The organism is Methylobacterium sp. 22177 (assembly GCF_052045615.1).
Taxonomy (GTDB): Bacteria; Pseudomonadota; Alphaproteobacteria; order Rhizobiales; family Beijerinckiaceae; genus Methylobacterium; species Methylobacterium radiotolerans.
Map to the genome: position 1 here is coordinate 56177 of NZ_JBQEPK010000016.1, position 57671 is coordinate 113847.

Annotated in this window: 42 protein-coding genes (1 of these 42 cut by a window edge); 13 read left to right on the forward strand and 29 right to left on the reverse strand. The window is 71.1% G+C overall.

The features are described 5' to 3' along the window. On the forward strand, positions 1–939 hold the 3' portion of the coding sequence (locus ACTJK8_RS16155; protein WP_012321671.1) for an NAD(P)/FAD-dependent oxidoreductase. Its footprint begins 450 nt before the window's first position; the window shows 939 of its 1389 coding nt (coding positions 451–1389); its start codon lies off the left edge, out of view; it ends in the stop codon at positions 937–939. A 77-nt stretch (positions 940–1016) separates the two neighbouring features. On the opposite strand, the gene ACTJK8_RS16160 is transcribed toward ACTJK8_RS16155, so the two are convergent. The 8 genes from ACTJK8_RS16160 to ACTJK8_RS16195 form a co-directional block, all read right to left on the reverse strand. Further along, positions 1017–2039: an ABC transporter ATP-binding protein gene (locus ACTJK8_RS16160; protein WP_116656420.1), complete on the reverse strand. Its 1023-nt coding sequence runs from the start codon at positions 2037–2039 to the stop codon at positions 1017–1019. Continuing rightward, positions 2036–3031 (reverse strand): ABC transporter ATP-binding protein, encoded by a 996-nt coding sequence (locus ACTJK8_RS16165; RefSeq protein ID WP_440762213.1) that lies wholly within the window; start codon positions 3029–3031, stop codon positions 2036–2038. Before ACTJK8_RS16165 ends, ACTJK8_RS16160 begins: the two co-directional genes overlap by 4 nt. Before the next feature lie 3 nt (positions 3032–3034). Next, on the reverse strand, positions 3035–3958 hold the full coding sequence (locus tag ACTJK8_RS16170; protein WP_440762214.1) for an ABC transporter permease: 924 nt from the start codon (positions 3956–3958) through the stop codon (positions 3035–3037). Beyond that, a complete protein-coding gene (locus ACTJK8_RS16175) occupies positions 3955–4938 on the reverse strand; it encodes an ABC transporter permease (protein ID WP_053620599.1) in 984 nt (327 codons plus the stop codon). Before ACTJK8_RS16175 ends, ACTJK8_RS16170 begins: the two co-directional genes overlap by 4 nt. Then, positions 4935–6554 (reverse strand): ABC transporter substrate-binding protein, encoded by a 1620-nt coding sequence (locus ACTJK8_RS16180; protein WP_440762215.1) that lies wholly within the window; start codon positions 6552–6554, stop codon positions 4935–4937. The genes ACTJK8_RS16175 and ACTJK8_RS16180 overlap by 4 nt, the downstream gene beginning before the upstream one ends. Next, positions 6545–7537 (reverse strand): CobW family GTP-binding protein, encoded by a 993-nt coding sequence (locus ACTJK8_RS16185; protein WP_053620601.1) that lies wholly within the window; start codon positions 7535–7537, stop codon positions 6545–6547. Before ACTJK8_RS16185 ends, ACTJK8_RS16180 begins: the two co-directional genes overlap by 10 nt. Next, a complete protein-coding gene (locus tag ACTJK8_RS16190) occupies positions 7534–9171 on the reverse strand; it encodes an amidohydrolase (RefSeq protein ID WP_440762216.1) in 1638 nt (545 codons plus the stop codon). The genes ACTJK8_RS16185 and ACTJK8_RS16190 overlap by 4 nt, the downstream gene beginning before the upstream one ends. A 317-nt stretch (positions 9172–9488) precedes the next feature. Then, a complete protein-coding gene (locus ACTJK8_RS16195; protein ID WP_012321679.1) occupies positions 9489–10349 on the reverse strand; it encodes a LysR family transcriptional regulator in 861 nt (286 codons plus the stop codon). A 174-nt stretch (positions 10350–10523) separates the two neighbouring features. Here ACTJK8_RS16195 and ACTJK8_RS16200 point away from each other — a divergent pair, with 174 nt between their 5' ends. The 4 genes from ACTJK8_RS16200 (at position 10524) to ACTJK8_RS16215 (ending at position 14352) form a co-directional block, all read left to right on the forward strand. Then, positions 10524–11408: an NAD(P)-dependent oxidoreductase gene (locus tag ACTJK8_RS16200; protein WP_076727862.1), complete on the forward strand. Its 885-nt coding sequence runs from the start codon at positions 10524–10526 to the stop codon at positions 11406–11408. Between the two features lie 50 nt (positions 11409–11458). Beyond that, complete coding sequence (locus tag ACTJK8_RS16205) at positions 11459–12307, forward strand: alpha/beta fold hydrolase (RefSeq protein WP_012321681.1); 849 nt, start codon at positions 11459–11461, stop codon at positions 12305–12307. A gap of 67 nt (positions 12308–12374) precedes the next feature. Then, on the forward strand, positions 12375–12905 hold the full coding sequence (locus ACTJK8_RS16210) for a VOC family protein (RefSeq protein ID WP_012321682.1): 531 nt from the start codon (positions 12375–12377) through the stop codon (positions 12903–12905). A 763-nt stretch (positions 12906–13668) separates the two neighbouring features. Next, positions 13669–14352, forward strand: coding sequence for a L,D-transpeptidase (locus ACTJK8_RS16215; RefSeq protein ID WP_408902624.1), 684 nt, complete (start codon positions 13669–13671; stop codon positions 14350–14352). 326 nt (positions 14353–14678) lie between these two features. Here the strand turns inward: ACTJK8_RS16215 and ACTJK8_RS16220 are convergent, their stop codons facing one another. Then, complete coding sequence (locus ACTJK8_RS16220; protein WP_440762217.1) at positions 14679–16577, reverse strand: S9 family peptidase; 1899 nt, start codon at positions 16575–16577, stop codon at positions 14679–14681. Between the two features lie 555 nt (positions 16578–17132). Between ACTJK8_RS16220 and ACTJK8_RS16225 the strand changes: the two genes are divergently transcribed. Then, positions 17133–17537, forward strand: a complete 405-nt coding sequence (locus ACTJK8_RS16225; protein WP_440762218.1) for a hypothetical protein — start codon at positions 17133–17135, stop codon at positions 17535–17537. A gap of 412 nt (positions 17538–17949) precedes the next feature. On the opposite strand, the gene ACTJK8_RS16230 is transcribed toward ACTJK8_RS16225, so the two are convergent. Beyond that, entirely contained in the window at positions 17950–18750 is an 801-nt protein-coding gene (locus ACTJK8_RS16230; protein ID WP_053620604.1) for a pentapeptide repeat-containing protein, read from the reverse strand. Between the two features lie 187 nt (positions 18751–18937). Here ACTJK8_RS16230 and ACTJK8_RS16235 point away from each other — a divergent pair, with 187 nt between their 5' ends. Further along, positions 18938–19612 carry a Crp/Fnr family transcriptional regulator gene (locus ACTJK8_RS16235; RefSeq protein WP_024828587.1) on the forward strand — a complete coding sequence of 225 codons (675 nt, stop codon included), beginning with the start codon at positions 18938–18940 and terminating at the stop codon, positions 19610–19612. A gap of 188 nt (positions 19613–19800) precedes the next feature. Here ACTJK8_RS16235 and ACTJK8_RS16240 read toward each other — a convergent pair whose 3' ends face one another. Beyond that, on the reverse strand, positions 19801–20907 hold the full coding sequence (locus tag ACTJK8_RS16240) for a ring-opening amidohydrolase (RefSeq protein ID WP_012321688.1): 1107 nt from the start codon (positions 20905–20907) through the stop codon (positions 19801–19803). A 387-nt stretch (positions 20908–21294) separates the two neighbouring features. Between ACTJK8_RS16240 and ACTJK8_RS16245 the strand changes: the two genes are divergently transcribed. The 4 genes from ACTJK8_RS16245 to ACTJK8_RS16260 all read left to right on the forward strand — a co-directional run bounded on the left by ACTJK8_RS16245 (position 21295) and on the right by ACTJK8_RS16260 (position 25891). Beyond that, positions 21295–21852 (forward strand): GbsR/MarR family transcriptional regulator, encoded by a 558-nt coding sequence (locus tag ACTJK8_RS16245; RefSeq protein WP_012321689.1) that lies wholly within the window; start codon positions 21295–21297, stop codon positions 21850–21852. A gap of 55 nt (positions 21853–21907) precedes the next feature. Next, positions 21908–22627: a DUF4166 domain-containing protein gene (locus tag ACTJK8_RS16250; RefSeq protein ID WP_440762219.1), complete on the forward strand. Its 720-nt coding sequence runs from the start codon at positions 21908–21910 to the stop codon at positions 22625–22627. Next, positions 22624–24285 carry a DUF4166 domain-containing protein gene (locus tag ACTJK8_RS16255; protein ID WP_440762220.1) on the forward strand — a complete coding sequence of 554 codons (1662 nt, stop codon included), beginning with the start codon at positions 22624–22626 and terminating at the stop codon, positions 24283–24285. Before ACTJK8_RS16250 ends, ACTJK8_RS16255 begins: the two co-directional genes overlap by 4 nt. Positions 24286–24679: 394 nt before the next feature. Beyond that, positions 24680–25891, forward strand: coding sequence for an acyl-CoA dehydrogenase family protein (locus ACTJK8_RS16260; protein WP_012321692.1), 1212 nt, complete (start codon positions 24680–24682; stop codon positions 25889–25891). Positions 25892–26424: 533 nt separating this feature from the next. Here ACTJK8_RS16260 and ACTJK8_RS16265 read toward each other — a convergent pair. Next, the gene (locus ACTJK8_RS16265; RefSeq protein ID WP_440762221.1) at positions 26425–26892 is read right to left on the reverse strand and encodes a hypothetical protein; all 468 of its coding nucleotides are present in this window, start codon (positions 26890–26892) and stop codon (positions 26425–26427) included. Between the two features lie 955 nt (positions 26893–27847). Between ACTJK8_RS16265 and ACTJK8_RS16270 the strand changes: the two genes are divergently transcribed. After that, the gene (locus tag ACTJK8_RS16270; RefSeq protein ID WP_440762222.1) at positions 27848–30205 is read left to right on the forward strand and encodes a bifunctional diguanylate cyclase/phosphodiesterase; all 2358 of its coding nucleotides are present in this window, start codon (positions 27848–27850) and stop codon (positions 30203–30205) included. 272 nt (positions 30206–30477) lie between these two features. Here the strand turns inward: ACTJK8_RS16270 and ACTJK8_RS16275 are convergent, their stop codons facing one another. From ACTJK8_RS16275 to ACTJK8_RS16300, 6 genes are all read right to left on the reverse strand, one after another. Next, positions 30478–30909, reverse strand: a complete 432-nt coding sequence (locus ACTJK8_RS16275; protein WP_012321696.1) for a DUF6894 family protein — start codon at positions 30907–30909, stop codon at positions 30478–30480. A 4-nt stretch (positions 30910–30913) separates the two neighbouring features. After that, positions 30914–31645, reverse strand: a complete 732-nt coding sequence (locus ACTJK8_RS16280; RefSeq protein WP_287079868.1) for a Crp/Fnr family transcriptional regulator — start codon at positions 31643–31645, stop codon at positions 30914–30916. 535 nt (positions 31646–32180) lie between these two features. Further along, a complete protein-coding gene (locus tag ACTJK8_RS16285; RefSeq protein ID WP_440762223.1) occupies positions 32181–33104 on the reverse strand; it encodes a hypothetical protein in 924 nt (307 codons plus the stop codon). A gap of 204 nt (positions 33105–33308) precedes the next feature. Next, positions 33309–36497, reverse strand: coding sequence for an efflux RND transporter permease subunit (locus tag ACTJK8_RS16290; protein WP_012321699.1), 3189 nt, complete (start codon positions 36495–36497; stop codon positions 33309–33311). A 148-nt stretch (positions 36498–36645) separates the two neighbouring features. After that, complete coding sequence (locus ACTJK8_RS16295) at positions 36646–37824, reverse strand: efflux RND transporter periplasmic adaptor subunit (RefSeq protein WP_012321700.1); 1179 nt, start codon at positions 37822–37824, stop codon at positions 36646–36648. Positions 37825–37882: 58 nt separating this feature from the next. Beyond that, entirely contained in the window at positions 37883–38200 is a 318-nt protein-coding gene (locus ACTJK8_RS16300) for a hypothetical protein (protein ID WP_234740987.1), read from the reverse strand. A 716-nt stretch (positions 38201–38916) separates the two neighbouring features. On the opposite strand from ACTJK8_RS16300, the gene ACTJK8_RS16305 reads away from it, so the two are divergent. Continuing rightward, entirely contained in the window at positions 38917–40014 is a 1098-nt protein-coding gene (locus ACTJK8_RS16305) for a DUF4272 domain-containing protein (protein ID WP_440762224.1), read from the forward strand. 12 nt (positions 40015–40026) lie between these two features. Here the strand turns inward: ACTJK8_RS16305 and ACTJK8_RS16310 are convergent, their stop codons facing one another. The 11 genes from ACTJK8_RS16310 to ACTJK8_RS16360 all read right to left on the reverse strand — a co-directional run bounded on the left by ACTJK8_RS16310 (position 40027) and on the right by ACTJK8_RS16360 (position 57541). Beyond that, positions 40027–41415, reverse strand: coding sequence for an FAD-binding oxidoreductase (locus tag ACTJK8_RS16310; RefSeq protein WP_440762225.1), 1389 nt, complete (start codon positions 41413–41415; stop codon positions 40027–40029). Positions 41416–41502: 87 nt separating this feature from the next. Then, positions 41503–41985 carry a nucleoside deaminase gene (locus tag ACTJK8_RS16315; RefSeq protein WP_012321704.1) on the reverse strand — a complete coding sequence of 161 codons (483 nt, stop codon included), beginning with the start codon at positions 41983–41985 and terminating at the stop codon, positions 41503–41505. A gap of 733 nt (positions 41986–42718) precedes the next feature. Beyond that, a complete protein-coding gene (locus tag ACTJK8_RS16320; RefSeq protein ID WP_440762226.1) occupies positions 42719–44095 on the reverse strand; it encodes a response regulator in 1377 nt (458 codons plus the stop codon). A gap of 7 nt (positions 44096–44102) precedes the next feature. Continuing rightward, positions 44103–45083 (reverse strand): cellulose biosynthesis protein BcsN, encoded by a 981-nt coding sequence (gene bcsN / locus ACTJK8_RS16325; RefSeq protein WP_440762227.1) that lies wholly within the window; start codon positions 45081–45083, stop codon positions 44103–44105. Further along, positions 45080–46948, reverse strand: coding sequence for a hypothetical protein (locus tag ACTJK8_RS16330; RefSeq protein WP_053620615.1), 1869 nt, complete (start codon positions 46946–46948; stop codon positions 45080–45082). Before ACTJK8_RS16330 ends, bcsN begins: the two co-directional genes overlap by 4 nt. Then, positions 46933–48036, reverse strand: coding sequence for a glycosyl hydrolase family 8 (locus tag ACTJK8_RS16335; protein ID WP_440762228.1), 1104 nt, complete (start codon positions 48034–48036; stop codon positions 46933–46935). Before ACTJK8_RS16335 ends, ACTJK8_RS16330 begins: the two co-directional genes overlap by 16 nt. Beyond that, the gene (locus tag ACTJK8_RS16340; RefSeq protein WP_024828574.1) at positions 48033–50333 is read right to left on the reverse strand and encodes a cellulose biosynthesis cyclic di-GMP-binding regulatory protein BcsB; all 2301 of its coding nucleotides are present in this window, start codon (positions 50331–50333) and stop codon (positions 48033–48035) included. Before ACTJK8_RS16340 ends, ACTJK8_RS16335 begins: the two co-directional genes overlap by 4 nt. A 7-nt stretch (positions 50334–50340) precedes the next feature. Further along, entirely contained in the window at positions 50341–53151 is a 2811-nt protein-coding gene (bcsA, locus tag ACTJK8_RS16345) for a UDP-forming cellulose synthase catalytic subunit (protein WP_440762229.1), read from the reverse strand. Then, positions 53151–53894, reverse strand: coding sequence for a cellulose biosynthesis protein BcsS (bcsS, locus tag ACTJK8_RS16350; protein WP_012321711.1), 744 nt, complete (start codon positions 53892–53894; stop codon positions 53151–53153). Before bcsS ends, bcsA begins: the two co-directional genes overlap by 1 nt. Positions 53895–54125: 231 nt before the next feature. Further along, positions 54126–54797, reverse strand: a complete 672-nt coding sequence (locus ACTJK8_RS16355) for a LuxR C-terminal-related transcriptional regulator (RefSeq protein ID WP_043074799.1) — start codon at positions 54795–54797, stop codon at positions 54126–54128. After that, complete coding sequence (locus tag ACTJK8_RS16360) at positions 54797–57541, reverse strand: ATP-binding protein (RefSeq protein ID WP_029361168.1); 2745 nt, start codon at positions 57539–57541, stop codon at positions 54797–54799. The genes ACTJK8_RS16355 and ACTJK8_RS16360 overlap by 1 nt, the downstream gene beginning before the upstream one ends. Positions 57542–57671 lie beyond the last annotated feature (130 nt).

Sequence of the window (57671 nt, forward strand, 5' to 3'; positions counted from 1 at the left end):
CCCCAGCCCGGCGGCCACATCTACGTCGCCCATCGGCCCCGCACCTTCGCCAAGCTCTCGGCCGAGTCCGAGGTGGCCAACACGGTCTTCGGCTACCGCACCCGGATGCTCGGCGCGGACGAGCTGCGCCGCGACTGGATGGACGAGGCCGGGGCGGTCGGCGCGCTCCACGAGCCGCTGGGGATCGGCATCCATCCGGCCAAGTTCGCCTTCGGTTACCTCCGGGCCGCGCGGGCGGCCGGGGCCAAGGTCCATCCGGCCAGTCCGGTGCTCGGGATCGACCGCGACGGCGGCGGTTTCCGGGTGCGGACGCCTCACGGGACCGTGCGGGCCCGCGCGGTGGCGATCGCCACCGGCGGCTATACCAGCCAGGGGCTGCACCCGCGCCTGCGCAGCCGGATCATGCCGATCCTGTCGAATTCCCTGGTCACGCGGCCCCTGACCGCCGACGAGATCGCGGCGACGCTGCGCACCACCACCTTCGTCACCGACACGCGCACCCTGCGGTTCTACTATCGCCGGCTCCCCGACGGCCGGGTGCAGATCGGCAGCCGCAGCGCGATCACGGGGGCGGACGCGACCCATCCGCGCCATCTGCGCCTGCTGGTCGATGGCCTGCACCAGAAGTTCCCGGCCCTCGCGGGGATCGAGATCGACTATTCGTGGTGGGGCTGGGTCGATGTCAGCCACGACATGATGCCCCGCATCGTCCAGCCCGAACCGGGCGAGCCCCTGTTCTACGCCCTGGGCTACGGCGGCAACGGCGTCTCGTTCTCGGCCCAGGCCGGCCGCCGGCTCGCCGGGCTGGTGGCCGGGCGCAGGCCCGCGGGCCTGCCGATCTTCGAGGGCGCGCTGCCGGGCCACCCGTTCGCCCCGTTCCGGCGGATCGGGCAGCGGATGCTGTATCGCTGGTACCACCACCGCGACGAGGCGGCCTGAGCCGGCTACAGAACGGATTGAACGGGCCGCCCCGCGCATTCGGGGCGGCCTTTCTCGCACGGGGGAACCCGGCGGGATCAGGCTGCCTGGGCCCGGTCGAAGTCCGGCGCCTCGATCTCGCCGACCCGGTGACAGGCGACGTAGTGGCCCGGGCCGGTCGCCAGCAGGGCGGGATCCTCGGCGCGGCAGCGCTCGACCGCGAACGGGCAGCGCGCAGCGAACCGGCAGCCGGCGGGCGGATCGATCGGGCTCGGCGGCTCGCCGCGCACGAGGTAGCGCGCCTTCAGGGCATCCCGCGCCGGACCGGCCGGTACCGCCGCCGAGATCAGCGACCAGCTGTAGGGATGGCGCGGGGCGGAGAAGAACGTCCGGGTCGGCGCCTGCTCGACGATGCGGCCGAGATACATCACCGCGACCTCGTCGCAGAGATGCTGCACGACGCCGAGGTCGTGCGAGATGAAGATGTAGGCGAGGCCGCGCTCCGCCTGGAGCTTGGCCAGGAGGTTGAGGATCTGCGCCTGGATCGCGACGTCGAGGGCCGACACCGCCTCGTCGCAGACGATGATGTCGGGCTCGGTCGCCAGCGCCCGGGCGATGCACAGGCGCTGGCGCTGCCCGCCCGAGAACTGGTGCGGGAACAGGCTCCGGGCCTCGGCCGGCAGGCCCACCGCGGCGAACAGCGCGTCGAGCCGCGCCGCCGCCTGCCTGCGCGACAGGCCCACCAGCAGCCGCAGCGGCTCGGCCACGAGGTCGCCGGCGCAGCGGCGGGGATCGAGCGACGCGAACGGGTCCTGGAAGACCATCTGGATGTGGCGCCGTGCCTGCCGGAGCCGGGCGCCCCGGAGGCCGATTATGTCCTCGCCGCGCAGGACCACCTGACCCGCGGCCGCCGGGACGAGGCGCATGATCCCCTGCGCCGTGGTGGACTTGCCCGAGCCGGATTCGCCGACGATGCCGAAGCTCGCGCCCCGGCGCACGACGAAGCTCACGCCGTCGACGGCGTGGACCCGCCCTCCGCCCGGGACCGGGAAATGGACCTTCAGGTCGTTGACCTGCAGGAGGTCGGCCCCGATCGGGGCCGATGCGGCGTCCGTCGTCATGCGGCGCGGTCCTCCGGGTGCCAGCAGGCCACCGCCCGGGCCGGGCCGGCCTCGGCCAGGGGCGGCTGGGGATTGTCCAGGCAGGTGGCGTCGGCCCGGCCGCACCGGTCCGCGAAGGCGCAGATCGCCGGCCGCCGGCCCAGCGGCGGGACGAGACCCGGGATCTCCCGCAGCATCCCCGCACCCGCATCGGCCGCCGCGCCGAGGCGCAGGTGCGGCGTGCAGCCCATCAGCCCCCGCGTGTAGGGATGCTGCGGCGCGCGCATGACCGACCGGGTGTCGCCCTGCTCGATGCAGCGCCCGGCGTAGAGCACCGCCACGGTGTCGGCGATGTCGGCCACCGCCCCGAGGTCGTGGGTGATCAGCACGATGGCGGTGCCCATCTCGTCCTGCAGGGCCTTCAGCAGGTCGAAGACCTGCGCCTGGACGGTGACGTCGAGGGCCGTGGTCGGCTCGTCGGCGATCAGGAGCTTGGGCCGGCAGGCCAGTGCCATGGCGATCATCACCCGCTGGCGCATGCCGCCGGAGAGTTCGTGCGGGTAGGCGTGCAGGCGCCGCTCGGCCGCCGGGATCTGCACGGCCCTGAGCATCGCCAGCGCCCGCTCCAGGGCGGCGCGGTGCCCGAGCCGCTGGTGCAGCCGCAGCGCCTCGGCGATCTGGTCGCCGACCGTGTAGACCGGGTTCAGGGCCGTCATCGGCTCCTGGAAGATCATCGACAGGGCGCTGCCGCGCAGGGCCCGCAGCCGGGCCGGCTTGGCGGCCGCGATGTCCTCCCCGGCGAGCCGGATGCGGCCGCCGGCGCGGGCGAAGCCCTCCGGCAGCAGGCCCATGATCGCCAGCGCCGTCATGCTCTTGCCGCAGCCGGATTCGCCGACCAGCGCGACGGTGCGGCCGGCCTCGACGGAGAAGCTGAGCCGCTCCAGGACCGGCACGCGGCCGCCCGGCCGCGTCAGGGTCACGGTCAGGTCCTCGACGGCGAGTACGGGGGCCATCGCTCAGCTCCGCTTGCGCAGGCGCGGATTGACCGCGTCGTTGACCGCGTCGCCCACGAGGCTGACGCCGAGGACCGCGAGGAAGATCGCCGCGCCGGGCAGCAGCACGGTCCACCACGCCTCCAGGGCGTAGGCGCGGTTCTGCCCGATCATCAGCCCCCAGCTCATCACGTTGGGGTCGCCCAGGCCGAGGAAACTCAAGGCCCCCTCGAACAGCACGGCGGTGCCGATCGCCAGCGTCGCGGAGACCACGATCGGCGGCGCGGCGTTCGGCAGGATCACCCGTCCGATCAGGTAGAGCGGTCCGGCACCGGCCGCCCGGGCTGCCTTGACGAAGTCGAGGCCGCGCAGGCGCAGGAACTCGGCCCGGGTCAACCGGGCGGTCGGCGGCCACGACACGATGCCGATCGCGATCGTGGTGATGGCGATCTTCTGGCCGAACAGGGTGACCAGAACCATCGCGAACAGCAGGGTCGGCAGCACCTGGAAGAACTCGGTGACCTTCATCAGCGCCGCGTCGACCCGGCCGCCGAAGAAGCCCGCGAGCGCCCCGAAGGTCACGCCGATCACCACGGTGATGAGCGCCGCCGAGAACCCGACCAGCAGGGTCGCGCGGCCGCCCTGGAGCAGGGCCGCCAGGATATCCTGACCCAGGTAATCGGTGCCCAGCACCGGGTCGCCGCCGGGTGGCTGGAACGGGGCGCCGACGATCTCGAACGGGTCGACCCTGTAGAGGTGCGGGCCCGCCAGCGCGGCGAACAGCAGGCCGATCAGGATGGCCAGGCCCAGGAGCCCGCTCGGGTTGCGCAGGAACAGGCGCAAGGCGGCGAGGCCGGGATCCGCCGCCGGGCGCGGCATCGGTGGCGCGGTCTCGGATCGCACCGGCTGGGGCCGCACCGCCGGTTCGGCCGCGGCGAGGGCGCTCATGCCGGCCTCCCGGCGCGGATCCGCGGGTCGATCAGGCGGTAGAGGAGGTCGGTGACGAGGTTCGCGGCGATGACCAGCAGCGCCGAGCAGAACAGGATGCCGAGCAGCGTCGGGTAGTCGCGCCGCAGGATCGAGTCGAAAGTCAGCCGGCCGAGACCCGGCCACGCGAACACGGTCTCGACCAGGATCGCCCCCGCGAAGAGCTGCCCGAACTGGAGCCCGACCATGGTGACGAGGGGGATCAGCGCGTTGCGCAGCGCGTGCTTGCCGATCACGGTCCGCTCCGGCAGGCCCTTGGCCCGGGCGGTGCGGACGTAGTCGGCGTTGAGCGCGTCGATCATGCTGGCGCGCATCAGGCGGCTGTACTGCGCGACGTAGACGATGCCGAGGGTCAGCGCCGGCAGGACCAGGTGGCGGGCGACGTCCAGGGCGTAGGCGAGGCCGTGGCGTGGGGTGGCCACGTCCTCCATCCCGGCGACCGGGAGCACCGGCCACAGGGAGGCGAACACGACCAGCAGCATCAGGCCGGTCCAGAACACCGGAGCGGCGTTGCCGGCGATCGCCACCAGGGAGACGGCGTGACTGACGAGGCCGTTCGGCCTGCGGGCGCCCAGGATCCCGAGGCCGGCCCCGGCCAGCACCGCGAGGGCGAGGGAACTCAGAACCAGCAGCGCGGTGGCCGGCAGACGACCCAGGATCAGGCGCGAGACCGGCTCGTTGAAGTAGAACGAGTAGCCGAGATCCCCCCGCACCACCTTGCCGACATAGGTCGCGAGCTGCTCGGGGAGGCCGCGGTCGAGGCCGTAGCGGGTGCGGATCTCGGCCATGATCTCCGGCGAGGCGCCGCCCATCTCCCCGGCGATGACCTGCGCCGGATCGCCCGGCGCCGCCTGGATCAGCAGGAAGTTCAGCACCACCACGGCGAGCAGCAGGCCGGCGGCGTTCGCCGCCGTCGCGCTGAGCCTGCGCAGGCCCGTCATCGCTCGGCTCCGGCGGCGCCCTGCGCCCAGGCGACCTCGTCGAGGGGCGAGAGCGGCCCCCAGATCGACAGGGGCAGGTTCGTCAGGCGCTTGTCGTAGACCGCCTTGTAGGGGGTGAGGTTGATATAGGCGATCGGCGCCTCGGACACGACGATCTTCTGGAATTCGCTGTAGAGCGCCTTGCGCTTCGCCAGGTCGGTCTCGACCGCGGCGGCGTTCAGCAGCTCGTCGACCTTCGGATTCTTGTACTGCTGCGTGTTCGACCAGATGACGCCCTTGCGGATGTTGGTCGACAGGTAGGTCCGCGCCACGCCGATCACGGGGTCGCCCCAGTTGAAGACGTTGTCCATGGTCAGGTCGAAGTCGAAGTTGGAGACGCGCTGCGCCCAGGTCGGGAAGTCCGGCGCGGCCCGGACCTGGAGGGCGATGCCGATCCGCTTGAGGCCGGCCCGCAGGTACTCGGCGACGTTGCGCTGCTGGTCGTTGTCGTTGGGAATGTAGTCGATGGTGAGCGGGAACCGCGTGCCGTCCGGCCCCTTCTTCAGCCCGGCCTCGTCGAGCAGGGCGTCCGCCTTGGCGATGTCGAGCGTGTAGAGGTCGACGGCCGGCTCGTAGAACGGCGAGCCCGGCACGATCGGGCCAGTGGCGGGTTTCGCCGTGCCGCCGAGCAGCTTGCCGGTGATGAAAGCGCGGTTGGCCGCCAGGGCGATGGCCCGACGGACGCGCACGTCGTCGAGGGGCTTCTTCCCGCAGTTGAAGGCCAGCCAGTTGATCGGGCCGATCCCCTCGAAGCCGCGATCCGTCACCGTCAGGGTCGGCGCCTTGGCGAGGCGCTCGATGTCCCGCACCGAGGAGAGGAACGGCAGCATGCCGATCTCGCGCCGCTCGGTGGCGATGACGAGGCTGTTCTGGTCCGGCAGGATCCGGTAGACGAGCCGCGCCAGCTTGGGCCGCCCGGGGATGAAGAACCGGTCGAACCGCTCGAGCTGGATCGACTCGCCCTGCTTGTACTCGACGAACTTGAACGGGCCCGATCCGACGGGCTTCAGGTTGGCCGGATGGGTCTTGATGTCCTGGCCGTCGCCGTAGACGTGCTTGGGCAGGATCGGCATCAGGCCGGGCGACATGGCCAGCAGCAGCGCCGGGTGCGGGCGCGCGAGCCGGATGATGACCGTGTGGGCGTCGGGGGTCTCGACCGTCGAGACCGGCTCCAGCATGGTCTGGAACGGATGGTTGGCCTTGATCACCCCGATCGAGAAGGCGACATCCTCCGCGGTGAGCGGGTGCCCGTCGTGGAAGACGGCGTCCTCTACGAGGTGGAGCGTCACGCTCAAGTTGTCGGGGTCGATAGTCCAGGATTTCGCCAGATAGGGTTGCGGGTTCCACTGATCGTCGTAGCGCAGCGGGCTCGCGAAGATCTGCGTCGAGACCATCCCGGTGGCGATGCCGGACTGCACGGCGCCGTTGAAGTGGCGCGGCACTTGGTTGGTGCCGATCACCAGCGGCGCGATCGCGTCGTCGGCCAGCGCCTTCGGCAGGTCGAGGATCGGGGCCGTCAGGGGCGCGGCGAGGACCGAGAGGCCGGCGCCGAGGAGCGTGCGTTTGGTCAGGCGCATCGGGTTCGGTCTCCGTGTGGGGTTTGCGGGGGTCGCAGCGCGGCGTCGAGGAGGCCGGCCAGCGCCGGGCCGGCTTCGGGATCGGTCGCCGCGATGCCGACGAGCTCGGCCCCGTCCGGCGCGGGCTCCGGCAGCGGCGACAGGCTCCAGCGGCGCCCGACCATCTGAAGCAGATGCGTCTCGGATCGGCCGGCCAGACCGAGGCGCCCCTTCAGCCGCAGGAGCGAGGCCGGCATACCGGCGAGCGCGCGCTCGAGCCCGACGCGGTCGAACGCGCCCGCGCGCCGGTAGAGCAGGCGCTGGAAGATCTCCTCGTGCGGGACCGCCTCGGCCCGCAGCCCGCTCGATCCCGGCCGGACCCGCTCCGGACCCGCGCCGCTGAGATCGAAGACCGCCGCGGGCAGCGCGGCCGCCACGGTCTCGACCACCGGGACGCCCGGCGCGAGGGCGGTGAGCGTGTCCCGGGCGGCCGCGCGGCCGGACGCGTCCACGAGGTCGCGCTTGTTGAGCACGAGGAGGTCGGCGGCGCGGATCTGGCGGGCGAGCGTGTCGCCCAGGCGCGGGTCGGCGGCGAGGCCGGGCAGGCGCTCGGCATCCGCCAGCACGACGACGCCGCGCAGGACGAGGCCGGGCTCCACCAGGGCGATCTCCGCGATGGCGCCCGGGTCGCCGACGCCGCTCGCCTCGATGACGATGTGGTCGAAGGGCTCGGGCTCCGCGAGGACGCGCATCAGCGTGTCGAGGAAGCCGTCGGCGAGGCTGCAGCAGACGCAGCCATTGGTCAGCCGCAGGGTCTGGCCGTCATGGTCCCGGATCAGGCCGGCATCGACGTTGATCGCCCCGAAATCGTTGACCAGCACCGCGTAGCGGCCCTGCGAGCCGGCGAGCAGCCGGTTCAGCAGCGTCGTCTTGCCGGCTCCGAGGAAGCCGCCGACGACCGTGAGCGGGCAGCGCGTCGCGGGCGCGGGAAGCCCGCGCCTCATGCCGGCGGCACCGCGAAGACGCGGCCGCCGAGCACCGTGGCGTGGACCGGGACGTCCTTGAGCGCCTCCGGGGGCACTTCGTACGGGTCCGCGTCGAGCACGGCGAAGTCGGCGAACTTCCCGGCCTCGATGGAGCCGACGCAATGGTCCATCCGCAGGGTGTAGGCGGCCCCCAGCGTCACGGCGTGCAGGGCCTCGGCGACGCTCAGCCGCTCCTCGGGGCCGAGCAGGCGCCCCGACGACGTGGTCCGGTTGACGGCGCACCAGGCGGTGAACATCGGCCCGAGCGGCGTCACCGGGGCGTCCGAATTGATCGCCAGCGGGATGCCGAGCCGCGCCGCGCTCCCGGCGGCGTCGATCCGGGCCGCCCGTTCCGGTCCCATCGTCAGGTCGTGATGGGCGTCGCCCCAGTAATAGAGGTGGTTCGAGAACAGGTTGAGGCACAGGCCCAGGGCCTTGACCCGCCGCAGCTGCGCCTCGGTCGCCATCTGGCAGTGCTGAAGGGTGTGCCGATGGTCGGGACGGGGATGGGCGATCTGCGCCTTCTCGACCGCGTCGAGGGCCGCCTCGGTGGCCTCGTTGCCGTTGGTGTGGATGTGAAGCTGGATGCCGGCGGCGTGGTAGACGCCGACGATCCGGTCGAGATCCTCGGGGGCGACGTACCAGAGGCCGTTCGGAGCGCCGTTGTGATAGCCCGGCGGCAGGAGCCGGGCGGTGAAGCCTTGGATCGACCCGTCGACGACGATCTTGACGATGCCGAAGCGGAGGCGATCGGTGTTGGCGGCGACGAGGCGGCCGATCCTCGCGACGCCGTCTTCCGGGGGACACGAGACCGAGGCCAGAGCCGGCACGATCCGCACCGGCAGGCCCTCGACGCAGGCGGCGCCGTAGACCGCCACGGTCGCGTCGGTGAGGTCGTTGTGCAGGTCGGCGATGGTGGTGATGCCCTGCAGCTGCGCGGCCGCACCGAACCGGGCCACGTCGGCGGCGTCGAGGGTCCCGCTCATCGGGTTGTAGCCGAGCCCCCGGAACAGGCGCAGCCGGGCGGCGATCCCCTGCAGTTCGCCGGACGGGGTGCCGTCCGGCAGCTTCGGCACGCCGTCGATGGCGGTGGTTTCATCGAAGCCCGCCATCTCCAGGAGCAGGCTGTTGACGTTGGTGATGTGCAGGCTGGCGTGGTGGACCATCACCGGCCGGGTGGTCGAGACCCGGTCGAGGTCGTGCCGGGTCAGGCGCGCGCCGCCGAGATGCAGCGGATCGAAGCCCCAGCCGTAGAGCAGCTGGTCCGGATCGGCGATGGACCGGTCCGCCTCCGAGAGCCGGTCCACGACGGAGCCGATGTCGTGCAGGCCCGGCACGCGGCGCCCGTCCGGGCTGCGGCGGTCGCCGGCGCCGACATAGGTCTGGCGCCAGAGGGTGCCCTCCATCACGTGGGCGTGCCCCTCGACGAAGCCGGGGAGGATGACCTTGTCGGCGAAGCGGCGGTCCGGAACCGCGTCGAGCCCGTCGAACTCGGCCTGCGTCCCGACCATCAGCACGCGCCCGTCTTGCACGGCGATATGCGTCGCGTCCGGCCGCGACGGGTTCATCGTGATGACCCGCCGGGCCTCGAAGAGGGTGATCTCGCTCGGCATGGCTGTCCTCGGCACGGCGCCCAGGATGTCGGCCGTTCACCCGGGCCGCTAGCGCCAGACGTCGGGGATGAAGGGAGCCAGGGCGCGGCGGTGCCACTTCAGAGCTTCGGCCTGAGCGGCGATGCGGGGCTGCCGGAGACGACGTGGCCGGTGCGGGCGTCTTCGGCAACAGGTGGCAGTAGGCGTCAGCGTGGCTTAGCTGTCCTCTGCTCGCGTCAGGACCCGCTCCGGCGTTCCACCGGCGACACCGCGCGCGTCGCGATCAGACGCCTCGGCTCAAGCCCTCCGGCGGCCTTGATCGCTCTCCCGGCGACCCATCATACGGTCGCGTTCCCGAGATGGTCCGATACGGTCGAGACGAACGCACGAAGACGCCGAAGACGCCGTAGATCCCGGTGGTATCCCACCCAGATATCTCGCGCTGGCGGTTGCGTCGGCAGGTCCAGCCTGCGGATACCCGGGATCTGCGTGCCGACGACGCGGGGCAGGACCGCGATGCCGACGCCTTGCCTGCACATGCGCCCTTGGACGTTGCGGTTGTTCGAGCGCAGGACCGGTCTTGCGTTGGGGAAAGTCTCGATGAGCCACGCGATGTCCGGGAAGTGACCCGTCGATGTCTCGTGGGTGATCAGCCGGAAACCCGTGCCATCGCCGTATCTGGGGTCAGGTGATTCCTCGGCGATGTAGACGCCGTACTCGAGCCTGAAGAGTCGCCGCTGGACCACATCGGCGGTGTTGAACGGCACGATACGGAAAGCGAGGTCGGCCTCCCGCTGGGCGAGGTTGAACAGGCGCGTGCCGGTCAGGATCTCGACGTCGACATGGGGGTAGGCCCTCGAGAAGTCCGCCAGGATGGGAGGCAGGACATAGGCCCCGAACCAGTCCGCCGATGAGATGCGGAGACTGCCCTTGAGGTTCTGCTCCTGCCCTGCGAGCCGGCGCTCCATGGCCAGCGCGCCTTCTTCCATCTGCTCCGCCAGCGCGATGATCCCGTGACCCTCTTCGGTCAGAACGAGACCGTCCGCAGTCCGCTGGAAGAGCGTGTGACCGATCGCCTGCTCAAGCGCGCGCAGACGCCGGCCGACGGTGGGATGGCTTGTCTGAAGAGACCGCGCGGCGCCGCCGAGCGTACCGGATCGCGCGATAGCGAGAAAGATTCTGACGTCACTCCATTCCATCGCGGCACCCACACAAAACTGAACGCTAGGAATACAGTTCTGTCACTTCAAGAGCGATTCTGACCATCTAGGTTGCTGCCGATATCTGAGGGCGCGGGTCTCAGCCCGATGATCGCTCAACAGCCTGCGTCCGATCCCGCGCACGGCCCTCGTCCGAACGGCAGGAGATAGATCATGCAGATCGGGTTCATCGGTCTCGGCAGTATGGGTTCAGCCATGGCCCTGAACTTGGTGAAGGCAGGCCATGAGGTGCGGGCCTGGAACCGTAGCAGGATCGTCCAGGATCGCGTTCCCGGAATAACGCTGGTCCCGGTCGCGGCTGATGCATTCCAGGCTGACGCAGTCTTCACGATGCTGTCCGACGATCCTGCCATTCGAGAAGTCATCCTCGATGCCGGTCTGCTCGCAAAGGCGCGTCCAGGGCTGACCCATGTCATCACATCGACGATCTCGGTCGCTCTCGCGCGAGAGCTGGAGGTGCTGCACGAGAAGGTTGCCCTCGGCTATGTGTCCGCGCCCGTGCTCGGGCGGCCGAACGTAGCGGCGAGCGGCCAGCTCAACATCCTGGCAGCCGGGAAGGCCGATGCGGTTGCCGCGATCGAGCCGTTGCTCGCTTCGATCGGCAAGAGAGTCTGGAAGTTGGGGGAGGATCCGGCGCGCGCGAACGCCGCCAAGATCGCCTGCAACATGATGATCGCCATGGCGATCGAGGCGATGGCTGAGGGTGTCGTGCTGACCGAGAGCGTGGGCTTGGACCGCGCGGACTTCTTCGAGCTCATCCTGGGCACCCTTTTCTCGGGCCGTGCCTACGAGAGCTACAGCGCGCAGATCACGGACCGATCGTTCGAGCCCGGCTTCAAAGCCAAGCTCGCGCTCAAGGACATGCGCCTGGCGGTCGAGGCCGGCAACCAGATCGGACGCACGCTCCCGATGCTTGAGGCTGTCCGAGAAGGACTCGCCAACGCTGTCTCATCGGGCCTCGGCGAGAAGGACTGGTCGATCATGGCCGACATGACGGTTCGTAACATCGCGACCGCCACCGATTCCGGCGAGCGCTGAGCGCCGGCCGCGAGCTCTGTCCGAACTTCAACATCGTGTGGAATGCGATCATGATCGCGACTTTGAAGGGATTTACCCAGCAGTCGATGCCGGTGAATGGCATCAAGATCAACGCCGTCACAGGGGGCTCAGGCCCGCCGATCCTTCTGCTTCACGGCTGGCCGGAAACATGGTGGGAATGGCACCACGTGATGCCGCTGCTGGCCGAGCGTTTCAGCGTGGTGGCCATGGACCTGCGCGGCGCGGGCTTTTCCGACTGCCCGCTCGGCGGCTACGACAAGGCGACGATGGCGCGCGACGCGCACGAAGTCATGGTGGCCCTCGGACACGAACGCTATGCCGTGTGCGGACACGACATCGGCGGCATGGTGGCGTTGCCGCAGGCGGCCCTTCATCGAAGGGCTGTCACGCATCTCGCCGTCCTCGACGTGCCGCTTCCCGGCTGGACCGAGTGGGAGGCGACGACCGCGAGGCTCTGGCATTTCAGCTTCCATGTGAACCGGGATCTGCCCGAGCGTCTGATCCATGGCCGCGAATATGACTATGTATCGGCCTTCATGGCTGAGCGGTTCTACGACCACAGCACCTTCAATCCGGCGGACATCGAGATCTACGCGAAAGCGATGGCGCTTCCTGGCCGCACCCGCGGCGGCATGGAATGGTATCGCACCCTCGCCGCCGACCATGCGGCCGCGCTCGAGTACAAGAAGCAGCCGCTCGAAATACCGGTGCTGGGTCTCGGCGGCGATCAGCGTTTCGGTGCGGAGATGGTGCCGATGCTCAAGGAATTCGCGATCAACGTGACCGGCGGCTCGATTGCGCGGTGCAGCCACTATGTCGCGGATGAGCGGCCGAACGAAGTCGCGGCCGCTCTGATCGATTTCCTCGAGGCCGATTGAGGTTCTGCTCCCGCGCCCGTGTCGCCAGGGCGAATCGCGGTTGATCAATCAAGAAGGGAACACTGTCATGACGGCGCCTGTCACGCGCGGGGTCAATCATATCGGCATCACGGTGCCCGACATCGAAGCGGCAAAGTCGTTTCTGGTGGAAGCTCTCGGCGCCCGAGTGATCTACCAGTCCTTCGGACCGCAGGATCCACCGCGGCAGGGCCCCGAGTTCGAGCGGGCCGTCGGCGCATACCCAGGAACGGTCGTGCGCGGGCAGGCGATGGTCAAGATCGGAACCGGACCCGATATCGAGCTCTTCGAAATGCACGGCCCCGAGCAAGCCCAGCCGGTCCGAGCGAGCGACTTCGGCATCACGCACTTCGGTCTCTACACCGACGACATCGACGCCTCGGTCGAGCGCTTCGAGAGAGCCGGGGGGACCCCTCTCACCGCGCCACGCGTCATTCCCTATGCAACCGAGAAAGGTCCGGGAAACAAGGTCTGCTACTGCCGTATGCCCTGGGGCACGACGGTAGAATTCATCACCACGCCGGACCGCATGGCCTATCATGACCAAACTGATCTGCGCCGATGGCAAGACGAGGAGTGAGTAGGAGAGAAGGCGGCTCGCATCAGCAGCGGCTTCCACGATCGTCGGTGTCGTTGAAGCGACGCGCGCATCGATCCTGGGGGGCGCCCGGGCGCGACGGCCTGTGCGTAGAGCCACGGCCTGCGGATCTGCGCTGTGAACGCCGTGGGCGCCGGCCGGCCATTCTCACCCTGCGGCAGCCCGCTACCGGTGAGCACCGCCGCTGTGATCTGGTGGGCGGCTCGTGTGACGGTCACGGCAGACAACGGCTCAGCGCGAGAGCCGTTAGCCCGGCTCCAAGCTCGAAGCCTCCATCCTGCTCGCCCCCTCCCGGCCCTCTGCGCTCAGTCGGCACGGCGAGGCTGAGACTGCATCAGGCCTCAATGTCGGCCATCGAGGCCGCGATGATCCGCCTGTTGCCGAGCCTGCCCGCCGCTTGCTCGAAAGGACCGGTTCATGTGCAAGTGGTGCAGGCGGATACGGGCCGAACTGCAATTTATGCGGATCATGTAAGTTGATGCTCTCACTCCGTTGCGAAGATATGGTCGCGTGATAGATCGACGCTCGCATCATTCGAAGAAACGATCTCAGAAAATCGGCCTATAGCTTCGTGATCGCTGCGACTCCGGCGCCAAGGTGCCGGCTGTCGAAGAAGCATGACGCGATGACAGGAGACGACTGCGAAGCCATGATGCCTGATCTCTGCAATGGTCCGCGCTCGGCCCGTGCCCGAGCGCTGCGCGGCGCTTCCGTGCTGTCGCTCACGCTGCTGGCGGCGGGCTGCATGGCGACCGATCGTGATGTTGGGGCGATCGCGCGCGTCGCGCCGGTGCACCCGAGCTTCCTCGCCATGTACGCGGCGAAGCCCGCCGAACGCTTCCCGCTGCCGGCGACCGACATCAGCGCGGTCGATCCGCGCTACTTCCGCCAGGAGGTCGCATACCCGCGCAGCGAGCCGCCGGGTACCGTGGTCGTCGATCCGGGCAACAAGTTTCTCTACCTCGTACGCGAGAACGGCAGGGCCCTGCGTTACGGGGTGGGTGTCGGCAAGGCCGGTCTCGCGTGGAACGGGACCGCCGAGATCAAGCGCAAAGCGGAATGGCCGCGCTGGACGCCGACCGCCGACATGATCCGGCGCGAGCCCGAGCGCAACGGCCCTTGGCGCAACGGCATGGCGCCGGGCCTGACGAACCCGCTCGGCCCGCGCGCGCTCTACCTGTTCGACGGCGATCGGGACACCCTCTACCGCATTCACGGCACGACCGAGCCGCAAACCATCGGCACGAACGTCTCGTCCGGTTGCATCCGGATGTTTAACCAGGACATCATCAACCTCTACGAGCGCGTGCCCGTGAATACGAAGGTCGTGGTGCTGCGGCCCGACGCGCACGTCGAGCCGCTAGAGGCCTTCGCGACAGCGCGCGAAGAAGAGGGGCCTGGACATCTCAGTGCCGTTCCGAAGCCTTGATGATGCAGGGATACATTACGTATCCGAAAGCCGTCATTCTTGAGGAGGAAGGTTCGCTCTTGCACCGATCCTCTTTCGTGAGCGCCCGCCACACCGATCGTCCCGTCGACTGCTCGCTTCCCCGATACACCTCGGCATCTCCGCTCCTGAGCGAAGCGCGTCGGACCACAGCTGGCCGGGTGGGTCGTTCTCTGCCCGTCCGCTCCGGCTCGGCGGTGAGCCGTGAGCGGACACACGATGGTTCCGTCAACCGCTCGTGCCCTCGCGAGGGATCCAGCGATGCTGTTGAGACCATCGCCGGCCTCGGTGACGGCTCGGCGGCGCGATCAGAGGATTTGCATGCTGCTGCGCTCCCGGGTCACGGGATCGTCCGGCTCACAGCGGCCGCCAAGATGCGCAGCCAGGAACGCCTCGGCCTGGGCATAGAAGCTGAGAGTGTTCTCCGGCCGCTCGAACCCGTGTCCCTCGTCGGGGAACAGCAGATAGCTGACAGGGATGCCCTTGCTGCGCAGGGCCGCGACCATCTGGTCGCTCTCTGCCCGCTTCACCCGCGGATCGTTGGCGCCCTGCGCGATCATGAGCGGCCGGCGAATGCGGTCCGCCTGATGAAGCGGCGAGCGATCTCGCAGGCGTGCCAGGCCCTCGGCGGTGTCCGGGTCGCCGATCATCCGCTTCAACTGATGGCGGCCCGCCTCCCAGTAAGGAGGAATCGTCTCTAGTAAGGTCTCCAAGTTCGACGGTCCGACGATGTCGACACCGCAGGCGTAGAGATCCGGGTTTCGGGTGAGCCCGACGAGGGTAGCGTAGCCGCCGTAGGACGCGCCGTAGATGGCGATCCGGCTCGGATCGATGGGCAGGTTATCCTTGGCCCAAGTCACGGCCTCGATGAGGTCGTCGTCCATCCGCCGCCCCCACTCACCCTCGGCGGCGTTGACGAACGCCTTCCCGAATCCGGCAGAGCCGCGGAAGTTGACGCTGAGCGCAGCGTAACCGCGATTGGCAAGCCATTGATGCTCCCGGTTGCAACCGAACTCGTCACGGGCCGTGGGGCCGCCGTGGACGACGAGCACGAGCGGAACGCGCTCACTCGGGCCCGCGCGTTCCGGCAGGGTCGCGTACGAGATCAAGTTCAGCCCGTCCCGGGCCGGGATCGTGTGCGGCTCCATCGGACGGAGACCTGCCGCTGCCAGCTCCGGCGAGCTTGGCGGCAGCCGCGTGAGCGTGCGGTTCGGCCGGTCGAACACGAAGACCTCGCCCGGGGAGACGTCGGAATAGGTCCCGACGAGCCAGATGTCGTCGGCCTCGGTGCGACCGACCACGACGGGGTTCTCGAGGCCTTGATCTGCCAGCCACGCGAAATCGCCGGCGCGCGGATCGACCGTATGGAACTCGCGAACGAGGTAGGAGACGCCGTAGCCCAGGATCTCCTGCGTCTCGGCGTCGGTGAAGGTCTCGGTGATGTCGGCCCGCGGGTCGCTCGCAATCAGGGTCCGCTCACCCGTGGCGAGGGTGATCGCGCTGAGCGCGGCGGTGTCGCGACCGCGGCTGTCGGCCATGTAGAGGATCGACCCATCGGCGCTCAGGTGGAGCGGGAACGTGGTGCGTGCATCCTCGCGGGGGATGGTCTGCCACGGCTGCCAGTCCTCGGGCGCGGGTGGCCCCTCGGCGCGTGCATTGCGCAGCAGGTGCATCTCGCCGTTCGGGTGCAGGGCGACCGCGAGGGTCGGCCGGAACGCCGCGTCGACCATGATGTCGGCAAAGCCGGGATTGTCAGCGAGCTTGCGCCGCTCGCCTGTTGCCGGGTTGATCGCGTATAGATCGTGAAACCGCGGATCCCGGTCGTTGAGATAGACCATGATCATGTCGCGGATCTTGCGACTCACACCGCCGAGGTTCGCCTTCACATCGGGTTCGGGCGTCAGGTTGCGCACGCTCCCGTCGGCGATGTTCAGCGCGTAGAGGCGGGTGTTTTCGTCGCCGTCAGTGTCCTGGCCGTAGACAAGATGCGTCGCACCCATCGTCCAGCAGTAGGCGGTGACGCCGCGGCCCTGATCGAAGGTCAGCTGCCGAGCGCGGTCGGGAGTCGCGCGCGGCGCGATGAAAATGTTCATCACCCCATTGGCGGGTGCGACCCAGGTCAACCACTCGCCGTCCGGGCTGATTTGCCGAAAGGCACGCTCGGGATTTCCGAACAGGATGCGCCGTGGGATCAGATCGCCTTGCATTTGAGAGCCTTCGATGGAGGAAGAGGGATTTGTTCTCGACCGGTAAATAGAGATCTACTGTACGCTGAGGTGAGGATAATCGTGTGGCGATTGTGGCGCGGCCTGTCGGTGCGATTTGTTTCATTGGGTGATGGTTTAAATTCTCGCACCGAATTCGGTCGACGCGAGTAGTCAGATAAACTGGGCGCCGTTGCGAGGCCGTAAAATCGTTGATTCACCATGCGATCGCCATCAGGCCGGCGCGGAAGCAACGTCGAGGGATAGGAGACGTCTTCCTGGGCGGAGAAGCGAACGACACGGCCGCGGCTGCTCGCAGGCCCGTTTCAAGCCAGCTGAATGGCGGGATCGGGCCGCATCGAAAACAGCCGATCGAGCTCCATCGGCAGGATCCTGGGAATCGGAGAACCGGACCGCTCATGCGTCGTGAGCAGCGGCCGGCTTGTGCTGCACGTCACCGCAATCCCTGGAAGAGCGCCTACAATCCTACACAGTTCGGCAGGCCAGCGTAAATTCGGATCGGCTAGATGCCAGCTGAAAGGCAGAAGGTGTTGGGCCGTGAAGAACCTGCTCGCAGCCGCCATATTGCTCGGATCGACGGTCGGCGCGACGGCGGTCGAGTCATATGGGGACTATCGTGACTACTTCGATACGAAGTCTGTGACTGTGAAGCGCGCGCCGAGCAGAGGTTTCAAGAAGACGGCTCCTGTCGACATCGCCGCTGACCTGAGCGCCGTGCGACGCCCCACTAAGGGCAACCGCGGCGGGATGTACCGCTACGACCATGGGTCCAGGCTGATCGCCGATATAAGGCCTCGCAACTGGGACGGTGGGTATGTTCCCGTGCAGCCGCGCAGTTGGTCGCCGGACGGCTTCTGGGGGCCGACCGACTACTCACACGAGGGTCGCGAAATGAACCAGCACTTATACCAGGTTCGGGGACGGCGCGACCGCGCCTGGTGATGCCGCACCCTCGAGGGTGCGATAGACGCTGCGGCGTGAGATCTTGGGCGCGCGGGCGATGGTGGTTGGCCGCGCCCGCGCCGCTCGACGGCCGCGGATCTCCTCCTGGAGCGTGGATCACGGCCGGCCCCTGATCGGCAGGGGGCGGTCGGCAGCGGGAGGACCGCTCAGGGTGGATTTCTGTCGGTCCGCTTCTGCGCGACACGGGCGCCGAAGCGGACATCTCCCTGACGATCCAACCCGGTCAGCGGCGGGTAGTCAGGTTTGTCAGCCAGTCTGGTGAGGCGTTGACCGGGATAGTCTCCGCAGACTTGTCGTAGCCCGTGGCGGTCATCGGGCCGATGGCCACGACGGACAGCGCGAGGCCGGCGGGGAGGGCGCCGAGCAGGTGGGGTCCGCGGCGACGGGCGGCTCAGTTTGAAGCCTGGGTGACGGCGCGGTCGACGTTCACGCGCTCGGTCCAGTCCTTGGCCTCGGACTGACCCTTGAGGTCGATCAACCGGGCGCCGCTGACGTCGACGTTCTTGAAGTCCGCGCCCGTCACCGTAGCGCCGGTCAGGTTGGCGCCCGACAAATCCGAGCCCATCAGCACCACGTCGGTGAGGTCGGCGTCCTTCAGGTTGGCATACTCGAGGCGCGACCGGCCGAGGTCGGCTCCCTTGAGGTTCGCGCCCGAGAGGTTCACCGATGTGAACACCGCCCGCATCAGGCCCATGGACTGGTTCTTGATGTCGGCTCCGCCCTTGAGGTCGACCAGCGTCGCGCCGCTCATGTTGGCGCCCTTGAAGTCGCCGATGGGCATGGAGCGGCTGAGGTCGGCGCCGCTGAGGTCGGCGTCCCGCGCCGTGATGCCGAACATCTTCGCGTCCGCGAGCTTGGCGCCGGCCAGGTCGGCCTTCAGGAACCACGCCTGTTCGAGGTTTGCCCCGCTGAGGTCGGCGCCGCGCAGGTTGGCCCTGTTCAGGCGCGCCGTCCGCAGGTTGGCGCCCCGCAGGTTCAGCCCGGAAAGGTCGAGGCCGGACAGGGACCTGTCGTGCAGATCGACGGGCTTGCCGTCCGCGCCCTCGATCAGCGCCTCGACGTCGGCGCGACTCATGTCGGCCTTGGTCATGGCGGGCGAGGACATGTCCGCCCCGAGCAGGAGGTCCTGTTCGGCCGCGGCGGGGCCGGCGGCGACGGCAGCGAGCGTGAGGCTGAGGGCGAGGCGGCGCATCGGTTCACTCCCGGCGGGTGCCGCACATGGCGGGCGCCCTTATCGTGTTCGGTGTGGTCGGATGCTATGCCGACCCGCTGCGCCCGGTCGGTGACCCAGGTCACACAAGTCCGGCGCGGCGGGAGAAGAACGCGACGCTAGCCGGACGATCAGCCCGTCGTCATGGCCGGGGGAGACGACGCCAGCCATGACGGATGCTCAGAAGGTCGAGCGTTGGATCGACCGGTTCCCGCTTCTTCGGGCGCTCAGCCCGGCGCACCTCCAGATCGCCCGGGGAACCGTGCACTTCCCGGTGCTGGACGCGGGCGCCATCGCCTACGAACTGGATGGCGCGTGCGCCAACTACCTGATGTGCCTGGAGGGTCGCACGCGCATCTTCCGCATGTCGGAGGGCGGGCGCGAGGTGCTGATCTACAAGGTCGGTCCCGGCGGCACGTGTGCCCTGACCACGCAGTGCCTGCTGTCCGGCGGCACGTTCCCGGCGCAGAGCGTGGCCGAGGAGAGGACCGAGTTGGCGGCGCTGCCGGTGAGCACGTTCCAGCACCTGATGGGCGAGAGCGCCGCTTTCCGCAGCTTCGTCATGGACGATTACACGCGGCTGATGTCCGGCCTGTTCACGCTGATCGATGAGGTCGCTTTCGCACCGCTGAAGCAGCGCCTCGTGCAGCGGCTCCTGGCCGAGTCCGAGCCGCGGGGTATCGCCGCGGTAACCCATCAGAAGCTTGCCGACGATGTCGGCAGCGTGCGGGAGGTGGTGAGCCGGATCCTGGCGCAGTGGGCTGAGGCGGGCCTCATCGAGCTTCGCCGGGGCGCGGTCGAGATCGTCGACCGCGCCAGCCTGGCGGCCGCCGGCCGCCGATGACCTGCGCGGTCACGGAAGGCGGTGTCGGCAGGTATGTCTAGGGCGAGGTCACGGCTGTCAGCGCGATGGCCAGCACCAGGCGTTGCAACATCGAAAGGTCATGCCGTCTGTCTTCGCGCAGGATCGGCTCCGACCTCCTGGCGCTCGCACGTCCGCTGATCGGATTTCTGCGGTTCCGGGGCGCCGCTTCAGTCCCTCACGCGGGCGATGACCGCGACCGGGCCGCCACCGTCCGGCCCCTGATGCTCGGCGCCGCCGGAGACGAACAGGTCCGTCCGGCCGATTGCGGCGGCGGCCACCCCGCCGACCAGGGCGCGGGCGTGCCGGGTGGCGTTGATGTCGCTGTCGTCGTTCATGATGTGGCGCCGTCCCCGGATCAGGCCGTCATGGGAAGGCTCGGCCTTGACGAGCAGGGCGATCACGCGCTCCGACTCCTGACGCGACAACGGCCCCGCTTCCGGGAAGCCGAGGTCGCTGAGGACCCCCAGTATCGCGGGCAGGTCGATACCGTCGTCCATGACCCGGTGGGCGATGGCTAGCGGGCCGGTCCAGCCTGGGGCGTTTCCGAGCACGATGATCTCGTTGCGCATCAGCTCGATCCCCGCCGAGGCACTGGCGCGGCCGGAAAAGAGATCGCGCCGGGTGCCGATGGCGGGATCCGTGAGCTGTTCGCGATCGACCTCCCCGAGGGCGAGGGCGATGCCGAGCGCCGAGGCGCCCCGGGACAGGCCCATCGAGGCGTAGGTGTCGTGCGTGGCGACGCCGTGGCCCCGGGCGGCCGCGTCGGCGATCCGGGCGCTCGTCAGAAGCGGGCACTTCACCTGCACGAGATGCACGTCGGCGGGATCGGTGAGCCCCGCCTCTGCCATGGCCCGGCCGACCGCCGCCGCGGTCGCCTCGACCTGCGACATCCGGCCGATCTCCTCCGGCCGGAACGCGTGGGTGAAGGCCGTGCCGATGGCGAGCGCCTTCCGCTCCGGCGCCGCGGGTCCTTCACGCCGGGCGAGGATGAGGAAATGCGGCGACAGCCCGCCTTCGGTGCCGCCGGACATGACGAGGGCGATCCGGGCTCCGGCCTCCGCCGGCGTGCAGCCGAGTGCGGTGGCGAGCGCGGTCTCCAGAGCCATCACCGCGAGTTGCCGGGTGAAGTCATTCACGCAGCCATTGCCCTCGGTCTTGCCGAAGATCGCGACGATCTCGGGCGCACCCACCGTCCCGGAGGTGACGAGGTCCATCACCCCGGAAACGTCGGCGGGATGCTGCGCGGGCACGCGGAAGACGAGGCATTCGGGCATGAGGAACCGGGCGCAAAGAGGAGTGCGGCCCCGCTAGGCACGAACCGGACCAGCGTCGGAGAATCCGGGGAGCGCCGCTAGGCGTTCCTCTCGGCTGCGGACGATCCGGCACCGCCCCGACGGGACGACATGGCTGGCGGAGGCCCGGTCCCGGACTCGCCGCGGAGGCACGCCGCCGAGCGCCACGGGGTCGTGAGACGGTGACGGAGTCGTCCGGCACGCGCCTGGTCCCCAGCGTAAGCGCCCGAGCCGGGACCGGCGGGAGTCCGGGGACGCGCCGATCCTGCCGTGACTCTCCGGGGCTGCGGTTCCGGGCCGAGCCGCGGCATCGGCTTCCCCCGGTCCCACCGCTTGACATGGGCGTCACTTAGGTCTGTTATTTCTGTCATGACAGAAATAACAGATGCAACGCGTCCCCTGCCCGCCGCGGTCGAGCGCTTCGTACTGCACTGGGGTGACCTGGGCGGCCAGTGGGGCGTGAACCGCTCCGTCGCGCAGATCCACGCGCTCCTCTACCTCTCCGAGCGTCCTCTCACCGCCGAGGACATCGCCGGCCTGCTCGGCATCGCGCGCTCGAACGTCTCGAACTCGCTGCGCGAGCTGCTCGGCTGGAACCTGATCCGCCGCGTGCCGGTGATGGGCGAGCGCCGCGACCACTTCGTCGCCGAGACCGACCTCTGGGAGATGGTCACGCGCATCGCCGCCGGCCGCAAGGAGCGGGAGATCGATCCCGCCCTCGCGGCCCTGCGCGCCTGCGTCGCCGAGGCGAACGCGGACCCGGCCCTCGGGGCGGTCGCCAAGCGGCGCCTGCAAGCGATGCTCGACTTCACCGAGTCGATGGAGCGCTGGTACGGCCAGATGCTCAACGTGCCCCGCGGGACGCTGGCCAAGCTGATCCGGATGGGCGCCCGGATCGTGAAGTTCCTGCCGGCCAAGACCGAGTGACGGTCCGAGGATCGCGCTCAGAGAGCCCGAACGATCGAGGAATCAGGTGACCGCGATGGGAAGCGTCCGTCGAGCCGATGCTGGGCCGTCCCGCGAGACCCGCACCGCGCCGTCGTTCGACGGGCCGGGCGACCTCCTCGACCTGCGCTTCCGGACGCTGATCCCGGAACGCGCGTGGGCGAGCCTGTCGCCGGCGGTGCGCCGACGCTTCGGCAAGCGCCTGGCGCAGGGGGCGAGCGCGGTCTATGTCGGCCACGTCGTCGCGATGCGCGTCAGCCGCCTCGGCTGGCTCGTCGCGCAGGCGACGCGCCTCGTCGGCGCCCCGCTCCCCCTGGAGCGCGGGACCGGCCGTGCCGGCGTCGTCACCGTCACCGAGGATCCGGACGGGGGCGGTCAGATCTGGACGCGGCTGTACGCGCGCGCCTCCGGCTTCCCGCAGGTGATCCACTCGGCCAAGCGCTTCGCTGGCCCCACCGGCCTGGAGGAGCACGTCGGCGCCGGCGTCGGTATGACCCTGACCGTCGCGGTCGCGGACGGGGCGCTGGTGTTTCGCAGCCACCGCTACTTCATCGACTGCATCGGGCTCCGCCTGCACCTGCCGGGCTGGCTCACCCCCGGTGCGATCACCGTCACGCATGCCGATGCTGCCCCGGACGCGCCAGCGGACGCCTTCCGCTTCATCCTCGACATCGTCCATCCCTGGTTCGGGCGGTTGATCCGCCAGGAAGCGATCTTCCAGGACGCTGAGCCGGCAGCGCAGGAGGGCGGGGCGTGAGCACGATCCTGATCTTCGGCGGCTATGGCGGCTTCGGTGCGCGCCTGTCGCGCCGGCTCGCGGCCGCCGGGCACGCGGTCGTCGTCGCCGGCCGGCGCCTCGCGCGCGCCGAGGCGTTCTGCGCGGCCCATCCGCCGTGCCGACCCCTCCAGGCCGACCGCGGCGGGGCGGTCGCGCCCGTGCTGGAGCGCGTCCGTCCCGACCTCGTCATCGACGCGGCCGGTCCGTTCCAGGGCAGCGGCTACGAGCTGCCCCGGGCCTGCATCGCCGCGGCGATCCCTTATCTCGATCTCGCGGACGGCCGCGCGTTCGTGGCCGGCATCGGCGAGCTGGACGACGCCGCGCGAGCGGCCAGCGTCGCGATCCTGGCCGGCGCGTCGAGCGTCCCGGCCCTGTCCGGTGCCGCCGCGCGGCGCTTGGCCCAGGGGATGGACGCTGTCAGCGCCGTCGAGATCGCCATCAGCGCCTCAAACCGCGCGACCGCCGGAACGTCGGTCGCCGCGGCCATCCTGAGCTACGTGGGCAGGCCGATCCGGCTCTGGCGCGGGCAGCGCTGGTCGGTGGCCATCGGCTGGCAGGAGTTGCGGCGCGAACGCTTCGCCCTGTCTGACGGCTCCTCCCTCGGCCGCCGCTGGCTGGCGCTGGCAGACGTCCCGGACCTCGAACTCCTGCCCGGTCGGCTTCCTGGCCGGCCGGCGGTCAGCTTCAGGGCCGGGACCGATCGCGCGCTGCAGGTGATCGGCCTCTGGTGTGCGAGCTGGCCGGTGCGCTGGCGCTGGATCCCCTCCTTGCAGACGCTCGCGGGCGGTCTCCTCCTGGCGCAGCAGCTGACCGCCCGCCGGGGCTCGGATCGGTCCGGCATGGTCGTCCGGATGTTCGGCTCGGCCGATGGGCGCCGCGTCGAGCGGTGCTGGACGCTCCTCGCGGCCAACGGACACGGCCCGGAGATCCCCGTGCTGCCGGCGGCGATCCTCGCCGAGCGGATCCTGGCCGGCTCGATCGCCCCCGGCGCGCGCGACGCCGGGACCCTGCTCGATCTGACGGATTTCGAGCCGATCTTCGCGGGCCTGTCGATCCGTCACGACGTGCGGGAGTCGGTCCAGGCCGATGCGCTCTACGCGACCGTCATGGGGCCGCGCTTCGCCAAGCTCGCCCCGCGCGTCGCGGCCCTGCACGGCGTCCTGCGCGAGGCAGGGGCGCATGGTCGCGCCGTCGTGACGCGCGGCCGTCACCCGATCGCGCGAGCCCTCGCCGCGCTGCTCGGGTTTCCGGCCACGGGCGAACATGCCGTCCACGTCGGCTTCAGCGAGAGGCACGGAGTGGAACGCTGGACGCGGACGTTCTCCGGTCGCCGGTTCGCGAGCGCGTTCTTCGAAGAGCGCGGCTGCGTGGTCGAACGGTTCGGCTCGTTCCGCTTCCGGTTCCACCTCGCGAGCGACGGCGATGGGCTGCGCATGGTGCTGCGCGGCTGGTCGGTTGCCCGCCTGCCGCTTCCGCTGGCCTTCGTACCCCGTGCCTCCGCCCGCGAGTGGCAAGAGGCCGAGCTGTTCCACTTCGACGTATCGATCGTCCTGCCACTCGTCGGGCTGATGGTCCACTACGCGGGCTGGTTGGCTACCGACGACCGCGCGGGCGAGCGTTCCGGCTTCGCGGCATGAGTCGACACGCGCTCCGTCCCGGAGACTGCGGGCGGCCCGCGGTGCGCGCGGGAGGAGCTCTCGGGATCCCCGGGTGCCGACGCTCTGCCGCGGGCTCGAGCTGTCCGGGCGCCATCGGGATCGCGCCGTCTCGGACGCGGACCTCCGAGGGACGTCGGACCTGATCGCGATCCCGAGATCGCGCCCCCGTATCATCCAAGCATCATCGCGGCGGATCGGCCCCGCGCCTAGATCAAGGGCCGCCGCGATGGCGCGCTCGAGTATGTCAGATCCGATCGACGTCCCAGCTGCCAGAGTTCCAGGTTACAACCGTAACCGAATGATCTTCCGAACGACACGAAATGGATCGATTGCCGAATCTAATATGCATCTCGGACGGATGAGAGGTCTGAGAATGAACGTCGTAGCATCCTCGCCTGCCCCTGCCGCGAGGGCCGGAGATCCGGACGCGGCGCTGCTCGCGACTGTCGAGACACTTCGGCCTCTGATCGCGGAGCACCGGTCGGCCTTGGCTGTCGGACCGGACCTGCCGGAGCCGGTCGCGGAGGCGCTCATCGACGCCGGTCTCACACAACTCTGGCTCCCCCGGGGCCTGGGCGGTCCTGAGACCCATCCGCTGCGCGTTCTCGCCGCCATCGAGGCCTTGGCGGAACTCGACGGTTCGGTTGCCTGGTGCGCCGCGATCTCGTCCGGGGGCGCGTCACGCTTCGCCGACCTCATCGATCGGGACGCGATGCGCGCGCTCATGCCCGCCGGCAAGAAGTTCGCGGGCAGCGGCAGCGGCCAGCCGACGGGAACGGCGGTTCGCGACGGGGCCGGCTGGCGGATCAACGGACGCTGGTCCTGGGCGAGCTTCTGCCGCTTCAGCTCGGTCTCGGCACTGATGTGTCTCGAGATCGAAGGGGGACAACCGAAACTCGACGCGCACGGGCGGCCGTCTGTGCGGGGCGTCTTCATGGCCTCGAGGGACGTCGAGGTCGTCGGCAACTGGAACGCCGGTGGGCTGCGGTCCAGCGGGAGTCACGACGTCGTCTGCACCGACATCTGGGTGCCGGACGCGCGGACAGTCGACGGCGCGCGCATCATGATGCCGCACGATAGGGAGCCGCTCTACATGCTGCCGATGGCATCGGCGGCCGCGATTGCCGCCGCCGGCGTTCCGCTGGGCCTCGCTCGGGCCTCGATCGACGCGTTGATCGATCTCGCGCAGACGAAGACGCCGCATGGCGGCAAGGTGCCCTTGCGACTTCGCGAGGACGTTCAGGTCGCGGTCGCGCGCGCGGAGACGAGTCTCGGCGCCGCCCGCGCCTTCGCCCGCGATACGGTCTCCGGTCTCTGGTCTGAAGCCGAGAACGGCCGCCCGGTCACCCCCGCGTGGCAGGCCAAGATTCGGCAGGCCTGCTGGTACGCAGGCCACGTCGGGAAGCAGGTGGTCACGAGCATGTACGAAGCGGCGGGCAGTTCCGCCGTTCTCGAGGCGCTGCCGTTCGCGCGCCAGTTGCGCGATGTGTACGCGACCTGCCAGCACATGCAGTATCAGGACCGCATGCTCGTGCCGCCTGGCCGTATCCTCCTGAGCCTCGAGGCCGACGCACCTTTCATCTAGATAGAGGCGACAGATCCCTTCTGAATATTGTGGAACACGCGCGGCTTTCGGCGGCGCCGGGAGCGCGCGGTCCCCTTTTCCCGTCGCGGCGACCGCGCCGACCAGACATCGGGGTCGTCGCTCGGTGAAATCGGCGCGCCCGCTTCCGGCTGGCGGATGCCTTCGTGCGGACATAGCCGCGGGAGCCGATCACGACGCTTAGGGAGCTGTGAGGACGTTCGGAGCAGGGTCGGACGCTGCCGAAGTCCTACGCCTTGTCGCTGGCATCCGGCAGGTCGCGGAGACGCTCTGCTTCGGCGGTCAGGACCGCGACGGAGCGCTGACGCTCATGGGGGTCACGTACCGCAGCGAATGCGCTCAGGAGCGCCGCAACAGCCTTCTGCATCGCGTCGCTGTCGGAGGATGGAGATCCTGCCTGATCGTATAAGGAGGCGACAGGCACACCGAGCTCAGCGGCAATCCGCTGGACGAGGCGGGCGGTGGGTATCTCGCGTTCCATCACAAACCTATGCCATCGCGACGCCACGCTGGCCCTAGTTCATGACCACGCCCGCAGCCTCGGGGCTGACCTGCGTAGCGAGATGGCGGCCGACGAGCATGAGGGCGTTCGCGAACAATGCTCGTCCGTCATCGTCGCCCACGGCGCTCGCAGTTTTGAAGGCCGCGATCAGGTCGTCGGTCATCTCTTCGAGATCGCTCTCGTCGCGCCCGAGTATGGATATCGCTCTGAGCACAGCATCGGATGGCGCTGGTTCGGATCCGTTCTGGTTGGCTGGCTCAGCGCGCAGCGATGCACGGTGGAGACGCACTGCCTTGAGCGTCTCCTGAGTATGGTCAGATACTTCCTTCAGTTCTCGCCGTATCGCTGAAAGACGCTGCCGTAATGCAAGACTGACCGCCTGCAACTCCCGGGCACGGGTTATGGTCGCTTCAACCGAAGCCCGGAGTTGTGAGAAGCGAGTTTCGATTTCAACCATTGCGCGGTTCCTGCGCGCCTTCATGCAACTCCTAGAATGAGTCGTCAAATTCGCTCATCGAGCGGTGGCTGCTTCGAGGCGAACATTCGAGGCCCGCTTGTTACCCCTGTCCGAGTTGCCGGGCAGCCGACGAGTGTCCGCTTCTGGGCAGCGCCAATGCTCGTCCGTATGGCTGGCACGGGTCCGCAGGAGCGATCCGCCTCTTCCAGAGGATCTGCTTCGAAGCGGTCATCCGCTTGCGGCCGAGGCTGTGTCGAGAGTCCCTCCCGAGACAGACTTTCGGCCTTGCCTGCGGCGGCCAGCACGGGGCGGCTCGTCGAAGGACAGGACCGTCGGCAGTCCTGGTTGTTGCCCAGTCCGTTGGATGACGACGTCACCGCCGGCAATCCGGTTCGGGTGATCGAGGTCTTCATCGAGGAACGCGATCTGGGCGTCCCGGCTTCACCCGCTTCGAGCCCGCGGCGACGGGACGGCCTGCCTATGATCCGGCCACGCTTCCGCAGCTCCACCTCCACGGCTATCTCAACCGAGTGCCGTCGACCCCGCGAGCCTCATCTCGTCGTGGCCCATGAGGTCGTCCACGAGGGCCCGACCGGACCCAACTCCTCGCCTACAACGTGAATCGGATGATCCGCCTGTTCGGCACAACCTGGCTCATCCAGGCCGTTCGAGCCTGACCTGGCCGACCGCGCCGCCGTCATCGTCCTGCCGAGCGACGCTGCCGGCCACGAGCAACGCGTTCTGACACGGCCTCGGTCGCTTCCGGAACGGCAGTTCGGGGGGACTCCTGCCCGTCCGCTTCGAGAGTTCGGATGCACCGAGGCGGACGTAGCCGTGGCAGCCGTCCGCGACCCAGGCCGCCGTTTCGGACAGGAGAGGCGTGACGGGAATGTCAGGCTCAAGGCCGGGCCTGTTATGAACGGTATTTTCATCGTCTTCTTTCATGCCGGCTTCAGAGGGCGGCACGTACAGGCAAGACATGATCTATGGTGCTGCCGGTCTAGCCGCCGACCATTCGCGCGCGTTTGTTTTCACTGCTCTTGCTATCTGCCTCGTGGCCGGGTGGCTGGTCGCCGCACTCATGCGCACGATCAGCGAGGCCGATCTGGCTCAGCGGTACCGCTGGCTGGCGGGAACGGCAGTCGTGGCCGGCTTGGGCGTCTGGACAACCCATTTCGTCGCCATGCTGGGCTACCGGCCCGATATGGTGCTGGGCTTTGATGACACGACCACCATCTTCTCGGCGCTGGTCGCCATCTTGGTCGTGGGGCTGCCGCTGGCCCTGGCGAGGCTCTTTCCGTCTTGGCGTATCCGGACCCTGGCTGGCGCGGCCGCCGGGTTCGGTATCGGCGCGATGCATCACGCCGGCATGGCAGCGCTCGAGGGATGCCAGCAGACCCATTCGCCGGTCATGAACGTTCTGGCCGCAGGTATCGGTGCTTGCAGTCTCGCGCTGGTTTGTGGGCTGCCGCGACGCTTGGCGACGCCTTGGGTGGTCTGCGCTCTTTTCACCCTGGCAGTCACCGGTACTCACTTCGTCGCGATTGCCGGCACGACGCTGGTGCCCATCCAGGGCTATCGCGGCTTGCCGAACGAAAATATCGTGCTCAGCATCTTGACCACGGGAGGCGCTGCTGTCCTCTTCCTCGGGGCATTCCTGACGATCCTCGCGGCACGACGCTTCGACGCCCAAGAGCGTGCCCATTCATCAATTCTGAGAACCGCTCTCGACAATATGTCGAATGGGTTGCTGTATCTGGACCCGGCTGAACGCGTGCGCCTGTACAACCGGCGCTACCTGGAGATCTATCACATCCCTGTCGATGTCGATCTTACGGGCATGACCATCGATCAGATCATCGACCTTGTCGGCTATCGTCACGGCTGGACCGCAGAGCGGCGAGAGGCGGCGCGCCGGCGGGTCGACGACTGGCGGAACGTCAAGAACTCCAAACAGATCGACTACCCGCTGGAGGACGGCCGCGTTCTACAGGTCGAGATCCGCCCCATCGAGGACGGCGGCAATGTCGTCACCTTCGACGACGTGACCAAAGAGCGCGAGGCGCAGCGCCGGATTGCGGAATTGGCCTTCTGCGATCCCCTGACCAAGCTCGCCAATCGACGCGCTTTGAGTGCACGGTTGGAGCACGATTTTGCACCTAAGCGCGTCGTCAAGCTCCTGCTGATCGATCTCGATCGTTTCAAGCAGGTTAACGATACCTACGGTCACGTGGTCGGCGACCAGCTCCTCATCCAGGTCGCCAACAGGCTGAGGACGATCGCGGGACCGGACGGCTTCGTAGCCCGGCTCGGCGGTGACGAGATGGCGGTGCTGGTCTACGGCGATCAGACCCAGGCCATGGCTGTCGCCACCGCGGTGATCGAGGCACTGGCCCTGCCGTATGGGATCGACGACCTCACTGTGTCGATCGGCTGCAGCATCGGTCTGTGCTGCACGGATGACGCGCAGGATGCGATCGAACTCATGCAGTTCTCGGACATCGCGCTCTACGAGTCGAAGCGCCAGGGTCGAGGTCGAACGAGCTGCTACACGCCCGACATGTTGAGGACCGTCGCCGATCGGGTTCAGCTGGAAACGGACATGCGTGCCGCGATCGAACGGGGAGAGATGTATCTGGCCTTTCAGCCGGTGATCGCCCTCGTCGACGACCGGATCATCGGCTACGAGGCGTTGATCCGCTGGGATCACCCGAAGCTCGGAGCCGTGTCTCCGGCCCGGTTCATTCCGTTGGCAGAGGAGACCGGGCAGATCATTCCGATCGGAGCCTGGGTGTTGCAGGAGGCGTGCCGGCAGGCCGCGCGATTGCCGAACGATGTCTACGTCGCGGTCAACGTTTCACCGGTTCAGTTTCGCTCTCCGCAGCTCTTGTCTGATCTCACGCAGGCTCTGGCCAGAAGTGGCCTGCCGGCCGAGCGTTTGGAGATCGAACTCACGGAAACAGCGATCGTCGAGGACGGCCCTCGGATCGCCAAGATCCTGGCCGCTATCCGCCGCCTCGGCGTGACGGTCGCGATGGATGATTTCGGCACGGGTTACTCGTCGCTCGCCCATCTGCGCGACTTTCCGCTCGACCGCATCAAGGTGGACCGTTCCTTCGTAGCCACGGCCGAGACGGACCGTCACTCGTTGGCGGTGCTGAAAGGCATCATGCATATCGCGAAGGCGCTGGATGTCGTGCTGCAAGCCGAGGGCGTAGAGACGCCGTCGCAGCTCGCCCTCATGCGCGAGATTGGTTGCGATGCGATCCAGGGCTACCTGATTGGACGGCCGCAGCGATTGGTGGACAGCACTGTGCCGATGGCTCTCTCGGCCTAGCTTCGCGACCGAGTCATGAGCGTCCGCTTCGCCAGTGCGCATGAGCCGTAGGCGGCGGCCGGATAGGGGCGGAAACGGGAGCCGCTCCGGGTGGTTTCAAGCCTTTCTGCTTCCGGAGAGCGGATGCATCGATGCCGGCATGGCTGTAGGGACCCCCGCTGACCCAACGCGGACCCGGGAAGGTTCTGCCGTCAGGCTTTCAAAGGATCACTCGGTAAGAAGCGAATGGTCCATGTACCGCAATTCGCGCTCGGCGGGCGCTTGGCCGTCAATCAGCGCAACGGCTTTGCTGCAGCGTTTTCCGTTTCTTTGAGCAGCACGCGGCTCCGTTCCACGGCTGTTCGCATCTCTGTGGCGTCCGCTCGCATCTCGGCGATCTGAGCCCGCATCTCAGCCACCATCGCGCGTCCATGCCGCACCTGCGCCGAAGGAGATAGGTCAGGGGCCTGGGGGGCCCGCTCAGACTTGCGCCCGTCGTGAAGGCGCTCGTTGAACGGCACCTCCATCAGCTCAGTCTGCGCGGCGTCGCAGATCAAGAACGCGCAGGCCAGGGGGGCGGTGCCCTCGTGCAGGAGATCAACGCACAGATCCGGGATCGCCCGGCAGGCTTCCAGGTAGGCGGCCTCCAAACTCGGTCTGTCGAGCCCGTCCGTATCCCGCTCCAGCCTCCTGGGGGTGCGCAGGTGGAAGTAGAACAGCGGCATCGTCTCAGCGCATCACCATCGCCCGCGCGGGGGCGAGATGAAGGTAGTCTGGCTTGAAGTCGCAGAGGGCTGCAAGCCGCTCTGGATCCGGCACGTGCATCCAGCGCTGTTTCAGCACGATCAACCCGTCATCCCGTAGCACGCGGATCGATCGGTTGACGTGCACGGGAGTCAGGCCCGCGGCGTCGGCGAATTCTTCCTGTCGCAACGGCCAGGGAAAACCATCTTCGACTGGCACGCGAACAGCTTGTAGCCGAGCCTGTATCTCGCAGATCAGGTGAGCGAGGCGCGGGGCCGCCAAGCGGCGGCCATTGTTGATGAGCCACTGGCGCAAGATGCTGTCGGTCTGGAGCGAGGACCAGCGGAAGGCCTGGGCAATACCCGGGCGACCTTGCACCGCCTCTGCGATCTCGGCCGGGTTGATTTCCGCGATGAGGCCCGCACTCAGCGTGGTCACGGAATGATCGGCGTAACCGAGCAGGCTCGTCTGCACGTGGCTGATGTCACCGGGCAGGATCAAGTCGGTGATGAGACGCTGACCATCGGCGAGAAGCTTTGACCGACAGGCCCAGCCCTCCAGCATGACGAGAACGCGCTGGACTGCATCGCCTTCCGCGACGAGCTGTTGGCGTGGCTCGACGACCCGCGTTTGTCGAAGAAGGCGATTCAGGCAGGCACGATCCTCCGCGGTGAGATCTGCACCATATGCCAGCCTGCGGAGGAAACGATCCAGCATGAGGAGGCACCATTCCGCCGTCGGTATCTAGTCAGAATCGTTCGATCTCCCAGCGCAAGTTGTGCTGGCGCGTCGCCGGTCAATGCCGGCGAGGCACAGGGCAGAATCGTACGGACGGCGCTGCGCGAAATGGAAGCTTCTGCGGCGCGGGAAGGTGGAGGGCGGAACGTCCGCCGGCGGGCGGTGAGTCGATCTCCGCGTCCCACTGCGGGCGGCACGCGCTGAGCGGCCCGGTCTCCAGACCGGACGTGCGGGCACATCGCGCCGCCCTGATCGAATCGATGAGCCCTAGGCCAACAGACGGCATCGGAGCGAAGCGCGCCCTGGGCCGCCTTCCGCTCGCCTCCACAGGACCTGCCGGCCCGCGGGGGCCCGTCTCAGCCTCGCGCATTCGAGGGCTCGGCGCCGTAACCGGCTTCACGTGGGGGATTCTCCCCCCCTCTCCGCCAGTCTCTCTTTCAAAGCGCTCGAGGACCGGCGTCCTCCCGCTGTATCGGCGCCCGTCCGTGACCTCCGTGAAGCCCGCAGGCCGCGATCAGAAGCTGTATCCGACGCGCAACCGCATCTGATGGCGGTCGAAGCTCGACAGGTCGAGCGGCCCGGGCTCGCCCGTCGCCCGCCCGGCGACCTGGAAGCTCCAGGTGAACGAGGCCCAGGCCTGGGGTGACAGGGTCGTGTAGGCGGTCGGCCCGAGATACACGGCCTCGCCCGCGAACCTATCGAGCGCCAGACCGTCGTAGGTCCGGGCATAGCGTGCCTCGCCGCCGAGGAAGAGGCCGGGCCGGACGCAGTAGGCCAGTGCCCCCGCCACCTCGATCCCCGAACCGCGCACGGGCGCGTCCATCGCGGTCAGCCGCGTCGTCGAGAGCGCGAAGCCGACATTGACGGCGGCGATCAGCTTGCCGGGAATGATCTCGCGGTCGGCCAGCAGGCCGATCTCGGTGCCGAAGCTGCGCGCCGGCACGCCCGACCCGCCGTCGACGATTCCGTAGCCCGGCACGATGTTGAGGGTCAGACCGAAGGCGGCCGCCCGGCGGTCCAGCAGGCGCAGCCGGGTCTCGAGGAAGCCGCCGTTGAAACCGCCCGTGGTCCGGGTCGGGGTGCCGGGCGCACCGATGTCGTAGGCGTTGAAGGTGACGCCCGGAGCCAAGCGGAAATCGTGGGTCAGCGGCACCTTCAGGGCCAGGGAGCTGTCCACGGTCAGGAAGCGGGCGACGCGCCGGCCGAGGCGCCCGCTCGTCTCCCATTCCAGCTCCGCCTCCCCGGGAACGCCGAGGTCGCTGCCCTCGGTGAAGCCGAACAGATGCTCGCTGTCGAGGTCGCCCGGCGTCAGGTTCTCGGCGGCGGTGGGCAGGCTCTGGGCCAGCGCCGGGGCCGCGGTGAGCGCGAGCGCCGCGGCGAGGCCGCACAGGACCGATCTCGGAGCCGAGCGTCGACGCGGAGTGCCGGTGTGCGTCATAGCCCTGACCCATCATTATAGCTGATGCTATATCTAATAGGGTTGGCGATGCCAGGCCGTCAACGGCCGGGCGTGCCGTATGGGCGGGTCGACGAAGGTCCGGCCGCGGATCCGGCGCGGCGCGCGCCGGAGGAAGCGGCGGCGCGCGGCGGCCGCGGCGCCGGTCGTGGGCCGGTCGGGCGTGAGCCGTATCCGCGCTCCGGCTCACGCGGGACCGGTCTCGGGGGCTGTCCCGGCCGCGGGCGGGGCGGCGACCGGCCCGGGCTGCCGCCCGCGCGCGCGGCGCTCCTCGAGGCGCTGCAGGATCACGTAGAAGGACGGGACGAACAGCACCGCCAGGCAGGTCGAGGCTAGCATGCCGCTGAACACCGTGATGCCGATGGACTTGCGCGCCGCGGCCCCGGCCCCGGAGGCGGTGACGAGGGGCAGGACGCCGAGGATGAAGGCGAACGAGGTCATCAGGATCGGGCGGAAGCGCAGTCGCGCCGCCTCCACGGCGGCGGCCGCGATGTCGAGGCCGGACTGCCGCTTCTCGCGGGCGACCTCGACGATCAGGATGGCGTTCTTGCTCGCCAGCGCGATCAGCAGGATCAGGCCGATCTGCGTGTAGAGGTTGTTGGCGACGCCGAGCAGCAGCAGCGCCCCGACCGTGCCCAGCAGCGCCAGCGGCACGCCGAGCAGGACCGCCAGCGGCAGGATCCAGCTCTCGTACTGGCCGGCCAGGACCAGGTAGACGAGGAGGATGGCGAGCCCGAACACGAGGTAGATCTGCGCGCCGACCGCCTTCTCCTGGTACGACATCGCCGTCCAGTCGTAGCCCGTGCCCGGCGGCAGCACCTTGGCGGCGATCTGCTGCATCAGGTCCAGCGCCTGCCCGGAGCTGAAGCCCGGTGCCGCCCCGCCGACGATCGTCGCCGTCGGGTAGAGATTGTACAGGCTGATCAGGGACGGGCCCTGCACGGTCCTGATCTCCACGACGGTGCCGAGGGGCACCATCACGCCGTTGCCGGCGCGCACCTTCAGGTTCTCGACGTCCTCGGGACGGAGCCGGTAGTCGGGCGCGGCCTGCACGTAGACCTGGAAGGTCCGGCCGAACTTGTTGAACTGCGTGACGTAGGACGAGCCCACGTAGCTCGAGAGCGTCGAGAAGACCTGACCGACCGTCACGCCGAGGGCCTCGGCCTTGACCCGGTCCACCGCGATCGCGATCTGCGGCACGCCGGCCCGGAACGAGGTGTTGAGCTTCCGCAGCCCGGATTGCGCGTTCCCGTCGGCGACGATCGTCCGGGCGAGGCTCTCCAGCAGCGGGTAGTCGAAGTCGCCGTTGCGCAGCTCGATCTGCATGGTGAAGCCGCTGGCGTTGCCGATGCCCTGGATCGGCGGCGGGATCAGCACGAAGGTGTCGGCGTCCTCGACGCCCGCCAGCATCGTGTTGAAGCGCTCGTAGAGGCTGCGCAGATCCTGGCCCTTCTCCCCGGCGCGGGCGTCCCAGTTCTTGAGAACCACGTAGGCGACGCCGGCATTGGGCAGGGTGGCGTTCGAGTCGAGGACCGAGATGCCGCTGATCGAGAGGACGTTGTCGACGCCCGGCGTCGCCTTCGCCTGGGCGCTGATCCGCTGCATCACGGCGTCGGTGCGCTCCTTCGAGGCCCCGTCCGGCAGCTGCGCGCCGATCAGGACGTAGCCCTGATCCTCGGTGGGCAGGAAGGCGGTGGGCAGGCGGGTGAGCCCCCATCCGGCGAGACCGATCAGCAGGAGTGCCGCGGCGACCATCAGGCCGCTGCGCCGGACCATGCTGGCGATCAGCCGGGCGTACCCGTTCTCCAGGACGCCGTAGACGCGGTTGAAGCCGCGGTAGAACACGTTCCGCTTCTCCGGCGGCACCGGCTTGCGCAGCCACAGGGCGCACTGGGTCGGCTTCAGGGTGGCGGCGTTGATCGCGCTGATCAGCGCGGTCGCGGCGATCACCAGGGCGAACTGCTTGTAGAGCTGCCCGGTCAGGCCGGGGAGGAACGCGGCCGGCACGAACACCGACATGAGCACCAGGGTGATGCCGATGATCGGGCCGAACAGCTCCTCCATCGCTTGCTCGGCCGCCGCCCGCGGCGAGAGGCCCTCGTCGATGTGGTGGGACACCCCCTCGACGATCACGATGGCGTCGTCCACCACGATGCCGATGGCCAGCACGATGGCGAACAGCGTCGAGAGGTTCACGCTGAAGCCCATCGCCGCCATGGCCGCGAAGGCGCCGATGATGGTCACCGGCACCGTCGTCGCCGGCACCAGCATGGCGCGCCAGTCCTGGACGAAGACCAGGATGACGATCAGGACCAGCACGGCCGCCTCGAACAGCGTCCTGTAGACCTCGTGGATCGAGGCCTGCACGAACTCCGTCGTGTCGAACGGGATGGCGTAGACGAGGCCCGACGGGAAGGTCTTCGCGAGCTCGGCCATCCGGGCGCGGACCGCGTTCGCCACCGTCAGCGCGTTCGCCTCGGGCAGCTGGTAGATGCCGATGCCGGCGGCGGGCTGCCCGTTCAGCGTGAAGGACTGGCTGTAGGTCTGCGCGCCGAGCTCGACCCGGCCGACGTCGCGCAGGCGGGTGATGCGGCCCCCGTCCTGCGCGTCCGCCTTGATGACGATGTTCTCGAAGTCCGGGGCGTTGTTGAGCCGCCCGTTGACGTTGAGGGTGTACTGGAAGTCCTGTCCGGCCGGGACCGGCGGCATCCCGACGGCGCCCGCGGTGACCTCCTGGCTCTGCTGCTGCACGATGTTGATGATGGCGTCGGGGGTGAGGCCGCGGGCCTGGACGAGGTCGGGGTCGAGCCAGATCCGCATCGCGTACTGGCCCGCGCCGAACACCGTGACGTTGCCGACGCCGGGCAGCCGGGCCAGCTCGTTCTGCACGTTGATGACGCCGTAATTCGACAGGAACAGGCTGTCGAACTTCCCGTCGCTGGCCGACAGTGTCACGAATTGCAGGACCGCGGTGGATTTCTTCTGGGTCGTGACGCCCTGAACCTGGACCGCCTGCGGCAGCGACGACATCGCGATCGCGACCCGGTTCTGCACCAGCACCTGGGCTTGGTCGCCGTCCGTCCCGATCGCGAAGGTGACCGTGAGCGTGTAGGTGCCGTCGCTCGCGCTGGTCGACTGCATGTAGAGCATGCCCTCGACGCCGTTGACCTGCTGCTCGATCGGGAGCGCCACCGTGTCGACCACCGTGCGGGCGCTCGCGCCCGGATAGCGGGTGGTGACCTGGACCGTCGGCGGCACGACGTTGGGATACTGGGACACCGGCAGGTTGAGCAGCGACACCGCGCCGATCAGCACCATGACCAGGGCCAGCACGTTGGCCAGGACCGGCCGCTCGATGAAGAAGCGCGAGATCATGCCGTTGGCCCTCGGTGCCGGCGTCTCAGGGGCCGTCCCACCGCATCGGCGGGACGCGCTTTGGCGGAGGCCGGCCCCCGGGCGCGGGGAGGATCGGCGCCGCAGACCCGGGGCCGCGTCGGCGCGGCCGGGTCCCGCGGCCGATCTCTCACCGCTGGGGCGGCGCCGGTTCGGACGAGGCGTCGGCCACGGCCGCCCTCTGGGGGGCGACCTTCGCGCCCGGTATCGCCCGCTGGATGCCGTCCGTGACGACCCAGTCGCCGGGCGCGAGCCCCGTCTCGATCACCCGGTAGCGCCCGTCCCGGGGGCCGAGCGTCACCACCCGCTGGGAAACGACATCGTCGGCCCCGACCGTGAGCACGTAGCTGCCCTGCTGGTTCGTCCCGATGGCGTCGTCGCGGACCAGCAGGGCCTTATCCTGGCGTCCGACCGGGATCCGGACCCGCACGAACAGGCCCGGGAGGAGCGCGTGGTCGCCGTTCTCGATGAGCGCCCGGGCCATCAGCGTGCCGGTGGACGGGTCGACCTGCGGCGCGAGGTAGTCGAGCTTGCCGGTATGGGGATAGCCGGTCTCGGTCTGCAGGCCGATCTCCACCGGGATCTTGGACAGGTCGCCCAGCGTCCGCTGCGTCGCGAGCAGGTGCTGCTTGACCAGCAGAACCTGCTGCTCGCTGACGTTGAAGTAGACGTAGAGCGGATCGATGCGCACGAGCTGCGCCAGCTTGGTCGGCCCGCTGATGCCGACGAGCGCCCCGACATCCACGAGGTGGTTGGTGACCACGCCGTCGAAGGGCGCCGAGACCTGCGTGTAGCCGAGATTGATGGTGGCGATGTCGAGATTGGCCTGCGCCTCCATGAGGGCGGCGCTGGCTTGGTCCAGCTTGGTCTTCGCGTCCTCGACGCGCGCCTGCGAGGCGAATTCCTGCCGGCCCAGCGTGGACTGGCGCTGATACTCGGACTGGGCGTTCGCCAGGGTGGCCTGCTGCGCCGCCAGGGCGCCCTGCGCCTGCTTGAGCTGCGCCTCGTAGGTGTTGCGCTGGATGGAGAAGAGCGGCGCGCCCTTCTTCACGACGGCGCCGTCCCTGTAGGTGATCGCCTCCAGGAAGCCCTGGACCCGCGCCTCGAGTTCGACGGCCGCGAAGGCCTTGGTGTTGCCGGTGAGCTCGAAGTAGCGCGTCACCGTGCGCATGGCCGGCTGCGCGACCGAGACGGTGGGCGGCGGCGGCGGGACGTACTGGTTCGAATCGTGGCAGCCGGCGGCGAGTCCCGCGATGGCGGCCAGGGCGAGGAGACGGAGGGATCCGGGGAGCTGAAACACGATCGGCACGGTCGACCCTCAACCTGAGAGCGTTACGGGACGGTCTTCGGCCTCGGTCCAGCCGCGGCTACTGGCCGTCCTCGGCCTTGGCTTCCCGGGCGAGGGTCAGGCACTCCAGCAGATCGACGTAGCTGGGCAGGCCGTCGAGCTGGGCTTCCGCCGCGCAGCGTGTCCGGTCGACCGCCGGGAAGCTGGACCACTTCTTGGCCACCTCGGCGCGGGCCGATCCCTCGTCCTGGAGGCAGAGTTTCTGCCGACCGACATCGAGGGTCATCTCCTGCGTCGCCGCCCGGCAGCTGCCACGAACGTCGAAGACCGGCATCTTGTCCGAGACCGGCGTCGTCAACGCCAGCTCCAACAGCAGGGCGGGGACAGCAAACATCATGATCGGCACACCCGCGCGTCGCCTCGACCGGGTAGCCCGGTCGATCCGTGTTTTGGCAGCCCCGAACGGTTGCCGTGCCCTGCGGCAATACAGGTTCGATACGCGAGACCGACTCGATTCGGTTGCCTATCCTGTATCGATAGCATAGCTCGCCGCCGAGTTGTCGCAACAAAAATTGTTATCAACCGGCGCATACTACCTAACATGGCCGGCGACCGGCATATCGGCGAGGCGATATCTGCGATATCCGCCGGATACGTAAGATCGATAGAGAGAAAAGGTTATTCTATAAAGTATAAGCGTGTTCCCGGGCGCTGGATCGGTTCAGCGTGCGCGCGGGGCGACTGTACAATCGTTCGGGCCGCGCCCGCCGTCGTCGGCGTGTCGTCGGCGTGTCGTCGGCCAGCGCCGGGCCTGCGCTGACGAAGAAGCCCCCGGTGAGGCCGACGACGAGGGCCTCGGGCTTGAGCGCGCCCATCCTGTCGGCGAGGGCCCCGCCTCCGGCGCGGAGCGGGCGGGCTCGCGTCCGCGGCCCGGCGCCCGGGCCGTTCGGGTGAGCGTTCGCCGGGCGCCGGCGCGGCCGGCTCGGGGAGGATCGTCCGGGCGCGCGCGGTGCGCCTTGCCCGGCCGGGGCGCCCGCCTCACTGTGCGCGCGCCCGCTTCCGCGGCCGCAGACCCGACGGCGCCGCTTCACGGGTAGACCGGAAGGGAGAGGCATGAATCTGCTGAAGCGGCTGTTCGGACGCGCCGATGCGGCACCGGCGGCGGAGGCGCCGCCGGACGAGCCGCTTCTCGTCAACGCCTACGCGACCGTGCGCGACCTGCCCGCGCTGGCCTTCCCCCACGAGCCGAACGGGCGTCGGGACCTGTCCGACCCCGCCTTGCAGCCGCATCTCGACGGGTTCATCGGCTACGTCATGGGACGGGGCGACGGCCAGATGACCGCCCTGCGCTACCACCTGTGGCGCCACCTGCAGCGCGTCCGCAACCACGTCAGCTTCGCGGTCGCCGCGCCCGATCTGCCGCGCGTCGAGGCCTGGGCGCTCGCGGCGAACGCCGTCCTCTTCCTGCCGGACGGCTCGGTGCGCGCGCCCGACATGGCGCTCCTCATGTCGGCCGCGGGTGAGACGGATCCCGCGGCGCGCCTGCCCTATCCGCCCGACGCCGTCGCGCGCCGCGCCCGGACCCTGGAGCGGCTGGGGAACCTGGACCCGAAGCCGCCGGCCGGCATGCCCCCCGCGCTCGGCGAGGCGGAGTTGGCACTTCGACCACCGGCGGAGGTGCTCCGGCGGGCTCTGGCACTGCTCTACATCGCCGCCTGGGGGCAGGCCTTCGGCGCCGGCACGACGCTGATCGCGCCGGGACAGAGGGCGCTGAATCCCACCGGCTTCGCTTCCCTGTCGCCGGCCGAGCGCGCCCGGATCGAGGCGGCGGACCTCAGGGACGCCGCGGCAGCGTCCTGGCGCTACGAGGCCGCGAACACCCTGCTGTGGGCGCTCGGCGCGAGCGCGGCCCGGATCGCCGACAGCGACGCCGCGGCCGACGTGGACGCGCTCTGGCGGGCAGTCGCGCCGCTCGCGCAGGACGCGGGCGCGGCGGATGTCGCGCGCCTGCGGCCGCCCGGCGAGATCCTGGAGGCGCTGGACCGCGCGTGGCGGGAGCACTGGGTCGTCCGGCAGGCGCGGCAGAAGGGAGTGGCCCCCGCGGGGCTCAACGGCGACGTCGTGGCGGAGCGTCACGTCGCGCTGAACTGGCTGACCGGCTTCCAGAACGACCGCGACACGCCGTGGGACGCGATCGACACGCCGACGTGACCGCACCTCGGCTCAGCGGAGACCGTCGAAGTAGTCGAAGAACACGCGGTCCGGATCGTGCTTGTCGCGCAGCGCGCACAGCCTCTGCCACTTCTCGGGCGTGAACGCCTGGGCGACGATCTCGGGCTGCTCGACCGTGTCGGTCTCGCCGATGTAGTAGCCGATGTTGAACGGCTTCAGCGCGGCGATCACCGCCTGATGCCACGCGGCGTTGGCCTGGTCGTCGTCCGCCTCGCGCCACATGGTCCAGGGGCCGCCATAGACCTTCGAGGTCATGGAGCGGGCCATGTCCCGCTGCGGCCCCGGGACGTCGGGCCCGCAGAAGATCGTCGACAGGAACACCGAGGTCGCCGAAGGCGCGCTCCGCCACAGGGGCAGGATGGCGGCCATCAGCGCGCCGGGGCAGTGATTGGAGTAGGTGGCCTCGACCCGTGAGCGCACGCCCTCCGGGAAGAGCGCGCCGGACGCGTCGAAGAGCTGCTCGAAGTCGAGGGGCGTCGCCCGCGCGCGCGACAGGGGCGCGACCGGTGCGCCGTCCAGCGGCGCCAGCGCGCGCCGCGCCGCCTCCGGTGTGTCCTCGAAGGCGGTGGCGGTGACCATGCAGACCCAGCCGTTCTGGGCCGCCGCCTGCGCGGCCAGCGCGGGCGGCGCCTTGACGAGGAACTGGGTCAGCTCGACGCTCGGCGCGATCGTCGGCGCCGCCTCGCCGAGCCACCTGCCGATGGCCGGCGCGTCCTCGAGGCGATAGAAGGACTCGCTCCCGTGAATGGCTTTCGGCAGCGCGTGGAGCTTGAGGAAATACTTCGTGACGATCCCGAAGAAGCCCGGGCCTGCGCCGCGCGCGGCCCAGAAGAAGTCCGGGTTCTCGGTCTCGCTGGCCCGGATCAAGTCGCCCTGGGCGGTGACGAGCTCGATCGCCTCGACGCTCTCGGTCCCGTAGCCCCAGACCGTGGGGTTCCAGGCCATGCCGCCGCCGAGGAAGTAGCCGCTGGCCTTGACCTGAGGACAGTGGCCGGTCGGGAAGGCGAGGCCGTGGCCGTTGAGCGCCTTCTGGATGTCGCGGTTGCTGAGAATGGGCTGGATGACGGCCCGGCGCTGCGCGACGTCGATCGCCAGGATCTTGTCGAGGCTCCCGAGGTCGATCAGGATCCCGCCGTTGCGCAGGGTCGGCTGGCACCAATTGTGGCCGCCGCCGCGGACGACCACCTTGAGGCCGTGCGCGCGGGCGAACGTCACCGTGGCGACGATGTCGTCCTCGTCGGCCGCCTTGACGATCATCTGCGGTGCCCGGTCCGGGATCAGTCTGTTCCACAGGTTCCCGTGAAGGGCGTCCCGGAACTGCGGGTCGCCCGCGTCGATGACCGGGCCTCTGCAGACCGTCCTCAGGCTCTCAGCATTCATGTCCAGGCACTGCGCGGGCGGGGAGACCCGCTCGGGCGAGGGGGCCTGAGCGGGCGGAACAGGACGGCCGATCTCGCGATCCGGCCCTCAGTAGGGGACGCGGTCCGCTTTCTGCGCGTACTTCTTCCAGACCTCGACGGCCTCCTCGCGCATGATCTGCTGGGTCGGGATGGAGCGCTCGCCGACATCCTTCTTGAGTTCGGCGTAGATCATGCTGTCGTCGAAGCCGCCGTACTCCAGCGCGTCCTCGACCTGCGCCGCGTAGTAGACGTTCTTGACGCCGGCCCAGTAGGCGGCCGCCATGCACATCGGGCAGGGTTCGGCGCTGGTGTAGAGCGTCGCGTTCCGGAGCTTGAAGCTGCCCTGCGCCTTGCAGGCCTTCCGGATGGCCTCGATCTCGCCGTGCCAGGTCGGGTCGTTCTCGGCGACGACGCGGTTGGCGCCCTCGGCGATGATCTCGCCGTCCTGGACGATCACGCAGCCGAACACGCCGCCGGCGCTGTCGACCAGTGACGTCTTCTCCGACAGGGCGATCGCCCGGGCCATGAACTTCTCGTGGTTGTCAGACATTGGAACCTCTGTCGTCGCGAAACGGGTCGGCTGATCGATACTGTGAACCGCGGAGACTTGCTTATCGAGGGGCGATCCCGCTTGTTGTGTCGAACCGCACTAGACTTCAAGGCGTGCTTAACGACTCGGGATCGGCCGGCCGACATTGCCGTCGGGTTGAGCAACGTCGCCGCGCGGTACGGCCGAGCGGTGTCGGCCGCGACGGGCACGCGACCGCCGTCGATCTGCGCGGGCAGGATCGGCGACGGGGCGTGGCGCGGTGCGGGACGTCCGGCTGAGACCGTGCGTCCCGCGAAGCGCATGTTCGTCAGCCAATAACGCGCGGCTACGATGTCTCTGTCGACAGGATAGACAGGGTCGACGGAGCCCCGTCAACGCTTCCGGACAATCGATCGCGGTGGAATTGTAAATGTCCAAGAATGCAATAGAGCGGCCGTGAATAGCTGATCAATGTTGCCGGCAGGCCGATCCGGGCAGCACATCCGGCGCGTTGCGGCCGCGGCCGCGGCCCTCGATCGGGGCGGCGGCGCCCCGGCTGAGACGGACGGACAAGAAATAATCCGTCCCGTCACGGCCGGGCAATCCTGCTTCAGGGCACCGCGATCCGGGTCGGAGGGGGCGGCGCCGCCGCGCGGGGCGACGGCGCGACCGGTCCGGGACCTCCAGGCTTCGCGGGGCGATCTTCCAGTCGCTGGTGCCGGCCCGGATCGCGGGGCGTCCCGGAAGCGGGCGATCAGGCGGCCGGACGCTCCGCGAGGACGTCGCGGATGGCGCCCCTGACGTGCCCGAGGGCGTCCGCCTCGTCCGAGCCGCCGGTCACGGCGGCCTCGAGGGTCCGGCACGCCGCCGCCAGGCGCGTGTAGCCGAGGCTGCCCGCCATGGCGATCAGGGCGTGCGCCTCCTGGGCGATCGTCGGGCGCGGGGTTCCGGGCGGGAACGCCGCCTCGAGGCGCGCCCGCAGGTCGCCGGTCAGGCGCGCGACCTCGGCCGCGCCGATCGCGTCGCGGAGGCGCTCGACCCGCGCCGCGTCGCGGACAGGTTCCGGATCGGGCGCCGGGCGCGCGGCCGGAGCCGCCGCGAGGCCGGCCACCGCGGCCGACAGCCCGGCCGGCGTGAGGCTGACCGCCAGCCCGCCTCCGGCCGGCACGCAGGCGGCCAGTTCCTGCTCCGTCAGGGCCAGGATCGCCGCCATGGCGGCGCTGCGGACCAGGCCGGCCGCCAGGATCGGCGCCGGCGCCTCGGCGGCCGACAGGGGCAGGCTGCGGGCGCCGACGTGGAGCCAGCTGAGCAGCCGGCAGGCCGGATCGTCCGAATCCCGAACCGCGGCGGCGAGTCCCGCGCGGCGCTCGGCGAAGGCGCGGCAGGTCTGCGCCAGCGCCGTCCAGGCGGCCGGATCGTCCACCCGGAACGTCGCGTCGCAGGCGTCGCCGAGACGTCCGGTCAGATCGACGGTGGGGAGCAGGTGGCCCGGGCTTCCCGGCGGCAGCGCCCGGCTCTGCGCGAGACCCTCCGCCGCGCCGATCAGGATGAGATCGGCCTCCGCCACGGGGGCGAGGCGGAAGGCGTGGCCCACCGCGGCGGCCGCCTCGGCGCCGAGATCCGGGTACAGGGCGGCGCGCGGGCGCCCCGGGAGGCCGCGCCGCCGCCACAGCGCCTCGGCCGGCGCCTCGTCGGCGGGCCTCGGCGACGGGTCCGGTGCGACGCCCGCGGGCCCGTCCGACGCCGCGTCCGACGCCGCGTCGGGCGCGCGCAGGCGGTCGAGCGTCGCGTACAGCAGGTAGGGCTCGACCGGCTTGACCAGGATCGCGTCGAACAGCGCGTCGGCGCCCCGGCGCGACGCCAGGCCGTGCCGGTCGGCCGTGATCCCGACGAGGCGGACGCGCCCCTGCGCGCCGACGATCTCGCGCATCAGCCGCGCGAGAGCGTACCCGTCCATCTCGGGCAGGTGGTAGTCGATGAGCACGACGGCGTGGCGGCGCTCGCTCAGGAGCCGCAGGCCCAGAAACCCGTCGGCCGCGCAGTCGAACGCGTCGCCGCGCGCCGCCAGCAGGGCGCCGATCAGGTCGCGCGAGCCGGGATCGTCCTCGACCAGCAGGATACGGTCGGTCATGCGATCCTCACGGGCGGATCCCGGTCCGGGCGACCGGGCCGCGGAGCGCCTCGGGTGGCAGGTCGGCGCCGCTCGCCTCGGCCTGGATGGAGGGCGGTGCGCCGATCGAGGCCTGCCGCAGCGCGGCCGGACCCGCGTCCTGGGGCCCGCGCCCGCCGTCCGGCGCCTCGGCGACGCCCAGGTAGCGCCGGCCCGGCGGCGGGGCGGTCGCGGCGACCGCGGCCCGGGCGACCGGGGCGGGATCCCGCGCCGCGGCCGGAATCCGGCCCGCGGTGCGGGGCCGCGCGGCGGGGACGGGCCGCGCCGCCGACGGGCCCGCGACGGGCGTTCCCGCGTGGCGCGGCACGAGCGTGATCTGCGTGATCGCGGCGGCCATCGCCTCGAGGGTGATGTCGTCGCGGCAGAGCCGGATCCGCAGGGACACCGGGCCGGGTCGCCCGGAGGCCGGGTCGAGATCGGGGGCGGCGGCGATCCACTGCCAGGCGTAGAGGCAGCGGGCGCCCCCCGCCGCCCGGCCGACCGCGAGTCCGTAGGGCCCGTAGGCGTTGGCGGCGGGCCGGGTCACGACCTGCATCGCCGTTCCGGGGAAGGCCGCGGCGAGCTCGGCGCGGATGCCGGTCTCGGTCGGCCGGCCGCCGGCGGGGCTCGCCTCCCCGGCCGCGCTGCCGCGGGGCATGCGCAGCAGGATGCCGTTCTCGCCCCCCGCGCCGCGGGGCGCGGGGCTCAGCGACACGGCCTGCTCGAAGGCGTCGGCGCCGTCGTGCTCCCGCAGTCGCACCGGCCGGCCCGCCCAGTCCGGCAGGACGGCCATCGGCGTGGCGGGACGGCCGGGATCGGCCGAGGCCGGCAGCCGCCCGTCCGCGATCGCGTCCAGGCTGGCGTAGCGCGGGGTTCCGGCGACGGAGCGCGCCGCGTCCCGGGCCGTGCAGGCGCCGAGGAGGAGGGCGGTCAGCGCCAGGGCGCGGAGGGGGCGGACAGGGAACGTCACGGCGTCGTCTCTCGCACGGTCTGGTTACGCATCGCTTGCCGCGCGCCGAGGGCGCCCGTGGTCGCCGGCGCCTCCCGGTCCGCGGGACCGCCCGGCTCCGTGCCCGCCCGCGCGGCCTGCTCGTCGGCCCAGAGGGTCCCCCGCGGCGCCGGGCTGTCGGCGGCGCTCGGCTGGCTCGCCTGCTCGCCGCCGTTCCAGGCCGGCAGGAGCGCGAAGCCGTAGCGCTCGTAGGGCATCGGCCCGACGCCCGGCACGCGGCGGGCGACCGTGGGCGCGCGGCCGCGCGGCCGCGCCGACCAGCGCGCCTCGGTGACCGGGCTCCCGGTCGGCGCGGCGCGCAGGTCGTTCTCCATGAGCACCGCCACCGGGAAGTCGCTGCGCCGGATCGCCGGCGGCGCCGGCGTCCGGTCGGCGGCGATCTCGTCGGGCGGCGGCACGCGGCCGCGCGCGGCCGGGCCGGTGACCGCGGCGAGTTCGAGATAGCCGGGGCTCGCCGCGGGCTCGGCCCTGGCCGTCCGGGACTCCGGCGCCTCGCAGGGCATCGGCCGGGCCGCGGCGCTCTGGAACAGCAGGTCGACCACCCGCGGGAACAGCCCGTCGTAGCGGTTCACGACCTCCAGGAAGGTGCGCTCCTGGCGCGTCCGGCGCAGCGACAGGGCGTAACCGTAGACCGTCGCCTCCTTGGGGTACCAAGCCACGGCGCGCCGGAACCAGCCCAGGGCCGTGTCGAACTGGCAGCGGTTGTAGGCGTACCAGCCGAGGGCCTGCGCGCCCTCGCCCGAGGCCGTCGCCAGGGTGACCTCGGCGTAGCGCCTGAGCCGTTCCGGCTCGATGGCGGGCGGGTCCGCCCGGGTCAGATCCGTCTCCAGCAGGTCGATGAACAGGAGGCTGTTGTTCACGAGCGGCGCCCGCCACGCGTAGGCGACGTCCTCCGCGTCGCGCCGCCGGCCGAGGAGACGGAGGGTGTGGGCGAGGCCGTGCGCCACCATGGCGTCGCCGCCCCGCGCGACGGCGCGCTTGAACCACGCGAGGGCCGTCGGCAGGTCGCGCCGCTTGAACGCCAGCCACGCGACGAGGGCGGCTTGGTCGGGATCGTGCGCGGCCTCCGCGTAGGCCTCGAACGCCGCGAGGTCGTGGGCCGAGACCGCTTGCCCGGCCTCGTCGTGGAGCACGGCGCCGATCCGGCCGCGGATGAGGTCGACGCGGATCGCGTCCAGGTCCCGGGCCTCGCCGAGGGCGGCCAGCCGGTCGACATCGGCCATCGGCAGGATCTGCATCGCCCGCAGCAGGCTGACCCGCCGCTCCTCGGGCCCGAACCGGCCGCCGGTGAGCGCGCCGCGCAGCAGGTCGTAGGCCTTCTCGGGCCGCTCGGTCCGGCCGTAGGCCTCGGCGACGGCCCAGACCACCTCGGCGTCGGCCGCGGCGATGTCGGCGGCGCGGCCGGCGGCGAGGGTCGCGAGGTCGGGCCAGCGGCCCGCCCTGGCGAGGGACAGGCAGGATTCGCGCAGCGCGCGCGCGGACAGGGCGGACTGCAGCGCCGGGGAGGGCGTCCAACCCGGCTCGGCCCGGGCGCGGGCGGCGAGCGCGGCGGCGAGATCGGCGTCGCGGCCGGCGCCGAGCAGGTCCCAGAGGCCGTCCTCGTCCTCGCCGCCGGCGCGCGCGGTCCAGAGATCGGCCGGCGGCTGCCAGCCGGGATGGCGCCGCCGCAGCCGCTCCGTCTCGGCCTCCACCCGCGCGCGCTGGTGCTGGCTCGCGTAGTAGCGCAGGGCGGTCTCGTCCGGCCTGGCGGCGGGCCCGGCGGTCGCGCCGGCGGCGGCGGCCGGAGCGGCGGCCAGCAGGGCGGCGAGGATCAGCGCGGTGCGCATGCCGGGTACCGCGCGTTCAGGGCCGCCAGGGCCAGCAGCTGCAGGGTAACGGGGTAGTAGTTCTCGCTCTCGGCGCGGACGCGCGTCAGGGCCGCCGGGAACGGCGCACCGCGGCTCGCGCAGGCGGCCAGCGCCGGGATGGCGGCGTAGCCGGTCTCGGTCAGCCGCGCGGCGACCCGTCCGGTCCCGGTCTCGACCAGCGCCAGCCCGGCCTCGGGCTTCTGCCACAGGGCGAGGAATGGCGCGTAGAGATCCGGCTCGGTGATGCCCGCCATGGCGAGGTAGAGCGGGATCCGCAGCGCGTTGTAGCCGAACTCCGCCGGGAACCCGTCGGCGGGGCGGGGCGCGGCCCCGGACAGCGAGATCCACTCCACGGGCAGCCGCTGCGACCCGAAGCGGGCGGCCGCGATCAGCCGGCGCCCGCTGCGCGCGAGCGCCCGCCAGTCGAACTCGGGCGCGAGCAGGCCGACCCGGTCGAGGGCCGGGAAGACCCAGTAGGAGAGGTTCACCACCGGGCCGTCCGCCCGATCCTCGGCCGAGAACCCCGCCACCGCCGGCAGGATCAGCGGACCCTGCGGCGCGCGCGGCAGGAGCAGCTTGCGCCCGAGCTCGACGGCGATCCGGCGGCCGGCGACCTGATGCTCGGGCTCGTGCCACGCCTCGGCGGCCTCGGTGAGCGCCCAGGCGACGAGCAGGTCGCCGTCCGAGGCGTCGTTCATGTCGGCCACGGCGGGGCGCTTGTCCGGCTCCCACCGCCACGCGATCAGCTGGTCGTCGCGGACCATCAGGTTCGCCCGGGTCCAGGTCCAGATCCGCTCGAAGGTCTCGCGGTCGCCCGCCGCCACCGCGAGCAGCATCCCGTAGCCCTGGCCCTCGCTGTGGCTGATGCCGCCGTTGGCGGTGTCGGCCACGCGTCCCTGCTCGCTGACGAACCGGGCCTTGTAGGCCCGCCACGCCTCGGCGTTCCGGAGGGTGCCGGCGAGGGGCGGGGCCGAGGCCGTCGCGGCGAGCGCCGGGCGGGCGGCCAGGAGGGTCAGGACGCAGAGGCCGGCGAGGCCGCGCAGGAGGACGCTTATCAGGACGCTCATTCCGGTCTCCGACCGAGGTTGCGCACGAGCAGGTGGGTCGAGCCGGCGAGGCCGCCGGCCAGGAGCAGGCCGGCGAGGCCGAAGAGGCCGGCGTGGAGCGAGAGCCAGCCCGCCGCGACGCGGCGGAGGTTGCCCGGGGCCGGGGCCAGGGTCGCCACGTAGCGGGGCTCGGCCGCCGCCTCGACCGCCACGCCGCCGTCGACGGACGAGAGCGCGGCGAGACGCCCCGCGGGCCGCGTCCAGACCCGCGGATGGACGAGGCAGGCCACCGCCTCGCGCAGGCCCGCCGAACTCGGCGCCGTCACCAGGGTCACCAGATCGTCCGGGGCGGGCCCGGTCACGCCCTGGGCCAGGAGAGCGGCGGCGTCCGTCAGGACGGGGGCGGACGGCCGCGCGCCTGACCGCGTCGCGGCTTCGGCCACGGCGTCGGGCGCGGGGCGCACCAGGGCGCTGCAGGCGGCGAGGCCGTCGGTCCGCAGCACGCGCCGCCGCAGCGCCGGCCCGCTCTCGCGCGCCGGCACGGCGTCCCGCCCGGCCCAGGCGTCGAACACGGCCCGGGGATCGAGGCCGGCGGCGGCCAGCACGGTGCCGTCGAGGGCCGGGGCGGGCGAGACCACCACGGCCGGCCCGGAGATCCCGGCCCGGCCGGCCGCGAACGCGAAGGGCAGCACCCGCCCGGCGGCGAGGCCGAGCCGCGCCGCGAGGGTCGCGGCCGCCGCCATCGTGTCCCGATCGGGATTGGGCACCACGAGGGTCGGGCGCCGGCCGGCCGTCGCGTACGGGAAGGCCTCGGCGACGGTCTCGGCGAGCTCGGGCTGGCGGCCGATCCGCGCGAGCGGCGGGAGGGTCAGGCGGCTCGTGGCGGCCAGGAACAGCCGCTCGGTCGGCACCGCCGCCTCGTCCGGGCAGGCCCGGTCGTCCCCGCGCGGCAGCTCCGCGCGGACCGCGATCCGGTTCTGGCCGGGCCGGAGCAGCCGCAGCGGGAGGACCACCGCGCGCCGGGTCATCGCCTCGCCGCCCGGCCGGCCCAGCGGCGTGCTCGCCGCGGTGGCGCCGTTGATCGCCACGACGATCTGGGCGCCGGGGGCGAGACCGGCCGGATAGGCGGCGTCGAGGTCGAGGATCAGCTTGTCGTAGTCGGCCGGCATGAAATCGTGCGGCAGCGCGAGGTCGAAGGCGATCCGGTGGGTGCGCGCGGCGACGTGGGCGTCCGGGATGCCGAGATCCGCGAAGGTCAGGGTCTCGCCCCCGGAGACCGCGCGGCCGCCCGCATCGGCCAGGGCCCGGCGGCCCTGCGGCGTCCCCGGCCGGTCGGCGCGCGCGAGATCCTCGAGCTGCCCCAGGGCCGCGGTCACGTCGGCGTCCTCCGGCCCGGTGACGACCAGGACCGGGCGACGCTCCGCGTTCCGCGGCAGCAGGGCGAGGCGCGGCCCGGTCACGGGGCCGAGCGGCGCCAGATCCAGGCTCGCGGCCAGTTCGGAGACGCGCCCGACCGCGAGCGCCAGCCCGTCGCCGGCCTCGACGGCCGGCGCGAACTCCGCCGCGGGCTGCCGGAAGCCCCCGAGGAGAACCGCGGCCTGCAGGGCGGCGAGCGCCCGCTCCACGGCGCGCGGGCTGAGCTTCCCGCCGGTCTGGAGCAGCCGGATCGGAACCGCTCCGTCGGGGCCGCCGCCGATCGCCGCCAGATCGGCCGGCGCCTGCGGGCCGTCCGTGACCGCGAGGAGGCCGGTCGTCTCGGGGTCGATCTGCGTCCACAGCTCGTAGGTCGCCGGGACCGCGCAGTCGACGCGGTGGCGCTGCGCCACGGCGATGTCGATCCGGTTGAAGCCCCGGGCCAGCGTCCCCGCGGGCAGGTCGAAGGCGAGGCTGCGGAGACCGCGGCTGCCGTCGATCGCGCCGCTGCCGAGGGCGGCGCCGTTGACGCTGAGCGTCAGCCGCGCGGTGTCGGGCAGGATCGAGACCGCGGCCATGTAGCCGACCTGGAAGCGCCCGCCCGCCCGCGCCTCGGCCTCGGTGGCGTAGAAGGCGAAGCTCAGGCGGCCGTTCTCGCCCCAGAGCCGCATGGGTTCGGCGATCGACGGCAGCCGCCGGAGGGTCGGACCGCGCTCGGCGACGACCGGGTCCGCCGCGCCGGCCGCGGTCGGGGGCGGCGCGGCGGGCGCGGCGACCGGCGCCCGCTCGGGCGACGGCAGCGTCAGGACCGGGGCCGCCCCGACCCCCGAGAAGGTCTGGGCCGAGGCGCCGGCGGCGCAGGTCAGGAGGCCGGCCGCGAGGACCGGGCGAAGGCCGTGACGCATCGGGACCTCAGGCGGCGGAGCGGATGGCGGCGGGATCGGCGGGCGCGCGGACGAGCGCGCGGAAGTCGGGGCCGCGGACGATGTCGGCGGCGCGGGCCGGCTCGGGGCGCTCGGCGCCGGCGAGGGCGAAGATCCCCGCGAGCCAGGCGGCCGGGTCGAGGCGCGGCTCGGGAGCGTCCGTGCCGGATGCCGCGGCGGGGGCCTCGGCCGCGGCGAGCCTGGCGACCGCCTGCCTCCACGCCGCTTCCGTCAGCGGCATCGCGACGGAGACGTCCGGCTCGGCCGCCGGGAGCGGGGTCGGCGCCGGCGCGGGCGCGGGCGCGGGCACGGGCACGGGCACGGGCTTGGCCGGCGCCGGCTCGGCGGTCGCCGGGGCGCCGACCGGAGCGGTCACCGCGACGGGCGCCGGCACCGCCGGGGCGGCGGCCGCGGCAGCCCGCTCGGCGACGGGCACGTCGACGACCGGCAGGGGGATCGACGCCGCCTGCGGGATCTCCGCGGGGGCCGCCGGCGCCGGGACGATCGCGGCCGGGACTTCCGGAGCGGCCGCCGGAGCGGCGCCGCGGTCCCGGAGCGCGTAGGTGACGGCCCGGCCCGGCTCGGTGATGCCCCAGGCCAGGAAGCGGAGGCTTCCGGAGAGCAGGTCCTTCGGCCGGCGCCGGCCCGACAGGAACGCCTGCAGGGCGGAGACGTCGCCGTAGATCAGCTCGGCCAGCCCGCGGAACAGCGGGGCGCCGGCTTCCGCAGGCGCGACTTCCCACGCGACCTCCCAGGTGTCGCCCGACAGGCCGGCGCGCGGGCGGAAGGCGAGAACGGCGCCGGACCCCTCGGCGAGGACGATCCGGCCCGGGCTCCCGGCCTCGGCCGCGGCCGGCCAGGTCGACCCGTCGCAGCGGCGCAGGCGGCAGCCCTCGGCGGAGGCGCGCTCCACCACGACCTCGAACACGGCGCCGCCGACCGACGCGACGGCGCGCCGGTTCACCGGCAGGCTGTGGCTGCGCTCGGTCTGACGGCGCTCGGCCACGACGCCGAGGGCCGCGCCCGCGATGACGAGGTTGAACAGGCACCAGAGCCCGACGACCAGCATCAGGCTGGTGACGCCCGGCTCGTAGAGGTAGCGCCACGCGGCCGTCGCGCAGCCCGCCGCCAGCGCCCCGAAGATCGCGAAGAACGGCCACGCCAGCCCCGACAGGTGGTCGCGGTCGAGCCCGAGGCCCTTGTTGGTGACGGTGAAGCTCGGCTTGCGGGGCGACAGCACCACCGAGACGATGGAGCGGGCGAGGTAGACGCCCTGCACGTACTCGTAGAGTTCGGAGACCCACGGCCAGCGCACGTGGCCGTAGAGGTAGTTCTGCATCATCATGTTGGCGACCACGTAGGTCGCCGTGTAGACCAGCGCCTCGTCGATCGAGGAGACGAAGATCTTCACGTCGAAGAAGATGTGCAGCAGCGGCGCTAGCATGAAGATCAGGCGCGGCAGCGGGAAGAACCAGAAGGTCATGCTCGACAGGTAGCAGAGCCTCTGGATCGGCTTCAGGCCGCGCTTGAACAGCGGATTCTTCAGGAGCATGATCTGGAACATGCCCTGGCACCAGCGCGCCCGCTGGCCGATGAAGTCGGCGAAGGTCTCGGGCTGGAGGCCGGCGATCAGCGGCCGGTCGACATAGGCGCTGGTCCAGCCGCGGGCGTGCAGCTCGAAGGCGGTCTCGCAATCCTCCGTGATCGTGACGCCCGAGAACCCGCCGACCGCGTCGAGGGCGCTCCGCCGGAGGAGCGCGGCCGAGCCGCAGAAGAACGAGCCGTTCCACTTGTCGAGGCCGGCCTGCGTGACCCCGTAGAACATCTCGTTCTCGGACGGCATCCGGGTGAAGGTCCGCAGGTTCCGCTCGATCGGGTCCGGGTTGATGAAGACGTGCGGGGTCTGCACCAGGAACAGCTTCGGGTCGCGGGCGAACAGGCCCACGGTCTCCCGCAGGAACGGCCGGAACGGCGCGTGGTCGGCGTCGAGCACCAGAACGAGGTCGGCGCGGGCCTGGGTCAGGCCGTTGTTGAGGTTGCCGGCCTTGGCGTGCGCGTTGCGCGCCCGGGTCAGGTAGCGGACGCCCAGCCCGGCGCAGAGCGCCTGCAGCGCGGCGCGGCGGGCCCGCGCCGCGCCGGCCCTGGCGGGGTCCGGGTCGGCGCATTTCTGGTCCGTGCCGCCGTCGTCCAGCAGCCAGACGGTGGCGCGGCCGGCCGGGTAGTCGAGGTTGCGCGCCGCCGCCAGCGTGAGGCCCAGGATCTCGGCGGATTCGTTGTAGGACGGAATGAAGATGTCGACGGTGGGAAGGTCCGCCTCGGGCAGGACCGGCGCGGCGCCGCGGGCCAGCGGCGCGACGTTGATGATCAGGCTGACCGTGAGGATCAGCACGCAGTAGAGTTCCGCCAGCGCCAGCACGACGCCGAGCCCGAAGCTGACGGGATCGTCGAGGGTCGGCAGCGTGCCGGTCACCCGCCAGTAGGCGTAACGGATGACCACGGCCGTGCCGAGCGCCAGGAAGGCCATCCGGGCGAGGCCCCGGCGGGGGAACAGCAGCCAGAGCGCGAGCATCCCGGCTCCGGCGGCGGCGCAGAGCACGCCCTGGGCCGTCAGGCCCACCGGCTGCGTCAGGAAGCCGAGGGCGAGGGCGGCGCAGAGCGCCCAGGTCGCCCACAGGAGGGCCATCAGGAGGCGCGGGCGCGCCGCCGGGGCGGCCGGGATGGCGCCCGTGATGGCGCCCGGGATGGCGGTTGGAAGGGCCTGGGCGGGCGCCGGGCCGCCGAGGGGCGTCGCGCGGGCCATCAGAAGCCCGTCCGCATGTCGAGGGCGGTGTAGAGGCCGCCCTTGCGCACGTGGTCGTGGACGTAGCCGGCCGAGAGGCCGAGCTGCACCGCGCCGATCTGCATGCCGCTCAGATGCGCGCCGACCCGCCACTGCCGGTAGTAGTCGTCCCCGAGGGCGGCGAATTCCGGCCCGACATAGCCGCCCGCCAGCGCCGCGATGCCGAAGCGGACGCGGCCGTAATAGGCGTTGAACGCGGTGCTGTAGGTGCCGGTCGCGTGGAACATCGTGAAGGCGGTCGGCCGGGCGTAGTAGTCGAGCGCCGTCTTCAGGCCGACGCCCGTGCGGGCCACCGTCTCGGTCAGCCCGGATTGCGCGACCTCGTCGCGGCGCACGGCCAGGCCCACGAAGCCGCTGAGCACGCTGTCCGGGCCGACGAGGGCGTAGCCGGCCATCGCGGCGAGGTCGGCCTGCTGGCCGACGGCGCGGGGGGCGCCGGGGCTCTCGGCCCGGTACGATCCGATCAGCCCGTCGACCCGCACGCGGACGCCGCTGGTGAGCAGGTCGCCCGCCGGAGCGGCCGTCACGGTGGCGCTGGCGAACTGCGACCCCTGCGAGGCGATCGCGGCCGAGGTGTCGACGGCGACGATCCAGGCATCCGGGCCGGCCGGCGTCTCGGCCCCGGTATACCAGTCGGCGGCCCGGGCCGCGGGACATCCCGCCGCGGCCAGGGCCGCGGCCCACCCGATGAGGCTGCGATGCATGTCGATACGCTACGTGACTTGCAGGACACCGACAGAATCCGGCCTCTATCCCTAACCACCCCTTTCCGCGACGCGGACAATACAGAGCGAAGAAGGACTAGGCCGCTATTAGGCGGTTTCCTCGCAGTCGATCCAGTAGACGCCGCAAGATCTCGCCGGGACCGCGCAGCACCCGCAGGCATTCCTCCGCGGCCCGGCGATGCCCACAGGCTGTGGACGGGCCGGCCGGGACTAGGCCGGCCGGCCTAGTCCGGCGAGGATCCGCGGGCCGGTGGCCGCCGCGGCCGCCCGGTTGGCGACGCCGAGGGTGCGCAGGAGGGCGGCGACGTGCACCTTCACGGTGCCCTCGCCGAGATCGAGTTCCCGGGCGATCTCCTTGTTGGAGCGCCCGGCCACGATGCGTTCGAGCACCTCCCGCTGCCGGCGGGTCAGCGACACCTCGCCGACCGGCGGCGCGGCCGCGCTGGGCGGCGGGTCCGCCATGAAGGGCGGCACGTAGATCGCGCCGTCGAGGATCGCCGAGACCGCCCGCAGCACTTCCGCGGTCCCGAGGGTCTTGGGCACGTAGCCGTGGCTGCCGGCGGCCAGCGCCGTCAGCACGTCGGCCCGGGCGGTGGAGGCCGAGACGATGGCGGCCTTGACCGCCGGGTAGCATTCCCGCACCGCCGCCACGGAGCCCGCGCCCGCCATGCCGGGCATCTGCAGGTCGAACAGCGCCAGGGTGGTCTCGGGCGTCCCCGAGAGGGCGGCCAGCGCCTCGTCCAGGCTCGCCGTCTCGATCACCCGCGCGAAGCCGAGCTGCCGGGACAGCAGCGACGCCATGGCGAGGCGGAAGAACTCGTCGTCGTCGGCCAGGATCGCGACGCGGCCCTCAGCGCCGGCGCCCGGTCGGGTCGTCGTCATCACCGCGCTCCCGAGGCGGTCCGGAGGGACGCGGGGCCGCCGGAGAGCAGCGTCCGGGTCTCCGCGACGGCCGCCACGGCGAGGTCGCGGGCGCGGGCGAGCAGCGCGTCGAAGGTCACGTCGTCGCCGGCCTGTTCCAGGGCCGCGCAGGCCCGGCTGAGCGGCATGAAGCCGAGGAGACCGCTCGCGGCCGCGAGCGCGTGCGCCTCGGCGCGCAGCGTCGCGCGCCCGGCCGCCGTGCCGGCGGTTCCGGGATCCGGGGCCGCGAACGCCTCTCGGGCGCGGCTCTGGAACTGTCCGAGGAGCCGCGCCAGCGTGTCCGGGGCGATCAGCGCCATGTTGTCCGCGTAGCGGGCGCGGTCGAGGGTCGGCTCGTCCTCCGGGGCCGCATCGGCGGATTCGCCGGCCGGCTCGCCGGCGGGGTCGCCGAGCCACCGCGCCACGGCGGCGCAGAGTTCCTGGGGCTCGAACGGCTTGCCGAAATGGTCGTCCATCCCGGCCGCCCGGAACGCCTGCACCTGGTCCGGCAGGACGTTGGCGCTCATCGCCACGACGGTCACCCGCGCGGCGGGGCCCGGCAGGCAGCGGATCAGCCGCGTCGCCATCATGCCGTCGAGGCGCGGCATCTGGACGTCCATGAGCACGAGATCGTAGGGCGCCGCCTCGACGGCGCGGACCGCCCCGATACCGTCGGCCGCGACGTCGACGACGTGACCGGCGGCCCTGAGCACGGTGCAGGCCAGCTCGCGGTTGATCTCCACGTCCTCCACCAGGAGGATGCGCCCGGTGCGTCCGGGCCGCGCCGGCGCCGACCGGACGGGGGCCGCGGCGGCCGGCGCCCGCGGCAGGGTCAGGGCGAACCAGAAGGTCGAGCCGCGTCCCTCCGCGGAGACGAGACCCATCGTGCCGCCCATCAGTTCGACCAGCCGCCGGCTGATCGCCAGCCCCAGGCCGGTGCCGCCATACGCGCGGCGGATCGAGCTGTCGGCCTGCGAGAAGCGCTGGAACAGCCGCTCCTGGCGGTCCGGCGCGATCCCGATCCCGGTATCGGTCACGCTGAAGCGGATCGTGTCGCCGCGCGGACCGGCCTCTTCGTGGAACAGGTCGACGGTCACCCGGCCCCGCGGCGTGAACTTCACGGCGTTGTTGAGGAGGTTCAGCAGGATCTGCCGCAGCCGCCCGGGGTCGCACACCAGCCGGTCCGGCACCGCGGCGTCGATCTGGGCGACCAGATCGAGGCCCTTGGCGCGGGCCGGCGCCTCGACGATGCCCAGGCAGGCATCGACGAGGGGGCGCAGCGCGACCGGTTCGGGGTCGAGGTTGATCGCCCCGGCCTCGACGGACGAGAAGTCCAGGATGTCGTCCACGACGGTGCGGAGGTTCGCCCCCGCGGTCGCGGCGAGTTCCGCGTAGCGCCGGAGATCGCCGTCGAGCCGGCCGGATTCGGCCAGCAGCCCGGCGAAGCCGATCACCGCGTTGAGCGGCGTGCGGATCTCGTGGCTCATCGCCGAGAGGAACTCGGTCTTGGCCGCGTCGGCGCGCTCGGCCTCGGCGCGGGCCGCCTCGGCCGCCGCCTTGGCGGCGATCAGCGCGCGCTCGCCGTCCTTCCGGGCCGTGATGTCGAGGGTCAGGCCGACGATCCGCGCCGCGACGCCGTCGCGGTCGCGATGGGGGCGCCCGATCGCCTGGATCCAGCGGCAGCCGCCGCCCGCGTCCGGCACCCGGAACGCGACGTCGAAGGTCCTGCGCTCGGCCGCGGCCGCCCGCACCGCCCGCAGGGTCGCGGCGCGATCCGCGGGGACGACCCGCCGCATCCCCTCGGCGACGTTCACCACCGCCGGACGGTCCCCCGAGAAGCCGAGGCGGCGCGCGCTGTCGGGCGACAGGATCAGGTCGCGGCTCGCGAGGTCGAGGTCGAACAGGCCCGCGCCCGCCGCCTCCTGGGCCAGGCGCAGGAGCTCGCCCTTCTCGACCAGCGCTTCCCGGGCGCTGACGATCTCGTCGATGTCGAGGGCGGAGCCGAGCCAGCCGATCAGGTCGCTGCCCATGTGCAGGGGCCGGACCACGAACTGGTGCCAGCGGAAGCGGCCGGCCCGGTCGGCGACCCGGCCCTGGATCTCGCTCGACCGGCCCTGCACGCGGGCCTTGGCGTAGGCCCCGGCGATCCGGCCGGCGTCCTCGGGGTGGAACCGGTCCGTGCGGGCCGCGCGGGTGGTGGGGATCGGGCCGCAATAGGCCTCGAAGGCCTGGTTGACGTAGATCGTCTCGCCCGTGTCGGCCCGCTCCATCCAGACGAGCTGCGGCAGCGTGTCGACGAGGGCCCGGTAATGGTCGCGGCTCGTGCGCAGGTTCGCGTAGGTCTGCTCCGGCTCCGAGGCCGCGCGGACCGTGACGACCCGATCCGCCGTGCCGGCGATCGCGCGCACGACCAGCACCGTCGCGACCCAGCCCGGATCACCCCGCATCCGCACGAGCGCCGTGTCGGACCGGCCCGCGCCCGCGGCGTCCGCGAGGGCGCCGGCATCCTCCGGGTGGAGGGCGTCGCGCAGCGGATGCCCGACCAGGCCTTCGGCGCCCGCGCCGAGGATCGACCGGCCCCCCGCGGACGCGAAGGTCACCCGACCCGCACCGTCGAGGCGCAGGATCAGCCCGGCCGCGGCGTCGACGATCTGGCGCAGGGCCTCGGTCTCCGGACCGGGGGCGCCGGGGCGGGCGGGCTGGGCAAGGGGCAGGTCTGCGCTCATCGGCTCCGACACGGGCGGGCGCGGAACTGTGCGCGCGGGCGCAGTGTCGTGGCAGAAGGTTAACCGGCTCTTTACCTTAACCGAGAATGTATTTGTCTCTATTAGGTCGGTGTGGGTGTCTATAGTCGAG

Bases quoted from the DNA above. Each gene is read 5' to 3' on its own strand.
- ACTJK8_RS16190 (WP_440762216.1), bottom strand. From the start codon at position 9,171: ATGCCGAGCGAGATCACCCTCTTCGAGGCCCGGCGGGTCATCACGATG.
- ACTJK8_RS16285 (WP_440762223.1), bottom strand. From the start codon at position 33,104: ATGACGCACACCGGCACTCCGCGTCGACGCTCGGCTCCGAGATCGGTC.
- ACTJK8_RS16250 (WP_440762219.1), top strand. From the start codon at position 21,908: ATGGGAAGCGTCCGTCGAGCCGATGCTGGGCCGTCCCGCGAGACCCGC.
- ACTJK8_RS16235 (WP_024828587.1), top strand. From the start codon at position 18,938: ATGACGGATGCTCAGAAGGTCGAGCGTTGGATCGACCGGTTCCCGCTT.
- ACTJK8_RS16200 (WP_076727862.1), top strand. From the start codon at position 10,524: ATGCAGATCGGGTTCATCGGTCTCGGCAGTATGGGTTCAGCCATGGCC.
- ACTJK8_RS16245 (WP_012321689.1), top strand. From the start codon at position 21,295: ATGACAGAAATAACAGATGCAACGCGTCCCCTGCCCGCCGCGGTCGAG.
- ACTJK8_RS16230 (WP_053620604.1), bottom strand. From the start codon at position 18,750: ATGCGCCGCCTCGCCCTCAGCCTCACGCTCGCTGCCGTCGCCGCCGGC.
- ACTJK8_RS16335 (WP_440762228.1), bottom strand. From the start codon at position 48,036: ATGAGCGTCCTGATAAGCGTCCTCCTGCGCGGCCTCGCCGGCCTCTGC.
- bcsS (WP_012321711.1), bottom strand. From the start codon at position 53,894: ATGCATCGCAGCCTCATCGGGTGGGCCGCGGCCCTGGCCGCGGCGGGA.
- ACTJK8_RS16205 (WP_012321681.1), top strand. From the start codon at position 11,459: ATGATCGCGACTTTGAAGGGATTTACCCAGCAGTCGATGCCGGTGAAT.
- ACTJK8_RS16315 (WP_012321704.1), bottom strand. From the start codon at position 41,985: ATGTCTGACAACCACGAGAAGTTCATGGCCCGGGCGATCGCCCTGTCG.
- ACTJK8_RS16290 (WP_012321699.1), bottom strand. From the start codon at position 36,497: ATGATCTCGCGCTTCTTCATCGAGCGGCCGGTCCTGGCCAACGTGCTG.
- ACTJK8_RS16310 (WP_440762225.1), bottom strand. From the start codon at position 41,415: ATGAATGCTGAGAGCCTGAGGACGGTCTGCAGAGGCCCGGTCATCGAC.
- ACTJK8_RS16360 (WP_029361168.1), bottom strand. From the start codon at position 57,541: ATGAGCGCAGACCTGCCCCTTGCCCAGCCCGCCCGCCCCGGCGCCCCC.
- ACTJK8_RS16210 (WP_012321682.1), top strand. From the start codon at position 12,375: ATGACGGCGCCTGTCACGCGCGGGGTCAATCATATCGGCATCACGGTG.
- ACTJK8_RS16165 (WP_440762213.1), bottom strand. From the start codon at position 3,031: ATGGCCCCCGTACTCGCCGTCGAGGACCTGACCGTGACCCTGACGCGG.
- ACTJK8_RS16220 (WP_440762217.1), bottom strand. From the start codon at position 16,577: ATGCAAGGCGATCTGATCCCACGGCGCATCCTGTTCGGAAATCCCGAG.
- ACTJK8_RS16330 (WP_053620615.1), bottom strand. From the start codon at position 46,948: ATGCGCACCGCGCTGATCCTCGCCGCCCTGCTGGCCGCCGCTCCGGCC.
- ACTJK8_RS16175 (WP_053620599.1), bottom strand. From the start codon at position 4,938: ATGACGGGCCTGCGCAGGCTCAGCGCGACGGCGGCGAACGCCGCCGGC.
- ACTJK8_RS16260 (WP_012321692.1), top strand. From the start codon at position 24,680: ATGAACGTCGTAGCATCCTCGCCTGCCCCTGCCGCGAGGGCCGGAGAT.
- ACTJK8_RS16270 (WP_440762222.1), top strand. From the start codon at position 27,848: ATGATCTATGGTGCTGCCGGTCTAGCCGCCGACCATTCGCGCGCGTTT.
- ACTJK8_RS16340 (WP_024828574.1), bottom strand. From the start codon at position 50,333: ATGCGTCACGGCCTTCGCCCGGTCCTCGCGGCCGGCCTCCTGACCTGC.
- ACTJK8_RS16275 (WP_012321696.1), bottom strand. From the start codon at position 30,909: ATGCCGCTGTTCTACTTCCACCTGCGCACCCCCAGGAGGCTGGAGCGG.
- ACTJK8_RS16215 (WP_408902624.1), top strand. From the start codon at position 13,669: ATGGCGACCGATCGTGATGTTGGGGCGATCGCGCGCGTCGCGCCGGTG.
- ACTJK8_RS16180 (WP_440762215.1), bottom strand. From the start codon at position 6,554: ATGCGCCTGACCAAACGCACGCTCCTCGGCGCCGGCCTCTCGGTCCTC.
- ACTJK8_RS16170 (WP_440762214.1), bottom strand. From the start codon at position 3,958: ATGAGCGCCCTCGCCGCGGCCGAACCGGCGGTGCGGCCCCAGCCGGTG.
- ACTJK8_RS16300 (WP_234740987.1), bottom strand. From the start codon at position 38,200: ATGATGTTTGCTGTCCCCGCCCTGCTGTTGGAGCTGGCGTTGACGACG.
- ACTJK8_RS16355 (WP_043074799.1), bottom strand. From the start codon at position 54,797: ATGACGACGACCCGACCGGGCGCCGGCGCTGAGGGCCGCGTCGCGATC.
- ACTJK8_RS16305 (WP_440762224.1), top strand. From the start codon at position 38,917: ATGAATCTGCTGAAGCGGCTGTTCGGACGCGCCGATGCGGCACCGGCG.
- ACTJK8_RS16160 (WP_116656420.1), bottom strand. From the start codon at position 2,039: ATGACGACGGACGCCGCATCGGCCCCGATCGGGGCCGACCTCCTGCAG.
- bcsA (WP_440762229.1), bottom strand. From the start codon at position 53,151: ATGGCCCGCGCGACGCCCCTCGGCGGCCCGGCGCCCGCCCAGGCCCTT.
- ACTJK8_RS16280 (WP_287079868.1), bottom strand. From the start codon at position 31,645: ATGCTGGATCGTTTCCTCCGCAGGCTGGCATATGGTGCAGATCTCACC.
- ACTJK8_RS16195 (WP_012321679.1), bottom strand. From the start codon at position 10,349: ATGGAATGGAGTGACGTCAGAATCTTTCTCGCTATCGCGCGATCCGGT.
- ACTJK8_RS16185 (WP_053620601.1), bottom strand. From the start codon at position 7,537: ATGAGGCGCGGGCTTCCCGCGCCCGCGACGCGCTGCCCGCTCACGGTC.
- ACTJK8_RS16240 (WP_012321688.1), bottom strand. From the start codon at position 20,907: ATGCCCGAATGCCTCGTCTTCCGCGTGCCCGCGCAGCATCCCGCCGAC.
- ACTJK8_RS16265 (WP_440762221.1), bottom strand. From the start codon at position 26,892: ATGAAGGCGCGCAGGAACCGCGCAATGGTTGAAATCGAAACTCGCTTC.
- ACTJK8_RS16320 (WP_440762226.1), bottom strand. From the start codon at position 44,095: ATGACCGACCGTATCCTGCTGGTCGAGGACGATCCCGGCTCGCGCGAC.